We start from the raw sequence: 52,894 nt of genomic DNA on the forward strand, positions 1-52,894 counted from the left end.
GTGGTTGAAGGCGCACGCCTGGAAAGTGTGTATACGGGGAACCGTATCGCGGGTTCGAATCCCGCCCTGTCCGCCAGGCTTTTCATAGGAAACCCGGTTCGAAACTAGGGATCGATTGCGTTCATCCTGGTGCTAGGACAGCCTCTACGGCGCGTTCGGCGGATTGAAGCGCCCCTTCCATGAACGACCGCCATTCTGTTGCCGTTTCCGTTCCCGCGAAATGAATGCGGCCGATCGGCGCAAAGAGATCGGGGGCCGCCGCCCAGCCGCCGAGGCCGCGACGGCTGGCATAGCCGCCGAGCGACCAAGGATCGGTGTTCCAGTCGACTGATCGCGCGGCAATCGGCGACGGAACCGCGCCGCCGTTCACGGAACGAAGCCAAGCTAGAATGCGATCGATACGCTCAGCTTCGGCTGTCGTCTGCCCAAGTCTCTGCCCGCTTTCCGCCGTCGAGAACAGCACGAGAATGCCGGTCTTCGAAAGAGGCGGGGATGCATCCATGGCTGCGTTGCAAATGCCGCCGGGACAGAGCATCGACCCCGAGAGCCCTTGATCACGCCACCATGGCGCGTCGAAGACGAACACCGTCTTGATCACCGCGCCCGGCTGATAGCCTGCGATTACCTGCCGGCGATGGTCCGGCATCAGCCGAAGGAGGCCCATCGACCGATAGAGCTGCGGTGGTGTCGTGACGATCAGGTTCCGTGCTTGATAGGTCGCCGCAGCCGTTTCGACCGTGACCCCGTCGTCGTCCTGCCGGACGCTCACGACAGGAGCGTTCAGCACGACCGGCGAACCAAGCCGTCCGGCCAGATGATGGGCGAGCGGACTGATCCCTTCCGAAAGGAACCATCCCGCCGAAGCCGCTTCCCCCTTCCGCCCTCCGACGGACGCAAACTGTTCGAGAAATTCATGCACCGAAAAGGCGTCGGCCGTGACGCAGAACTCGGCCTCGACGAATCCCACCATGTAGCGGTAGGCCTCATCGGTGAAGGCGAGTTGGCGCAGATACTGCGCCGCTGTCATGCCGTCGAGCGCTGCCGCGTCGGCGACACCCAAGTCCTCGAGGCGGCGACCGATGCGCCAGTTTATCTGCATCGCGTCGAGCTTGCCGAAGACCGACAACGGTAGATCGTCTCCATTGACAACGACGCGTTTGGCTTCAGGTGAGCACAAATAGACGTTCTTGCCCTGGCTGTTCCGAGGAACGCGCGTCAGACCGACTTCGTCCACCAACGCGGACAGGCGCATATGGGCATCGCCGATAAACTGTGCGCCGAGGTCGATGACCTGTCCCGCCCCTTGAAAACGGCCTGTCTCGAGCCGCTCCGACTGAGCGCGACCGCCGACCCGCGAACGAGCTTCGAGCAATTTGACCGAAGCGCCGCGCTCCTTGAGCCGCTGCGCCGCCGACAAACCGGCGAGCCCAGCGCCGATTACGATGACGTCTACGCTGGACATTGGTTCTCCCCATGGTTCTTGCCGAATGGCAACGACCGGGCAACCCGGCTGCCTGTCATTTGACAGGTAGTCAGGGGAGATATACCTGTCAACCGACAGGCAGAGGTGATTTGCGATGGTCGACCAAGGTTCAAGCGCCACCGGCGCCGCGACGCCAACGGCCAAGCGGGCACTGGATGCCTTGACCGCCCTGGCGCTGGAGAAGGGGCTGGATGATGTCTCGATGCGCGATGTCGCCAGGCGGGTCGGGATATCGCTGGCCGCGCTTCAGTATCACTATCCGAACAAGGCCGCGCTGCTGGAGGCGTTCGTCCGCCAGACGGTCGCCTCATACCGCGAGCGGATCGAAACCGTCCTCGCCGTGAGCATCGAGGGCGAGCGATTCGCCAGACTTGTCCGGTTCGCCGCGATGGAAACGGTACATTGGGATAGGCATGGCGTGCTGGCGATGATTGAGGGCCGTGCCAGCCACGATGACGCGGCGAGGAACGCCATTATGCTGTTCTTTCGATCTTATCTCGCGATTATGCGCGACGCCTTGGTCGCCGACGATCCCGGCCTTCCGCCTGCCACGGCCCTGCTCACAGCGACCCTTGTCGTCTCGATGCTGGAAGGGCTGCCATCGCTGATCGAACCGGCCGGCGATCTAGGCGTCGGTCGAGACGCTTTGCTGGATACCATTGTTCGCCTGTCAAAGACCATTCCCCGCGCCATAGCTTAACGCCAAACAGCGGCAATCACTTTTCAGCATGCATTGTCTCGACGGGCTAAGTTGGAGCCAGAGCGGAATACTCGCATCCGGTTTCCCATCCACAGCCATTGCAGCCGAGATCGCTCGCCGCGCCGTGGGTACGGGCCTCCGCGCTAAACGGAGGGTCCCGTCAACCCGCCGCGCCGGGAGCGCGCCCCTCCGCATCGACATGGGTCACGTCATAGGCCCAGACGCGGAACGACTTCAGCACATGCGGCCCGAAGGAATTGATGAGCGGCACGTCGGCCGCGTCACGGCCGCGCGCCACCACGATGCGGCCGATGCGCGGCCGGTTGTTGCGCGGGTCGAAGGTCTTCCAGCCGCCATCGAGATAGACCTCGATCCAGGCGCTGAAATCCATCGGATCGACGATGGGAACGCCGATGTCGCCGAGATAGCCGTTCACATAGCGGGCCGGAATGTTCATGCAGCGGCAGAGCGTGACGGCCAGATGCGCGTAGTCGCGGCACACGCCGATGCGCTCGTCATAGGCTTCCGCCGCGGTACGCGTCGAGCGCGCATCGAGATAGCCGAAGCGGATATGGCCGTGGACGAAGTCGCAGATGGCCTGGACGCGGCCCCACCCGGGCGCGACATTGCCGAAACGGTCCCACGCCATCTGGCTTAGCTTGTCCGTCTCGCAGTAGCGGCTGCCGAGGAGGTAGATGAGGCAGTCGTCGGGGAGTTGCGCCACCGGCACCTCGCCGGCCTGCGGAAAGGCCATGTCATGGGTGCCGCTGTCCTCGATGGTGCCGTCGGCCCACAGCGCGAGGTCTCCCGCCGGGGCGGTGAAGCGCCGGCACAGATTGCCGTAGAGATCGACATAGGTACGGCTGTCGACCGGCGGCGTCGTCACCAGTTCTTCCGCCTTGCGGATGTCCTGCGCCCGGTCGGCATGAGCGTTCAGGAGACAGACCATCGGCGTCGGCGCTGTGCAGGTGATGGTGATGTCGTAGCCGTAGCGGATCAGCATGATGCCGCCGCCCCGCGCGGGGAACCATGACCACCGTCCGGGCGGGCGGGACGGACGGTCACGAGGCGACCGTTTTCTCGGCCATCGGCGCCTCGCCCGTGCTGGCAACTGCCTTCACGGCCGTCTTGGCAATTGTCTTCGCGGGCGCCTTGCGCACCTTTTTGACCGGTGCCGGCGTCTCCAGCGCGATCCTCTGTGCCTCGGCCGCATCGGCCGCCTCTTTTTCAAGGCGCAGCCTCCTGAGCCTCATCATGTTGGTCATGACGGAGGTGCGTGCCTTCTGCTCGGCTGCATAGGCCTGCGCCGACTCGCGCTTGCGCCGTTCGGCGTTGTCGAGACCGGCGTGCGACGTGGCGCGGCTGCCTTCGGGGGTCGGTTTGCGATAGGCCATCAGAGCGTACTCCAGTGAAGTCTGCGAGGCGCCAGGCCCCGCACATGATCTATCGGCCCGGACGCGCCCGCTCCGGCGCCCCGGAGGAGCGGCGGCAGCGGCCGCGGCGGGCCGGCACAAGTCGATTCGCAGGTCCCTGACCGCCGCGACGGCTGCAGGACCGCGGTACCGCTATTTCTTGCGGACGGCCGCCGCATCCAGGATCTTCTTCTGCACCGCTGCGAAGCTCGTCACGGCTGCGGGGGCCACCTCGGCGGCTTTCGGTTTCTTGGGCTTCTTGGCCTCGCGGCTGCCGCGTTTGTCACTTCTGGCCATGGCGGCCTCCCTCTCGAACGATCAGAATGCCGCTGCGGACAGATGGTAGACGGTCTGTCGTCCGCGGGAATGGGCGAGGCCGGCCGCCGCCTCGATGCGGGCGCGGTTGGCATCGAAGGCGCGCAGCAGCGAGGTCTCGTCGTCGGCGCTTTGCGGGCTCAGTCGCTGCAGCGCATGCGCATCCACCTCGAAGGTGAATTCGAACTGCGACTCGTGGCCCCAGAAGCGGATCGACCGTTTGGCGGGATCGAAACTGCGGGCGGCATTGGGGAAGGCGATGGTCACGAAGGGCTCCGGGCCAGAGGGGCGATGCGTAGTGGAGGTTGCCCTCCATCGGTGCATCGACACCGAGCCGGCCGGCACGGGTGCCGGAATTTGGAAGCGGGCCGGAAAGCCGATCCGCTTGCGGCCTGGCCGCGCCTTCGTGATGATCCTGCGATCTCGACGGGTCGAAAGACAGGAAGACCCTCGTCACAAGATGGTGCTTGAAGTGGAAAGCGCGAGGGCATGGTCCGGCTTTATTTCATTCATGGCCAGCCGAGAGCGAAAACAGCTGTCGGCGCAAGGCTTCTCGACGGCCCGAGCGATCCGATCGCCTCGCCGCGCTGTATGCGGAGAGGGCGTTGCAGAACGCGCCTCCAGGGAGAACGCCGATGCTCGCCGCAGCGAAGCGGATGACAGCCACCGTCTGGGCCTATTTCGACGGTGCGACACCGCGCAGCGCCATCGCCGCATCGGTCGCCTTCATCATCGTCTCCAACCAGCCCTTCTATCCGTTCTACCTCTATCTGCTGCTCGGTGGCCGCGCCTGGCCGGCACTCCTCACCTGGCTGTCCGCTCCGCTCTTCGCCGCTGTTCCGCGCGTGGCGCGGGCCGGCGAGGCGCGCGGCGGCGCCTTGCTGGTGACCGCCGGCATGGCCAACACGACCCTTTGCACCGTGGCGATGGGGCCGGGCTCGGGCGTAGAGCTCTTCTATCTGCCCTGCCTCGTCCTGGCGCTGCTGCTGTTTACCGGACGCCAGCGCGCCCTGGCCGCGGCGGCCACTGTTTTCGCCACCGGTACCGCGATGGCCGCGGTACGGCTCGCGGGCGCCGAGGGCCTCGTGCCGATCACGGCGGAGGAACTGGCCACGCTTCGCCGCATCAATGCGTTCAGTGTCTGCGGCCTTCTCGTCGTTCTGGCCTACCTGTCGCGCCGCCTGTGGTGGCGCAACGCGTTGGTCACGCCATCGGACGGACGCTGATGCGGCGGGCCACCGCCACCCCGATGACGGCAGAGGCGGCGGTCAGGAAAGTGCCCCACAGCGTGTCGACGATGACGAGGTTCCAGCTCCACAGCCGCATCGTCGCGTGATTGGTCAGTTCGTAGGTCATGTAGGCGAAGAACCCGAAGGCAGCGCCGTTGATCGCCGCCGTGGCGAGCGAGCCGTCGGCGAGAGCCTGTCTGCTGGCGAAGAAGACGATGCCCACCGGAAACAACAGGTAGAAGAGGATGGCCGGGGCGAGCCGCGGCTCGACGAGCAACACGTCACCGAGCACGGCGCGGAACATCGGGACGCCGGCCGTCATCAGATAGGGGACGTCGATCAGCACGAAGGCGAGGAAGGTGACGCCGTAGGCGGTGGCGAGGCGGGCGGTCATGAGGCGGGCTTCTCCTGGGTGCGAGGGGGAAACGGACAGCTTCGTCCGTCGTTCCGCCGGAAGTCTCAGGCGGGTTACGAAACGCGCGCCCCGGCAGACCACAACCGCAAAGCGGCGCACCGGCTCCGTGCGGCCATCCGCCACGATCGCCGACGGTAAGAACTGCCGGCCCTTTTCCGGCGTAGAACAAACGACGGCCTGTGAGGCTGCCGCTCGCAGGATCTGATCCGATGCACCCCACCTCCGACAAGCCGACCGTCTTCTTCGACGGATCCTGCCCACTCTGCCGCGCGGAGATCGACCTCTATCGCCGCCAGGACGGCGATGCGCGGCTCTGCTTCGTGGATGTCTCGACGACCGATGTGGCGCCCGCTCCCGGTCTGACGGCGCGCGAGGCGATGGCCCGTTTCCATGTGCGGGAGGCCGACGGGACCCTGCGCTCGGGTGCGGCCGCCTTCGTCGCGCTCTGGTCTGAAATCCCCGGCTGGCGCTGGCTCGCAAAGCTGGCCCGCCTGCCGGGCGTGACGCCCGTCCTCGAGGGCGCCTATCGCCTGTTCCTGCCGGTTCGCCCGCTTCTGTCCGGCGCCGTCCGCCGCTGGCAGGCGCGCCGGGCAACGCCCGACGTCAAGGCCTGATCCGGCCGGCCACCTGCCATCCGTCCCCGTCGCGCATCAGGACGATGCCCTCGCCCGAGGCGGGGAAAATGCCCGTCAGTGCGGTGATATTGACCTGATGGGTGACGACGACCAGCGCCTGCGGCCCGGCCCGGCGGGCGAGGATCGCGCGGGCCGCCGCCGTCTGCGTCGGTCCGGCGCCGCGATCGGCAAAAAACGAGTTGAAGGCCTTCTCGTCTGCGCCACGCCCCGGAAACGCGAGGGCGGCGGTTTCGCGGGTGCGGCACCACTGCGAGGTCAGGACCGCGCCGACGGCGATGCCGCGCCCTGCAAAGGCCTCTCCGATCCGTCGCGCCTGTTCCCGCCCGGCCGCGTCGAGATTGCGTTGTGTCGCGCAATCGCCGATCCGCATTCCCCCGGGATCGCCGCCGCCGGGTGCGTTGGCGTGCCGGAAGAGGACGACGCCACCGCCGGATAGGGCCTCCCAGGCCCGGGCCTCGCTGCCCTGCGCAAGGGCGCCGGTGGGCAGCGCCTGAAAGGTCGCCACCAGCAACAATGCCGCAATGGCGAGTGTCGCAAAGGCTCTTCGGCGATGTCCGATGGTCATGGAACTCCCCACTGCGCCTTATGCCTTACGCGGGCGGGCGACGCGGGGATCGATCGGACACGCGGAGGTGATGGGGTGTCAGAACCGCTCGGGCCGGACGACATCGACATCGGTGACCCAGACCAGAAGGCCGTGGGAATTGAGCAGCGGCGTCAGCGCCTCGACGAGCTGGTCCGCATGGGCCTCCGTCGTGATGGTGAAGACGAGGGCCTTGGCGGAGGCGCCGGCAATCTGGTCGTCCGACCAGGCGTTGAGCCGTCCGCCGCCCGCCGCCACCGGCAGGACCGTGTAGCCGGTCACGCCGCAGCGCTTCACCACCTCGACGATACGCCGCACCAGCGGCTGGTCGGCGAGGATCTCCACCTTCTTGCGTCGGGCCGTGCTGTTCATGACGCCAACCATCGTGCGAAGAGCGACACGGCGGGAATGCCGAGCGCTATGTTGAAGGGAAACGTCACCGCCAGCGACATGGCCAGCGACAGGCCGGCATCCGCCTGCGGCAGGGCGAGGCGCATGGCCGCCGGCACGGCGATATAGGAGGCGCTGGCGCAGAGAATGCCAAGGGCCGCCGCCGAACCGGCGTCGAGACCGATGATGTGCCCGACCAGCGTGCCGATCGTGCCGTTGACGACCGGCATGAGGATGCCGAGCCCGGCGAGGCGCAGTGTCAGTGACCGCGTCTCGCGCAGCCGGCGGATGGCGATCAGACCCATGTCCAGCAGAAACAGGCAAAGGATACCGCGAAAGCCGGAATCGAAGACCGGTGCGATGGTGGCGAAACCGTTCTTGCCTATCACCAGCCCGATGACGAAGCTGCCGAGCAGCAGCACGACCGTGCCGTTCAGCAGCGTCTCCCGCATGAGTTCGCCGCGCTCGTGGTTGTCGGACGCCCCGGTGCCCTTGGCGAGAATCAGGCCGGCGATGATCGCCGGCGTCTCCATCAGCGCGAGCACCGCGACCATGAAGCCCGCCGGCGGCATCCCGGCAGCCGAGAGCATCTCGCTGCCGGCCACGAAGGTCACGACGCTCACCGAGCCGTAATGGGCGGCGACGGCCGCGGCATCGATCCGCCCCAGGCGCCCGACGCTGCGCAGCAGGCCGAAAGCCGCCACCGGGATGATGCAGCTGAGGACGAGGCCGGCGACGGCGGCCGTCGCCATCAGCAGTGAGAAGCCGCCCTCCGCCACCTGCACGCCGCCCTTCAGGCCGATGGCGGCCATCAGGTAGAGCGCCATCCCCTTGGCGATTGGCTCGGGGATGGCGAGATCGGAGCGGGCGGCAGCGGCAAGGGCACCGAGAATGAAGAAAAGTATGACCGGCGAGAGAAGGACTTCCATCCGCCCACCTTACATGGTCGGGCCCGCCCTGTGATCCGCCTGCCCGCGCGTCTTCCACAGGCTGTAGAGGACGCCGCCGGCGAGCAGCCCAAAGGTGACCGCCAGCGAGAGGGCCGGCGGCACCTTGTCGATGCCCAGGAGGTCGGCCGCGAACACCTTCGAGCCGATGAAGATCAGGACCAGGGCCAGCGCCGTCTTCAGGTAGTGGAAACGGTGAACCATGGCCGCCAGCGCGAAATAGAGGGCGCGAAGGCCGAGGATGGCGAAGATATTCGACGTGTAGACGATGAACGGATCGGTGGTGATGGCGAAGATGGCCGGCACCGAGTCTACCGCGAAGATGACGTCGGCGATCTCGATCAGGACCAGCGCCATGAACAGCGGCGTCATGAACCAGACCGTCCGGCCACTCTCGGGGGATTTCGGATCCGGCAGCTTCACGAAGAATTTCTCTTCGTGATGTCTGTCGGTTACGTTGAATCGCCGCCGCATGAAGGTCAGCACTGGATTGGTCGAGATGTCCGTCTCGCCTTCCTTGAAGACCAGCATCTTCACACCGGTGGCGATGAGGAACACGGCGAAGACGGAGAGAACCCAAGAGAACTGGCTGACCACGGCGGCGCCGATGCCGATCATGATGGCGCGCAGGACGATGACGCCGATGATGCCCCAGAACAGCACCCGGTGCTGGTATTTCCGCGGCACCGCGAAAAACGAAAAGATCATGGCGATGACGAAGACATTGTCCATCGCCAGCGCCTTCTCCACCGCGAAGCCGGTGAGATAGTTCATGCCTGATTCCGCCCCGAGCGCCCACCAGACCCAGGCGCCGAAGGCGACACCGAGCGTGATGTAGAAGGCCGAGAGCAGCAGGCTTTCCTTCGTCTCGATCTCGCGGTGCCCCTTGTGGAGCACGCCGAGGTCGAGAACGAGCAGAACGATAACGATGGTGATGAAGGCAAGCCACATCCAGACCGGCTTGGTCAGCCAGACTGAAAACAGAAAATCAGAGAGGAGTTCCATGATCGGACCCGTATCTCGAGGTTGCGAGATGATCCGACATCATGGCGTGAGCCATCAGAGGGGCCCGGATCGGGGGCAGAAAAGCCCGCCGATCATGGCGATAATGCGGCCGATCCAGGCCACATGCGGTGGCTGGCGGCCGATGCGACCAACCGCCTCAGCCCGCGCCCCGGTCAGCGGTCGCGATGCTCGAAGCGCTGCCGCAGGGACTCGGAAATGCCGGTGCAGGTCTTCGCCGCCGGCCGGCGGAATGTTCCTGTCGTCGCCTTGGCGGGCTTCAGGGCGGCGAGCGCTTCGGCCTGCTTCACCGCCGCCTGGATGCCGTCGACCAGCGGCACGGGCACCCGCGCGCGCACGGTCTGGGCGAGGCCCGACAGGGGGGCACCGGCGAGAATGACGACATCGGCCATGTGGTCGGCGACGACGCGGTTGGCGAGATCGACGAGGGCGGCTTCCTTCTCCTCCTGCACGTCGGCGAGCGAGGTGAAGGCGCCCTGCAGCGCGAAGATGCCGGCACAGCGGCCGCGCAGCCCGTTCCAGTCGAGGCACTCGTGATACCAGGGCACCAGTCCGCCGGAGAAGGTGACGATGGCGAAGGAGCGTCCCAGCATGCAGGCGGTGAGCATGGCCGCCTCCGCCATGCCGACCACGGGGATGTCGAAGAGCTCCCGCGCCCCGCCGAGGCCCGGATCCCCGAAAGCCGCGACGATCGCGGCATCCACCTCTTGGTGGACCTCGGCGACCATCTCCAGCGCGACCCCTGCGCCGACCACCGCATCGGCGCGGGTGGCGATATAGGGGACGCCGCGCGGTGCGGTCATGGCGACGAGTTCGGTGTCCGGCGCCTTCACGGCCGCAGCGGCGGCCACCAGGCGATCGGTGACCGCCGCGCTCGTATTGGGATTGGCGATCAGCAGGCGCATGGGTCACGGCTCGACGGCGAGAGGGCGGCGCGGGGCATCGCCCGTGCGGAGGCCGTAGTCCTAGCGGCTCGTTCCGCCGCGGTCACGCCCCCGCAGGCTTCCTGCGGCTTCGGCTGTTGACCCGGCGGCCTGCGGCGAACGTAATCATCCGTGACCGCGCCGACGGCCGGTCGTGGCGAAGCAACGGGCAGGCGGATCAGGATCGATGGCGGCGGATGTGAGAGACGACCAGGAAGCGGCCATGCCCGCCATCACCCTCTGGCTGGGCGTCGGAGGCCTCGCCCCGTTCCTGGTGCTGGCCGTTGCGCTCGTGGCCGGGGCGTCCCTGCCGCTGATCGGCGGTGATGCGGCGATCCGCGCGGCCCTGATGGTCTATGCGGTCGCCATCCTGTCGTTCCTCGGCGGCGTGCGCTGGGGAATCGCCATGGGCTACAGCGACGGCAACCTGGCGGTGCGCGACTTCATCATCGCCGTCATCCCCGCCATCGTCGGCTGGGCGGCCGCCCTTCTGCCGGCGACCGTGGGCCTGTGGGCGATGACCCTGGCCTTCGTGCTGCTCGGCTTGATGGACTACGGCCTCGCATGCCGCACGGTGGCGCCCGAATGGTACGGGCGCCTGCGGCTGGCGCTGACCGGGGTGGTGTCGGTGGCGCTCGCCGCGGCCGCGATGACCTGACGGCGGGTTGCCGCCAGGCAGCCGGACGGTTCCGGGGGCCGCCGAAGGTTCAGGCGGCCTTCGTGCGGCGGGAGCGGGTCTTGGGTAGCGCGGCGGCAGCGGCGCGCTCGATCGCGTCCTTCTGCTCCCGGGCGAGACGCAGCTCGCGCAGCTTGGCCATGTTGGCGGTGCGGGCACTGTTCGAATCCGCGATGTCCGAGAAGATGCGGTCACGCGTGATCGACTGCTTCTGCACCTTGAGGAAAGCGGCATTGGCCTTCTGGTGCGACGGGGACAGGTCACTCATGGAAAAAGACTCCGGTCGGGTCTTGGCCGCCGCGGCGGCCGCAGGTACAAAAAAGGCCAGGCGTGAGCCCGGCCTTCCCTATCAATTCGCCTTGTCGTCGGTCCCAGTACATCCGTGGCAACCGGACTGAGGCGAAGTGCAATCAAGCAGCCTGAAGCTGTTCGGCCGCCATCTTGCCCGACTTGTTGTCGCGCATGACTTCGTAACCGAGCTTCTGGCCCTCGACGATTTCGCGCATTCCGGCGCGCTCGACGGCAGAGATGTGGACGAAAACGTCGGCGCCGCCGTCATCCGGCTGAATGAAGCCGAAACCCTTGGTGGCGTTGAACCATTTCACTGTGCCGGTGGTCATGAAGAACCCTCCCTTTTGGCAAAAGCAGACCTCCGCGCGGATGCGCGTCGGGGTAGAGCGATTTTCGAAGGGGGAAGTTCGTCAGAAGCGCGCCGAGGCGGCAATAAAACAAAGTTCAGCCGAGCAAACATCGATGACGCTGTATAGGACCATTTCGCAGCGACTGCAAGGAAAATCTTCTCCCGATCTTTTTGGGTCGTTGCACAGTGGTCCCGATAACGATGGATCCTGCTGGTAATATTCGCGCGAAGTGCAGCCTTTCCCAGCGTTCGCGCAGGCGGTTCCGCCCACGCCGCGGCGCGGGGCCGAAGCGCGCTCAGCCGGCGTCCGGTGGCGCCTGGTCGCCGTCCCCGAGGGGCCTCTGCATCAGGACGCAATCGACCCAGCGGTCTCGCTTCCAGCCGATGGACGGCAGCACTCCGACCACGGTGAAGCCGCAGGCGCGGTGAAGGGCGATCGACCCGTGGTTGCCGAGGTTCCCGATGACGGCGATCATCTGCCGATGGCCGAGCGCCGTGCACGTGTCGATCAGCCGGGTCAGCAATGCCGTGCCGACACCCCGGCCCTTCGCCGCGGGCGCAACATAGACCGAGTTCTCGCAGACGAAGCGATAGCCCGGCCGGCTGCGATAGGCGCTGGCATAGGCATAGCCGACCACCGCGCCGCCGATCTCGGCGACGAGATAGGGATAGCCGGCTGCCAGCACCGCGGCCTGGCGCCGCGCCATCTCGGCCTCATCCGGCACCTTATATTCGAACGAGGCGATCCCCTCCGCGACATTGGGACCATAGATGGCGGTGATGGCGGGGATGTCTGCCGCGGTGGCGGGACGGAGGATCGGGGTTGAGGCAGCGGACACGATGAACCTGATGCGATGAGCGACAGGGTTCATTGTCCTCGCCCGCGCCGACGTTGCAAGATGGCTCAGCCGGCGCCAGCCATCGAAAACCGGAGGATCGGAAAGTCTCGTCTCAGCTCACGCGCACGAAGCGGCGGATGCGCGAGCGGGGCTTGGCGACGCGGCGGGTCACGGTGACGCCACGGGTCGAGACCTCGATGCGGCGGTCCTGCGTGGGGACGAAGAAACGGGCCGTCTCGGATGCGCCGTCCACTTTCAGGAAGTCGGCGTCGTTGGCGCGCATGATCGATTTCACTGAACCGAAGGTCATACGCAACTCCCCGCCACGAACGGGCGACCGCCTCGAAGAAAAATGGAGCGGGAGAAGGGATTCGAACCCTCGACCCCAACCTTGGCAAGGTTGTGCTCTACCCCTGAGCTACTCCCGCATCCGGGTACCCGCCAGCGCCAGGGCGCCGGGGGAGGGCGGTTCTATGCCAAAGGACGCCGACGATTGCAATGGCCTGTTCCGACTTTTTTCAAGCCTCGCCCGCGGCCTGTCGCGCGTCCATGCTTTGACGGTTTGCGGGAGGACGGCTATCCCCAACCGGTGCCGCAGGTGCGGCGATGCGGGAGCAGGGGATGGGTTCGGGATTTCTCGCGCTTCCGGCGGCGGCGCACTATCGTTTGATGGATGCGACAGTGCCGGCGGCGCTGGCCGAGATCGGCGCCGGTGGCGCCGGCGCCGCCGGTGCGGTGCGGGATGATGTCGTCCGCGCCGACATCCTGGTGATCGACGGGCGGGTCGCCGCCGTCGATCCGGCGGGCACGGTGCCGAGCGGGCCGGGCGTGGCGCCGGTCCGGCTCGACGGTGCCATGGTCTTTCCCTGCTTCGTCGATGCCCATACCCATCTCGACAAGGGCCATATCTGGCCGCGGACTCCCAATCCCGACGGCACCTTTCCGGGCGCGCTCGCCGCCGTCGGGGAGGACCGCGCGCGCTTCTGGTCGGCGGCGGACGTCGAGGCCCGCATGACCTTCGCGCTGAAGGCGGCCTTCGCGCACGGCACTGCCGCCATCCGCACCCACATCGATTCCCTGCCCGCCCAGCTCGACATTTCCTGGCCGGTCCTCGCGGCGCTGCGCGAGGCATGGCGCGGCCGCATCGACCTGCAGGCCTCATCGCTCTGCGGCATCGACGTCGCGGTCGAGGACGGCTACCTGCCGCGCGTCGCGGCGGCGGCCACGCGGTTCGGCGGTGGCCTCGGCTGCGTCACCTACATGTCGCCCAACCTGCCGGTCGGGCTGGAGGCGATCTTCGCGACGGCCCGCGATGCGGGTTTGCCGCTCGATTTCCATGTCGACGAGACGATGGACCCGGGCGCCCATTCGCTGCGCCTGATAGCCGAGGCGGCGATCCGCCACCGCTGGACCGAGGCCGGCCTCGGCCGCATCGTGGTCGGCCATTGCTGCTCGCTGTCGGTGCAGCCGGAAGCCGAGGTCGCGCAGACGCTCGATCGTGTCGCCGAGGCCGGCATTGCCGTGGTATCGCTGCCCATGTGCAACATGTACCTGCAGGACCGCCATCCGGGCCGCACGCCGCGCCGCCGCGGCGTCACCCTGTTGCATGAAATGAAGGCGCGCGGCATTCCGGTCATGGTGGCGAGCGACAACACCCGCGATCCCTTCTATGCCTATGGCGACCTCGACATGCTGGAGACCTATCGCGAGGCGACCCGCATCCTGCATTTCGACCATCCCGTCGGCGACTGGCCGCGCGCCGCCACCACGACTCCCGCCGAGGCCTGCGGCTTTGCCGGCCGCGGCCGGATCGCCGCCGGCACAGCGGCCGACCTGATCATCTTCCGCGGCCGGTCCTGGACCGAGCTCCTCAGCCGGCCCCAGTCCGACCGCACCGTCATCCGGGCCGGGCGAGCCATCGACACCACCCTGCCCGACTACCGCGACCTCGACACGCTTTGGAGCTGACCCCATGACGACAGGCGAGACGCAATCCGGTGCTGCGGCGGGCGAGGCCCGCGCGCGCTATGACATCGACGGGCTCAAGGCCAGGCTCGCCGGCATCAAGACCGAGGACAATGCCAATCTCGTCCGCCAGAAGAGCCGCGACTTCTACTGGTACTCGCCGACGCTGAAGCGGCAGCTCGACCACGTCGTCGGCGACATCATCGTCTCGCCGACAAGCGAGCAGGAGGTGGTGCGCGTGCTCGCTGCCGCCCACGAACTCGGCATTCCCGTGACGCCGCGTGGCACCGGCACAGGCAATTACGGCCAGGCCATGCCGCTGGCCGGCGGCATCGTCCTCGACCTCTCCGGCCTGAACAAGGTGCTCACCGTCCAGCCCGGGCGCTTCGTCGCCGAGGCGGGAGCCGTCGTCGCCGACATCGACAAGGTGGCCCGGCCGCAGGCGCAGGAAATCCGCATGCACCCCTCCACCTATGCCACGGCGTCGGTGGGCGGCTTCATCGCCGGCGGGTCGGGCGGCGTCGGTTCGATCACCTGGGGCGGATTGCGCGACGCCGGCAACGTGATCCGGCTCAAGGTCGTCACCATGGAGGCCAAGCCGCGGGTCCTCGATCTCACCGGCGACGATCTCGCCAAGGTCGCCCACGCCTACGGCACCAACGGCATCATCACCGAGGTGGAGATGCCGCTCGGTCCGGCCTATCCCTGGACCGACCTCTTCTTCGGCTTCGACACCTTCGAACGCGCCAGCGCCTTCGCCAATCTGCTGGGCGAGGCCGATGGCATCGCCAAGAAGAATATCGCGGTCATCGCCGCCCCGGCGCCGCAGAGCTATTTCCTGCGCCACCAGGACTACATGCGCCCCGGCCAGCACGTGGTCATCGCCGTCATCGCCGACTTCGCGGTGGACGCTGCCTTGAACCTCGCCGCCAAGGACAGGGCTGAACTGCTCCTGCGTTCCGACAAGCTGAGCGATGACGAACGCCGCAAGCTGCCGCCCGGCTTCGAGCTGACCTGGAACCACACCACCCTCCGGGCGCTGCGGGTCGATCCCGCCATCACCTATCTTCAGGTGCTCTATCCCTTCCCCGACCAGGTCAAGCTTGCTGCCGCCCTCGAGGAGCGCTTCGGGGACGAACTGATCAGCCACCTCGAGTATGTCCGCTTCGACGGCAAAGTGACCTGTTTCGGCCTGCCGATGGTGCGCTTCACCACGGAGGAGCGGCTTGAGGAGATCATGAAGATCCACGAGGACATGGGCGCGCCGATCTTCAATCCGCACCGCTACACGCTGGAAGAGGGCGGGATGAAGCAGACCGACGCGGTGCAGCTCGCCTTCAAGAAGGAGGCCGATCCGCAAGGGCTGCTCAATCCCGGCAAGATGATCGCCTGGGAGGATCCCGCCTACGACTATGCCGCGGGCGGAACCTTCCTGTTCAAGGGGCTGGCGGCCGAAGGGGGCAAGGCGTGACGGCGCGGCGAGCCAGCGAGCCGGCTCCTGTCACGCGCGGCTCCTGATGCGCGTCCTCGTCCTCTACTGCCACCCCAATCCGGAGAGTTACGGGGCGGCCCTGCACCGGGCCGTCGTCGAGAACCTGACCGCCGCCGGCCATGTCGTCGATGACTGCGACCTCTATGGCGAGGGCTTCGACCCGGTGCTCTCCCGCGCCGACCGTCTCGGCTATCACGACCTCGCCGCGAATACGCTGCCCGTCCAGACTCACGTCGACCGACTGAAGGCGGCCGAGGCGATCGTCCTCGTCTTCCCCGTCTGGAATTTCGGCTTCCCGGCGATGCTCAAGGGCTATTTCGATCGGGTCTTCCTGCCGGGAATCTCCTTCGGCCTGGTCGATGGCCGCACCCAGGGCATGCTCTCCAACATCCGCCGGATCGGTGTCGTGACCACCTATGGCGCCACCTGGGCCAAGGCGACGCTGCTGGGAAATCCGCCCCGCAAGTTCTGCACCCGATCGCTCAGGGCCGTCACCGCGTTCAAGGCGTCCGTCACCTATCTCGCTCATTACGACATGAACCGGTCGACGCCTGACACGCGCCAGGCCTTTGTGACGCGGGTCGCGTCGGTCTTTTCCCGTTGGTGAGCCGGCTCTTGTGTGTCACGCTCTCGTCACCATTGACGGCGAAACATGCGCCGGCTGCACATGCGCGGTCGCCGGGCGCTCGCGTCCCGCTGAGGGGGGAATGGCATGACCAAGCTGAAGGACTCCGACAAGGGTTCGCGCGAGCCCTACCGCAAGACGATCGGCGCCCATATCCAGCACGCCGCGCGGCTTCATCGCACGCTGGTGGCGCGCAAGCTGACCATCCTCGGCCTCTATCCCGGTCAGGAACAGGTGCTCAAGATCCTTGCCGACGGCGGCGACATGACCATGGGCGAGCTCGCGGCGGCCCTGCGGGTCCGCCCGCCCACCGCCTCGAAGACGGTCGGCCGCCTCGCCGCCCAGGGCCTCGTCGAGCGCCGTAACGGCGGGTCGCCCGACGGGCGCCTCGTCCAGGTGGGGCTGACTGCCGCGGGGGTGGAGAAGTCCGCCGCCATCGACGATCTCTGGTTCGCCGCCGAGGACGAGATGCTGGCCGACATGGACGGCAAGGACGTCAAGCGCCTGCGCAAGCTGCTGCGCCGCATGGAGAAGACGCTGCGTCCCCATGCCGAGGAACAGCCGGACGACGATGACGATGCCGAGGAAGCCTGACGGGCGTCAGGCCTTGGGGCCGAGGGCGCGATAGGCCTCGATGACCAGCGCGTCGTCCGCCTTGCCGAGCCCCATGCCGGAGGCGGCGAGAAAGAGCTGGTGCGCAGCCGCCGCGAGGAAAAGCGGCGCGCGGGTGGCGTGGCCCGCATCCAGCACAATGCCGAGATCCTTGACGAAGATGTCGACTGCCGAGGTCACCGGCGGATCCTCCATCAGCATGCGCGGGCCACGATTGTTCAGCATCCAGCTGCCGGCCGCGCTCGATCCGAAAATCTCCAGCAGCACCTTGGCGTCGAGCCCGGCCCGCTCGCCGAGCGCCAGCGCTTCCGCTGCCGCGGCGATGTGCACGCCGCACAGCAGCTGGTTGATCGTCTTCACCATGGCGCCGTCGCCGGCCTTCTCGCCGACCCGGAACAGGCGCGAGCCCATCACCTGGAGGACAGGCTCCGCGGCATCGAGCACGGCGGCCGGACCCGACGCCATGATGGTGAGGGAGCCTGCTTCCGCACCCACCACACCGCCGGAGACTGGCGCGTCGACGAAGCGGCGCTGGGTCGCCTCCACCTTCGCCCCGATGGCGGCGGCGCGGGCCGGAGCGCAGGTGGCGCAGAGCACCACGACGGCATTGGGCGCGAGGGCGTCGAGGGCGCCGGCCTCGAACAGCACGGCCTCCGCCTGGTCGGCGTTCACCACCATCAGCACCAGCATCTCGGCACCGGCCGCGGCCTCTTTGGCCGAGGGGAACGGCGAGCCGCCGTTCTCCGCCAGCCAGGCCAGCGCCGCCGGGTTCGGGTCGGTGCCGCGGACGGTATGGCCGGCCTTGACGAGATTGGCCGCCATGGGGCGGCCCATGGCTCCGAGGCCAGCAAAGCAGATGGTGGTCATGGGCAGGGTTCCAGGATGTAGGGTGGTTCGGTTCGCCCGACCCTCATGCCCGGCCTCGCGCCGGGCATCCACGATTTTCTGCCGCGCCCGTCCTATTCCTTCACGGCGCCGGTCATGGCCGAGACATAGTGCTCGACGAAGAAGGCGTAGAGGATGACCAGCGGCAGCGAGCCGACCAGCGCGCCGGCCATCAGCGAGCCCCAGCGGAACACGTCGCCGTCGACGAATTCCGAGACGATGGCGGTCGGCACCGTCTTGTTGGGGTTCGAGGAGATGAAGGTCAGGGCGTAGATGAATTCGTTCCAGCACAGCGTGAAGGCGAAGATGAAGGCCGAGATCAGGCCCGGGATCGCCAGCGGAATGATGATCTTGACCAGAATCTGCCAGCGGCTGGCGCCGTCGATCAGGGCGCATTCCTCCAGTTCGTAGGGAATGGTCTTGAAATAGCCCATCAGCAGCCAGGTGCAGAACGGGATGAGGATGGTCGGATAGGTCAGGATCAGCGCGAAGGGCGTGTCGAACAGGCCGTAGACATGGATGATGGTCGACAGCGGAATGAACAGGATCGACGGCGGCACCAGATAGGCGAGGAAGATCAGCCCGCCGACCGTCTGCGCGCCCTTGTAGCGGATCCGCGTGATCGCATAGGCGGCCAGCACCGAGGCGACAATGGACAGGAACGTGGCACAGACGGCCACGAACATCGTGTTCCACAGCCAGGTTGGATAGTTCGATTCGAACAGCAGCTTGTAGAAGTGGCGGAAGGTCGGCTCGCTCACCCAGAGCGGGTTGCCGCCGTGCAGGTCGAGCAGGTCCTGGTCCGGTTTGATGGATGTGATGAACATCCAGTAGAACGGAAACAGCAGCACGACCACGATGATGAAGAGCGGAATATAGACCGTCACCGTCTTGCGCGGCAGGCTTTCCAGATAGCTCATGCCCTCGGAATGGTCGTCCTTGGCGGCCGAGCGGCTGAAGGCGCCGCTGGCCGCCGGGTTCTTCAGGTCGGTTCCGGCGGTGGTCGTCATGTCCGGGCTCCGTCGGCGGGGGTCAGGCGGGCGGAAAGGGGGTGATGTTCAGTCATTGCTCTCGCCTTGCTGCCACTTGCGGCGCTGCAGCCCGAACCACGAGAACATGATGGCGGCGAGGAGGAAGGGCACCATGGAGATGGCGATGGCCGCGCCCTCGCCGAGATTGCCGCCGAGAATGCCGCGCTGGTAGGACAGCGTCGCCATCAGGTGGGTGGCGTTGACCGGCCCGCCGCGGGTCATCGCCCAGATCAGCTGGAAGTCGGTGAAGGTGAAGAGGACCGAGAAGGTCATCACCACCGCGATGATCGGCGTCAGCAGAGGATAGGTCACATAGCGGAAGTTCTGCCACCGCGTGGCCCCGTCCAGCGTAGCCGCCTCGTAGAGCGAGGGCGAGACGGTCTGCAGCCCGGCCAGCAGCGTGATGGCGATGAACGGAATGCCGCGCCAGATATTGGCGAAGATGACCACGCACTGGGCCATGAACGGGTCGCCCATCCAGTTGATGGGTGATCCACGGTCGATCAGTCCCATCTTCACCAGCCCCCAGGTGATGACCGAGAACTGGGTGTCGAAGATCCACCAGAAGGCGACGGCCGAGAGAACCGTCGGCACGATGAACGGGATCAGCACGACCGAGCGGACGAAGGCCTTGAAAGGCAGGTTGTTGTTGAGCAGCAGCGCCAGATAGAGGCCGATCGCGAACTTCACCGCCGAGGCGACGAAGGTAAAGACGATGGTGAAGATCAGGGCCCTGATGAAGTCGCTGTCGTCGCTGAGCCATTCGAAATTCTCCAGGCCGACGAAGCGCCCCTCGCGTCCGATGCGGGCGTCGGTGAAGCTCATCCACAGGCCCTTGCCCAGCGGGTAGACGAGGAAAAGCACAAGGAAGGCCATGGCGGGCACCATGAACCAGAAGCCCAGCCAGTTGCGGTTCACCTTGAGCTGTTGCCATGCCGAAGGCTCGCCTGGCATCGGGCGGGCTTCGGTGCGTGCGACGGCGGCATCGGCCATGAGGTTCTCCGGAGAGGCTGTCGGGAACGGGGGCGGCACGCCGCCCCCGTCCGGAATGCGTCGGGCGGCTGTGCCGCCCGGTCGTCAGCGGTAGATGCGGCGCAGCTGGCGCTCGGCGAGGCGGATGGCGCCCTCGACATCCTCCTTGCCGGTGCAGTGGTTGGCGAAGAGGTCGACCACGATGAAGTCGGCGATGGCCGTCGCCGCCTTTTCGTTGATCGGACCCCTGTAGCCGGCGGGGAAGGAACGCTTCGCCGACTCACGGAACACCCGCGCCTTGGGGTCGCGCGTCCAGACCGGATTGTTGTCGTAGGCATTGAGAACGTGCGTCAGGTAGCCCTCGGCCGCTTCCAGCCACGGATTGAAATTCTCCGCTTCGAGGATGAAGGCCATGAAAGCCTTGCAGGCGTTCGGGAACCGCGAATAGGTCATGCCGAACATCGGGAAGGCGAGCTGGATTTCCGCCGGCTTGCCGATCGGGCCGATCGGCCAGAAGGCGTGGTCCATGTCGGCGGCGATTTCGCGCTGCTTGGCGTCCTGCGAGACCCTGGCTGCGGCATAGATCGAGATGCCGTTGGCCGTCAGCGAGATTTCACCCGAGAGGAAGGCGCGGTTGTTGTTCGAGTCGTTCCACGCCGCCGTCCCGGGAATGAAGGTGTCCCAGAGTTCCTTCGCGTAGCGCAGGGCCGCGCGGGTCTCCGCCGAGTTGATGGTGATGTTCTCCCGCTCGTCGACCTGGGCGGCACCGTGCGACCACAGGAGCCAGTGGGCGAAGGCATTGCCATCGCCGGTGGCGCGTCCCAGCGGGAAGCCGGAGGGCGTGCCCTTGGCCTTCAGCGCCTTGCAGAGCTCGAGGAAGCCCTTGGTGTCCTGGGGAACTTCGTTGAAGCCCGCGGCCTTGAGCATGGAGATTCGGTAGTTGATGTAGCCACCGTTGACGGCGACCGGGATGGAAATCCACTTGCCCGCGGACTTGCCGTAGGCCTCGGCCAGCGGCACCCAGCCGCCGTACTTCTTGCCGAGATAGTCGGCGACGTCGGTGACCTCCAGGCACTTCTGCGGGAAGAGATGCGGCACGGAATAGAGCGACCAGATGAGGTCGGGACCTGTGCCGGTATTGGCGGCGACCGAGGCCTTCGGCTGCACGTCGTCGAAGCTCTCGCTCGAGACGTTGACGCGGCAGCCGGTCGCCTGGGTGAAGGCCGCCACCATGCGGTTGAACTGGGCGTCTTCGGCTTCGACGAAGCGGCGCCAGCGCAACAGGTTCAGCGTGGCACCGGTTTCCGGTCTGAACGGCGAGGTCTGCGCCCAGGCCTTGGCCCAGTCGGTGAGGCCGGAGCCGGTGAGAACGCCCGCGGCGGCGGCGCCCTTGACGAGGGTACGACGAGTGAAGGCAGTCATCAGGTTATCCTCCCATAAGGATCCGGAGCCCATCTTCGCCGTGGACCTTGCCGGTTTTTGTCGAAGCGGGTTTGCCCCGCCTGTTGGTTCAGGCGCGCCGGTGCTCTACTGGCGCGCCAGGGTCTTTCCCGACTGCGCATCGAAGAGATGCGTCACCCGGCGATCAGTGCCCAAGCGGATCTTGTCGCCGGGCTTGAAGTCGTGGCGTTCGCGGAAAACGGCGATGACCTCCTGGCCGTCGAGCCGGGCGACCACCTGGATTTCCGATCCTGTCGGTTCGACGACGACGACCTCGGCCTCGGCGCCAGCTTCGTTGTCGATGAGAAAATGTTCGGGCCGGATGCCGTAGATGGCCGGCTGGCCAGCCGAGGCCGACGGCGGCGTGCCGAGCGGCAGGCGGGCGCCGCCCTCCAGCACGAAAAACTGGCCGTCGATCTTGCCGCGGAGGAAATTCATCGCCGGCGAGCCGATGAAGCCGGCGACGAAGAGATTGACCGGGTTGTCGTAGAGATCAAGCGGCGCGCCCATCTGCTCGACGATCCCGTCATGCATGACCACGATCTTGTCGGCCATGGTCATCGCCTCGATCTGGTCGTGGGTGACATAGACGGTGGTGGTCTTCAGCCGCTGGTGCAGTTCCTTGATCTCGGTGCGCATGGCGACACGCAGCTTGGCGTCGAGGTTCGAAAGCGGCTCGTCGAACAGGAAAACCTGCGGGTCGCGGACGATGGCGCGCCCCATGGCGACGCGCTGGCGCTGGCCGCCGGAGAGCTGGCGCGGGAACCGGTCGAGCAGGGCACCGAGATTGAGGATCTCGGCGGCGCGCTTCACCTTGGCGTCGATCTCGCTCTGCGGGGCCTTCCTGAGCTTCAGCGAGAAGCCCATGTTGTCGGCCACCGTCATATGCGGATAGAGCGCGTAATTCTGGAACACCATGGCGATGTCGCGCTCTTTCGGCGGGACATTGTTCACCACGCGGTCGCCGATGGCGATCTCGCCGCCGGTGATGTTCTCGAGGCCGGCGATCATGCGCAGCAGGGTGGATTTGCCGCAGCCAGAAGGGCCGACCAGCACCACGAATTCGCCGTCCGCGATCGGAACGGAAACGCCATGGATGATTGCAGTCGAGCCAAAAGACTTGCGCACGTCGCGGATGTCGACGGATGCCATTCACTTCCTCCCGTGGGTCCCTCGACCCTGCCTTCCGCCGCCGGCCCTTGACCTGGGCTCTGCGATCCGATCCCGTGGGACCGGTGCGACATGTGGCTTCGTTCAGGGGTCAGTGTGGCATGCGAAACTCGGAAATCAAGTGTGATCACGGTTTGGCATGGCTGAAATTCAATCGGTTGAAAGCGGTGATTTTTCTCCCGTATCGACCGATGCTCGTCATGCCGAAGCCTGAGGGAGACGACCCATGACGAAGCCCGACCTGCTCATGACGGGCCCCATGATGCAGACCATCCAGGACCAGTTGGCGCAGCGTTTCACGCTGCACAAGCTCTGGGAGGCAACCGACAAGGAGGCCTTCCTGCGCCATCTGGCGCCGAGTGTCGTGGCCTTCGCCTCAGGCAGCCATGTACCCTGCGATCCCGCCCTGATGGGGCGGTTTCCCGGCCTCAAGATCGTGTCGTCCTTCGGCGTGGGCTATGACCATGTCGACGCCGCCTGGGCCGGTCAGAACGGCATCGTCGTCACCAACACGCCGGATGTCCTCAACGAGGAGGTCGCCGACACCGCCCTCGGCCTGCTCCTCTGCACGATGCGCCAGTTTCCCCAGACTGACCGCTATCTGCGCGCCGGCAAATGGCTCGAGAAGCCCTATCCGCTGACCGGCACGCTGCGCGACCGCAAGGTCGGCATTCTCGGTCTCGGCCGGATCGGCAAGGCCATCGCCCGGCGCCTCGAGGCCTTCAATCTGCCGGTCGTCTATCACGGCCGCTCGGCCCAGCCCGACGTCGCCTACCGCTACTATCCCTCGCTGGTCGAGATGGCCCGTGACGTCAACGTCCTGATGATCGTCGCCCCCGGCGGCGCCGCCACCAACAAGATCGTCAACCGCGAGGTGCTTGAGGCGCTGGGTCCCGACGGCGTCGTCATCAATGTCGGCCGTGGCACGGTCGTCGACGAGGCCGCGCTCGTCGAGGCGCTCCGGAACAAGACCATCCTCTCCGCCGGCCTCGACGTCTTCGAGGACGAGCCGCGTGTCCCCGCCGAACTGATGGCCATGGACCACGTCGTCCTCTTCCCTCATGTCGGTTCGGCGTCCGTCCACACGCGCAACGCCATGGCGCAGCTCGTCGTCGACAACCTCGTCGCCTGGGCGAATGGCAATGGGCCGCTCACGCCGGTCGCCGAAACGCCCTGGCCGCCGAAGCACTGATCGGGCGGGAGGCGGTCAGGCCGCCTCCACCACCAGAACGGCGCCCTGGAAATCCGTGACGCGGACCCGGGCGCCGGTGGCCAGATCCGGCCCCGTCACCAGCCAGACGGAATCGGCGATGCGGACGCGTCCGCGTCCTGCCTGGATCGGTTCCTCCAGGACGAATTCTTTGCCGATCATCGCCTCCAGGCGACGGTTGAGGTCGGGCTTGTCGCTGGTCGTTCCGTTGATGGACTTCATCACCTTCACCCAGCCGAAAAGGCAGAGCAGCGACAGCACCGCGAAAACCAGGAGCTGAATCTGCCAGGGGCTGGGAACGATGATGAAGATGATCCCCGTCAGCGCCGCCGCCGCGCCGAGCCAGATGAGGAAATAGCCGGGCACGAGGATCTCGGCCGCCATCAGGACCGCGGCGATGGCGATCCAGCTCCAGGCGCCCCAGGGCGCCAGCGTTGCGACGATCATCTCAGCCCCCGGTGCTCGGCACGCTGCCGGCGCGTCCGGGCGGGCGCGGTGCCGGACCGTCCGGACCGAAGGCGGCCTTGGCGATCTCGCCGATGCCGGCCAGCGAACCGAGGATCTGCGTCGTCTCGATCGGCAGGATCAGCGTCTTCTGGTTCGGCGACAGGGCGAGACTCTCCAGGGCCTTCAGATATTTCTCGGCGATGAAGTAGTTCACCGACAGCGCATTGCCACCGGCGATGGCGGCCGACAGCATCTCGGTCGCCTTGGCCTCGGCCTCCGCCTGACGTTCGCGTGCCTCGGCGTCGCGGAAGGCCGCTTCCTTGCGGCCCTCGGCCTCGAGGATCTGCGACTGCTTCTCGCCTTCGGCCCGCAGGATCTCCGACTGCCGCTGGCCCTCCGCCTCGAGGATGACGGCGCGCTTCTCGCGCTCGGCCTTCATCTGCCGGCCCATGGCGGCGACGAGGTCGGCAGGCGGCGCGATGTCCTTGATCTCGATGCGGTTCACCTTGATGCCCCAGGGCGCCGCCGCCTGGTCGACGACCCGCAGCAGGCTCTCGTTGATCGTGTCGCGGTTGGACAGCAGGGCGTCGAGGTCCATCGACCCCATCACCGTGCGAATGTTGGTCATGGCGAGGTTCATCAGCGACAGTTCGAGCCGCGTGATCTCGTAGGACGAACGCGCCGCATCCAGCACCTGGAAGAACAGCACGCCGTCGACGGTCACCTTGGCGTTGTCCTTGGTGATGACCTCCTGGCTCGGAACGTCGAGCATCTGCTCCATGACGTTCACCTTGTGGCCGATCCGGTCGATGAACGGCACGATCAGCTTCAGGCCGGGATGCAGGGTCCGGACGTAGCGCCCGAACCGCTCGACCGTCCATTGATAGCCCTGCGGCACCGTCTTGATGGCGGCGAAGAGAAACAGGATCACGACGAGGGCGACCGCGACCAACGCGACGTCGCTACCGGTGAATGGGAACATGGTGTCTCTCCGTTGCGGACATAGACGCGAGGCGCCGGGCGTGTCGGCGACCGGGTCCGACGCGATGCCGCGAACGGCAATCACCTGCGCCCGCAGCAGGACCGCCCACCGTGATCCGGTGCCGCGAGAAGGCGTATCACGACCGGTGGAGGGAACCACGCACATATTGCAAGGCCATGGCGCAGGCGTCGGTCAGGTGTTTCTTCCGCCGCGGCTTTGTTGCGAATGTCTCGCAACTGGCTTGACATCGGCGACCGCTGTCCTCATCTTATTGCAAATGAGTTGCAACAGCGATGTTGCCGTGGAACTATGGTTCTGAGCAGGTGATGCGATGATCGTCGACGTGAGCCGCCGTACCCTTCTAGTCCTCGCCGCCACGACGGCCGCCGCCACGCCCTGGCCGGCCCTCGCCCAGGGCGCTCGGAAGCCGTCCGTCGTCACCACCACCGCGATGCTGGCCGATGCCGTGCGGATGCTGGCGGGCGAACAGGTCACCGTCGAGGCGCTGATGGGCGAGGGGGTCGATCCGCACCTGTACCGGCCGACCCGTGCCGACATCGTCAAGCTGACCCAGGCCGACCTCGTCATCGCCCATGGCCTCGGTCTCGAAGCCCAGTTCCGCGAGACCTTCCTGCAGTTGGCCCGCCGTCGTGCGCCCCTTCTCGCCGCTGAGGCGATTGCTCGCGACAGACTGCTCAAGGATGAAGAGGTCGCCGACAAGCCCGATCCCCATGTCTGGATGGATCCTTCTCTCTGGGCCGTCGTCGTGCGCACCGTCGCCGACGGCCTTGCCGGGCTGGACCTGACGGGCCGCACCAAGGTGACGCCGGATCTCGCACCGGCACTCGCCCGGATCGAGGCGCTCGGTGCCTATGCCGGCCAGGTGCTTGGCTCGATCGCGCCGGAGCGCCGCGTCCTCGTTACCGCCCATGACGCCTTCGGCTATCTGGCCCGCGCCTATGGCTTCGAGGTTCACGGCATCCAGGGCCTGTCGACCGAGAGCGAGGCGGGGCTCCGGGCTATCGAGGGGACCGTCGATCTCGTGGTCACCCGCGCCATCCCCGCCATCTTCGTCGAGAGCTCGGTCTCCGACCGCAACATCCGCGCCGTCATTGAGGGCGCCGCCCGCCGCGACCGCCGCGTCGTCGTCGGCGGCGAGCTCTTCTCCGACGCCATGGGCAAGCCGGGCACCTATGAAGGCACCTATGTCGGCATGATCGACCATAATGTCACGACCATCGCCAGGGCGCTCGGCGGGGCGGCTCCCGAAAAGGGCATGTCCGGCCGGCTGACGGGCTGAGGGGCGTGGACAGGCTCGCCATCACGCCACCCGAGGCCCTTGCCCCTGCCATAGGCCACCTGGCCGTCGTGGGGCTCTCGGTCGCCTATCGCGGCGTGCCCGTTCTCTCTGACGTCACCTGGAGCGCGCCTGCCTCCGGGCTCACCGCCATCGTCGGGCCGAACGGGGCGGGCAAGTCCACCCTGATCAAGGCGATCCTCGGGCTGGTGCCCTCTACCGGCCGTGTCACCATCGGTGGCCGGAGCGTCGACGCGATGCGCGACGCCACCGCCTATGTTCCGCAGCGGGCGACCGTGGACTGGGACTTTCCGGCAACCGCCCTCGACGTCGTCCTGCAGGGCATGGTGCGCGAGCCCGGCTGGTTCCGCGGCTATGGCCGGGCCCGCCGGGAACGGGCTCTTGCCCTCCTCGACCGCGTCGGCCTCGCCGATCTCGCCTCCCGCCAGATCGGGCAGATGTCCGGCGGCCAGCAGCAGCGCGTCTTCCTCGCCCGCGGCCTCGCCCGCAACGCCGCCATCCTCTTCCTCGACGAGCCGCTGGCCGGCGTCGATGCCGCATCCGAACGCATCATCCTCGACGTCTTCGATACCCTCGACCGCGATGGGCGGTTGGTCGTCTGTGTCCACCACGATCTCGGAACGGTCTCCGAGCGCTTCGCCGACGTGCTGGTGCTGAACAAGACGGTCATCGCCGCAGGACCGGTGGCGTTGGCCTTCACCCCGCAGAACCTCGCGCGCGCCTATGGCGTGCCGCTGACGGTCTGAGGCATGGACGCGATCACCGCCCAGCTCCTCGCCGTCGTCACCTTCCAGGCCGGTTTCAACACGACCGTGGTCATGCTCGGCGCCGCCGCGCTCGGCTGCGCCGCCGGGGCGGCGGGAACCTTCGCCATGCTGCGGCGCCGGGCCCTCGTTTCCGACGCCGTGGCCCACGGCACACTGCCCGGCATCGCCGCGGCTTTCCTTCTCGCCGCCCTGCTCGGTCGGGCACCGCGCGAGGCCGGCTGGCTTATGGGCGGCGCGGGTATTGCCGCGCTCATCTCGCTCCTCGCCATCGAATGGCTCGGCCGGCGGCCCCGGGTCGGCCCCGATACCGCCACCGCTGCGGTTCTCGCCGCGGGCTTCGGCCTCGGCCTGGCGCTCATGTCGGTGGTCCAGACGCTGGCCGTCGGCCGCCAGGCTGGGCTGGAGTCTCTCCTGTTCGGCTCGGCGGCGGGCATGCTCCCCGGCGAGGCGCAGATGATGGCCGTCCTCGCCGTCTTCGTGCTCGTCGTCATCGCGCTGCTGCTCAAGGAGTTCTCGGCCGTCGCCTTCGATCCGGACTTCGCCGCGACGGTCGGCCTGCCGGTGGCGCGTCTCGACGCGCTGGTCGCGCTGGTCTGTGCCGTCGTCGTGGTGGCCGCTCTGCCGATCGCCGGCTTCGTCCTCGCCGTCGCCCTCGTCGTCATCCCGCCCGCCGCCGCCCGCTTCTGGTCCGACCGCGCCGGCACCGTCGTCGCTGTCGCCGCCGCCATCGGCGCCGTCTCCGCCTTTGCCGGCGCGGCGCTCTCGGCTGTCCTGAAGGACACGCCGACCGGCCCGGCCATCGTGCTGGTGGCGGCCCTCCTGTTCACGCTCAGCCTGGTCTTCGGGCGCGCTCGCGGTCTCCTGAGGGGCACCGGGTGATGGCCGAGTTCTGGATCGTCGATTTCGTCCCGCTGCTCGCCGCGAGCCTTTCGGCGCTCGCCTGCGCCCTCGTCGGCAATCTTCTCATCCTGACCCGGCGCGCCATGGCCGCCGATGCCCTGAGCCACGCCGTCGTCCCCGGCGTGGTGGTGGCCGTCGCCATCACAGGACTGTCGGGGAGCATCGTCGTGCTCGCCGGCGGGCTGGCCGCCGCCTTCGCCGCCTCCGGCCTCGTCGCCTTCCTCATCCGCGCCGGCCGGGTGGAGCCCGGCACGGCGCTCGGCGTCGTTTTCACCACCTTCTTTGCCTTCGGCATCCTGGTGCTCGAATGGACGGGTCTCTCGCGTACCGGCTTCGACATCCACCACGTGGTGACCGGCTATCTGGAGGGCCTCATCTGGGTGAGCCGCGATCCCGGCGGCACGGCCGGGTTTTTCCAATCGCTCATGGACCTGCCGCAGGTCGTCTTCGAACTCGCCCTGGTCCTCGTCCTCGTCGCCGCCATCCTTGCCGCCTTCCGAAAGGAATTCGCGCTCCTCGCCTTCGATCCTGTGTTCGCGCGGGCGAGCGGCCTGCCGGTCGGCCTGCTGGAGGCCGCCCTCCTCACCGCGACGGCACTCGCCTGCACCGCCGCCTTCAAGTCGGTCGGCGTCGTTCTGGCCGTCGCCATGATCGTCTGCCCGGCCGCGACCGCCCGTCTTCTGACGACGCGGCTGTCGCACCAGATGGCGCTTTCGGCCGCCATCGCGCTCGCCACCGTCTTCGCCGGCTATGCCGCCGCTGTCTTCGGGCCGCGTCTGTTCGGCTCCGCGCTGGCGCTGAACGCGGCCGGAACCATCGGCGCCATGGCCGGTCTGGCGCTCGCCGCGACCGCCGCATTGCGGGCACGCGGCTGACCTGGCGCAAATCCATCGGCGCTGTGGCCGCGTAACAGCTTTCAACCTGGACCATTCAGGCGTATCACCCGCGCCACCGAGACAGATCCACCGCGAGTCCCCATGCGCGAGATGAAACTTCCTGCCGACCACGTGCCCGTGAAGACCGGCAAGATCGGCGTGTTGCTGATGAACCTCGGCACTCCCGACGGCACCGACTATTGGTCCATGCGCCGCTACCTGAAGGAGTTCCTCTCCGACAGGCGCGTAATCGAGACGTCGCGCGCCATCTGGTGGCCGATCCTCAACCTGATCATCCTGCAGACCCGGCCGCAGAAGAAGGGCAAGGACTACGCGACGATCTGGAACACCGAGAAGGACGAGAGCTTCCTCAAGACGATCACCCGCAACCAGGCGGAGAAGCTCGCCGCCCATCTGCAGGGCGTCAGCCCTGACATCCATGTCGAATGGGCCATGCGTTACGGCAATCCCGCCATCAAGCCGGCCATCGAGCGGCTGATGGCGCAGGGCTGCGACCGCATCCTCGCTTTCTCGCTCTACCCGCAATATGCGGCCGCCACGACGGCCACCGCCAACGACCATGTGTTCCGCGCCCTGATGGCGATGCGCTGGCAGCCGACCCTGCGCATCGCGCCGCCCTATCACGACGAGCCCGCCTATATCGCCGCCCTCGCCCAGTCGGTGCGCGACCATCTCGCCACGCTGGATTTCGAGCCGGAGGTCATCCTCACCTCGTTCCACGGCATGCCGAAGAGCTATCTCCTGCGCGGCGACCCCTACCACTGCCATTGTGCCAAGACCTGGCGTCTGCTGCGCGAGGAACTCGGCTACACGACCGACCAGATGATGATGAGTTTCCAGTCGCGCTTCGGGCCTGACGAATGGCTGAAGCCCTACACCGACGAAACTGTCGAGGCGCTCGGCAAGAAGGGCGTCAAGAGGCTCGCCATCATCGCCCCGGCCTTCTCCTCCGACTGCCTGGAGACGCTGGAGGAACTCGCTGGCGAGAACCGCCACATCTTCGAGGAGCACGGCGGCGAGAAGTTCACCTACATTCCCTGCCTCAACGATTCGGATCCGGGCATGAAGGTGATCACCACCGTGGTCGAGCGGGAACTGCAGGGCTGGATCTGACACGCCGCCCTCGGCGCGAGCCGCTGCCCGCCTCCGCGACGGCGTTCGGCGCCGCTTTCAACCCACCGGCCGCGTGTCCTCGATGACCTTCCCGTCATTGGGCAGCGAGCCGGGCTTCACCGGCTCCACCGCGCCCTTCAGCTTCAGGATCGCCAGCACGCTCTCGCCGACGGCGTGAACGAATTCCGGCGAGCGTGCCCGTGATTCCACCATCAGCGTCATCGCGTCGGTCTCGCCGTTGCGCGCCACCACCAGCCGTGCCCGTGCGATCTCCGGATGGCGCCGGATCACCTCCGCCACCTGCTCGGGGCGCACGAACATGCCCTTCACCTTGGCGGTCTGGTCGGCACGGCCCATCCAGCCCTTGATGCGGGTGTTCGTCCGCCCGCAGGGGGAGGCGCCGGGAAGGATCGCGGTGAGGTCGCCGACGGCAAAGCGGATCAGCGGATGGTGCGGGTCGAGCACGGTGATCACCACCTCACCGACCTCGCCGGGGGCCACGGGGTCACTGGTCCCCGGCCGGACGATCTCCAGGACGATGTCCTCGTTGAGCACCAGGCCCTCACGCGCCTCGCTCTCATAGGCGATGACGCCGCATTCGGCGATGGCATAGGTCTGGTAGGCGTCGACGCCGCGGGAGGCGATCTCCTTCTGCAGCGAGGCCGGGAAGGCCGCTCCCCCGACCAGGGCCCGCTTGATGGAGGAGGCGTCGCGGCCTTTCTCCCTGGCCGCGTCGAGCAGGATCTTCAGGAAGTCGGGAACGCCGGCATAAGCGCTGGGACGGTAGGCCTCGATGAGATCGAGCTGGGCCTCGGTATTGCCGGGACCGGCAGGGATGACGGCGCAGCCGACCGCCCGGGCTCCGGAATCGAAGCACCAGGCCCCCGGCGTCAGGTGATAGGACAGCGTGTTCAGCACGATGTCGCCGCGCTTGAAGCCCGCCGCCGCCATGGCGCGCCCGACCCGCCAGACATCATGACCGATCGCCTCCGGTTCGAAGATCGGCCCCGGCGACATGAACAGCCGACCGAAGGCACTGGCCTTGCCCGGAACGAAGCCGCCGAAGGGCAGCGCCACCTTCTGCAGGGCCGGCAGGTCCGACTTGCGCTGGACCGGCAATTCCGCGAGGGCCGACCGCGTGGTGATCCCGCGCGGGTCGATCTTGCCGAGGTGCCGCCGCCAGGCGGGAACCTTCATCGCCGCGGTGAGCACCTGAGGCAACCGCTTCATCAGATCCTTCTCGCGCGCGCCCTCGTCGCGCGTTTCGCGCTTGTCGTAATGGCCAGCCATGGTGGTCTCCCTCGGGAGGGAGTATCGGCGCTTGCCAGGGCCGCGCCAAGTCCGACCTTGGTCCGAACGAACCCGGAGGCCGCAGAAATTGCGTTTCGATCAAGCGGGGTCGATAGAACGGACAGGTCGTCAGCCGGCCCAGCCGCAGGCGTTCAGCGCGGCCTCCATCGCCGCCGGCGGCGGTGCCTCCGCCGCGACCGGCGGGCGCTTCGGATCGTAGGGCAGTACGATGGACCGGGCGAGGAGATGCAGTCCCGGTCCGCCCTGTCGGGGCGCGGCGCCGTAGATCGTGTCACCGAGAATGGGAAAGCCGCTCTCGGAGCAATGGAGCCTCAACTGGTGCGTCCGCCCGGTGACGGGCTCGAGCGCCAGCCAGGTCCGGCCTTCGTGCCGGCCGAGTACCGTGTACCGCGTCAGCGCCGGCTGGCCCTGCGGGTCGGCTTTCATCCACCAGCCGCGCTTCGGGTCGCGCGGGCTCATCGCCAGCGCGATCTCGCCGGCCGCCGCCGCGGGCCCGCCCTCCACCACCGCCCAGTAGGTCTTGCTGACCTCGCTGCGCTTGAACATCAGGCCGAGCCGCTCCAGCGCCCGCCGATGGCGGCCGAGCACGAGGCAGCCGGCGGTGTCCTTGTCGAGGCGATGGGCGAGTTCCGGCGGCCGCGGCAGGCCGAAGCGCAGCACGTCGAGATGGTCTGCGAGCGTCTCGCCGCCGCCGGGACCCTTGTGCACCGGCAGGCCCGCCGGCTTGTTCAGGATGAGGATGCTGGCATCGCGGTAGAGAAGCCGCGGGATCAGGCCGAGCGGATCGTCGGGGACGGGATGGGAGGGCGGCGTCGAGGTGGACATGGCCCATCCATAGTGCGGGCTCCGCGCGCCCGCCAGCCCGGCGCCGATGCAGGGCAGCGCCCCACCGGCCTAGCCATAGCCCGCCATCCGGCCTAAATGCCGGGTGTGCCGGGGTCGCCGCCCGCACCTCCTCACCCTGTCGACAGCGAGATTCTGCGCCGATGCCCGATCAGCCGAAGCCCGACGAGCCGAAGCGGCCCGGTTTCTTCAAGCGGCTGTTCGGCCAGGATGCACCTGTGGCCCCGGAGCCCGTCACGCCCGCGTCGGCCGACGTCGCGCCCGCAGCCCCGCCCGCAGCCCTGCCCGAGGTTCCGCCGACCGAGCCGCGGAGCTGGTGGCGCCGGCTCACCGATGGCCTGTCGCGCACTTCGTCCCGGCTTGGCACCGGGGTCACCGACCTCTTCACCAAGCGCAAGCTCGACCATGCGACGCTGGAGGAGCTCGAGGACCTGTTGATCCAGGCCGATCTCGGCGTCGAGACCGCCGGGCGCATCGCCGGGGCGCTTTCCAAGGGCCGTTTCGGCAAGGACATCGCGCCGGAGGAAGTGCGCGCCGTCCTCGCCGGCGAGATCGAGGCCGTGCTCGCCCCTGTCGCCCGGCCCCTCGTGATCGACGCCGCGGCCCGGCCCTTCGTCATCATGGTGGTCGGCGTCAACGGTGCCGGCAAGACCACCACCATCGGCAAGCTCGCCGCCAAGTTCCGCGCCGAGGGGCGCTCGGTCCTGCTGGGCGCCGGCGACACGTTCCGCGCCGCCGCCATCGAGCAGTTGAAGATCTGGGGTGAGCGCACCGGCGCTCCCGTGGTCACCCGGCCGCAGGGTTCGGATGCGGCGGGCCTCGCCTTCGATACGGTGAAACAGGCGCAGGAGGCGGGAACCGATGTCGTCATCCTGGACACGGCCGGCCGGCTGCAGAACAAGTCGGAACTGATGGCTGAGCTCGAAAAGGTCGTGCGCGTCATCCGCAAGGTCGATGCCGCGGCGCCGCACGCGGTGCTCCTCGTCCTCGACGCCACCACCGGCCAGAACGCGCTGACCCAGGTCGACGCCTTCGCCCGCACCGCCGGCGTGACCGGCCTCGTCATGACCAAGCTCGACGGCACCGCCCGCGGCGGCATCCTCGTCGCGGTGGCGGCGAAGACCGGGCTTCCAGTTCATTTCATCGGCGTCGGCGAGGGCATCGACGACCTCGAACCCTTCGCGGCGCAGGATTTCGCCCGCGCCATCGTCGGCCTCGACGAGAGCTGAGCGCTCAGTGCGGCAGGGGGTGATGACGCCCGTGGCGGTGGTGGCGATGCCGCGGCGCGGGACGTATCTCGGCCGTTCCGGCGGGCGCGAAGTAATAGGTCCGCGGCGTCACGATCGGGCGATAGATCACCGGCCTGTCGGCAACGTGCCAGCCGGTCCAGAACGGGCTCGCCGCGGCCGGCGCCGCCGGCGCGAGGACGGCCACGAAGGCGCCCATGGCGAGCGAGCGGATGGTCGGGGTCGGCAGGCGGCGTGACATGGCGATACTCCGGATACGAAAACCGAGAATGCCCCAACAGAGTCACCAATCCGTTTCCGCCTGCGACGCCCGGACCGGGTGCCGACGGCCTCGCGATCGGCTAGAACCATCCTCATGAGTGCAAACGGCCCGAGACCCGACGACGACGCGAAGCGACAGGAAGAGGCGCGGCGCATCCTGGAGCGCACCCACCGCGATTCCGCGCCGATCCTCGAATCCGCCCTGCGTCGCAGCGGTGACTTCCTCGCCGCCCGTGGCGAATCCGACGACCCCGCCGAGATCTGGGGCAAGCGCATCGGCCGCATCCTGGCGATCGCCGTCGGCATCGGCTGCGTCGTCTATCTGGTGGCGATCTATGGCCGCTGAGGCGATCCCCGCGGCCTTCGCTGACCTCAAGGCGCCTGATCTCGAGGCATTCGAGGCGATCGCCGCCGCCGCCTATACCGGCCTGCCTGAGGATTTCCGCGCCCTCTGCAAGGGCCTCGTCATCCGGCTCGAGGATTTTCCCACCGAGGAAGTCCTCAAGGAGATGGAAGCCGAGAGCGACTTCGATCTTCTCGGCCTGTTCCAGGGCACGGGCATGCCGTTTCAGTCCGTGCAGTATTCGGGCACCATGCCCAACATGATCTGGCTCTACCGGCGGCCGATCCTCGACTACTGGGCCGAACATGACGAGACCCTCGGTGCCGTCGTCGCCCATGTGCTGATCCATGAGATCGGCCACCATTTTGGCCTGTCCGACGCGGACATGGAGGCGATCGAGCGGCGCGGGGAGTGAGGGGCAGGGCTTCGACGGCGCGTCAGCCCTTGCCGAACTTCCACCACTTCTTCTTCTCCTCCGGCATGTCCTCGCCGGGGGCGGGCGGGGCCACCACCTTCGAGAAACTCTCGAAGAACTCGCCCGCCAGCTTCTTGGCGGTGGCATCGATCAGCCGCGAGCCGAGCTGGGCGATCTTGCCGGAAATCTGGCTCTTGACGTCATAGGTGAGGAGCGTCACCCCTTCGCTCTCCTCCGTCAGCTTTACCGTGGCACCGCCCTTGGCCATGCCGGCGACGCCGCCATTGCCCTCGCCGGAAATCGTGTAGCCGTTCGGCGGATCGATGTCGGAGAGGGTGACGCTGCCGGAGAAGCTCGCCTTGACCGGGCCGATCTTCAGCACCGCCTTGGCAGCGAAACCGTTGTCACCGGTGCGCTCCATGCTCTGACAGCCGGGAATGCACTGGCGAAGCACGTCGGGATCGTTGAGCGCCGCCCACACCACTTCCCGCGGGGCCTCGATACGCTGGGTGCCGGTCATGTCCATGGGATGAGGCTTTCGATTGGGGCGATTTCGGAGCGGAGACTAGGACCGGCGGCGGGCGGCTGTCGAGCCCGTCTTCGGCAGCAGACCCGGTCAGCTGCCCGGCTTCTCGCCGGCCGGCCATTCGACCGCCTTGAGCGCGTCGGCCAGCCGGGCCTTGGCCGAACCCGGCCGCAGCGGCTTCTGCTGGCTGTCATGCGGCGCCCAGCCCGACAGGGTGACGACCTGGAAGGTAGCGCGGATGCGGCCGTCGGGATCGGCGAAGCGCTCGTGGTAGATGGCGGCCATGCGCAGCAGCGTCGCCCGCTTCAGGGGCACCCGGCGGCGGGCGACCAGCGGGTTGGTGGCGCCCATGGCGCGAAGGTCCCGCATCAGCGCGAAGACATCCCGATAGCGCACCGTCAGCCGGTCTGAATCCGTGACCGGCAGCGCGAAGCCCGCCCGTTGCAGCAGGCCGCCGATGTCGCGCACATCGGCGAAGGGGGCGACACGCGGTGAGAGCCCGCCGTCCAGCTCGCTCTCCGCGGCGGCGAAGGCCTGGCGCAGCTCGGTCAGGGTGTCGCCACCGAGCAGCGCCGCGAGAAACAGGCCGTCGGGCTTCAGCGCCCGGCGCACCTGCACGAAGAGACCCGGAAGGTCGTCGACGAACTGCATGCCCAGCGCCGAGACGGCCAGGTCGAGGCTCTGATCGGCGAAGGGCAGCGCCTCGGGGGCGGCGACGACGACCGGCCCGGCGCGCCGCCGGGCCAGCTCCTCGACCGCCTCGGTCGCCAGCACGACCGGCCATCCCCGTGCCGCGAGGGCGTCCCGCAGCGCATCGGTCGGGGTGGCGATATCGGCGAGGGACGTGAAGGTCCGCTGCACCAGCATCAGCCGGTCGCCGAGGTCCTCGGCGACGCCGGCCAGCAGAAAGTCCGCCACCTCGCCCCGCGCGGCGCGAACCCGGCGCCGTCCGGCGAGTTGGTTGTCGAAATGCTGCATTGTCATCGGCGGCATATGGTGCATGGCCCATCCTGCGTCAAATTCGCGACGAGCCTTGCCCTTCATCGTCTTTGCCGCGAAATATCGCCCGAGAAGAAGGATCAGAGATGTTGAAGGCATGGCGCGTCACCTGGGACGCAGTTGACCGGTTCCTGGCCAACGACGGCTGGGCGACCGCCAGTCACATCGCCCTGAACGGGCTGATGTCGCTGTTCCCGTTCCTCATCCTGGTGACGGCGCTCGCGAGCTTCGCCGGCGCGCGCCCCTATGGCGACGAGGTCACGCGCATTCTGCTCGAGGCCTGGCCGGAGGTGGTGGCCCGGCCGATTGCGCGGGAGATCGAGACCGTTCTGACGACGACGCGCACCGACCTCCTGACCATCGGTGCGCTTCTGGCCGTCTATTTCGCCTCCAACGGTGTCGAGGCGCTGCGCACCTCCCTCAACCGCGCCTATGAGGTTCGCGAAAGCCGCTGGTGGTACATGTGCCGCCTGGAATCCATCGCCTATGTGCTCGTCGGCGCCCTCGCCTTGCTGGTGGCGGCAGTGCTCGTTGTCCTCGGCCCGCTGATCTGGGCGACGGCGGTACGCCACGTACCGGGTATCGCGCCGCTCGGCTGGGTGGTTCTGTTCCTGCGCGTGGCGGCGGCGTCCCTCGTCATCGTCATCGCGCTGACCGTGGTGCATCTGCTGTTGCCGGCCGGGCGCCGCCGGTTCATCGACGTGCTGCCGGGCATCGTCATCACCCTGGTGCTCTGGCTGGCCGCCGGTACCCTTTTCGGCACCTACCTCGCGAATTTCGCCCAGAACTACGTCAACACCTATGCCGGTCTCGCCTCGGTCATGGTGGCGCTGGTCTTCCTCTATTATTCCGCCGCCATCTTCGTCCTTGGTGGCGAGCTCAATGCGGCGATCGGGCGCGCCAGCGGCCGCATCGTCTGAGGCGGATCACACCGTCCGCAGCGCCGTGATAGGGTCGAGCATGCTCGCCCGCTTGGCCGGATACCAGCCGAAGAAGACGCCCACCAGCCCCGAGAACAGGACGGCGCCGAAGATCGACTGCGGCTCGACGAGGAGCGGCCAGCCGAAGCGGGCGGAGACCCCGAACGCGGCGCCGAGCCCGACCATGATGCCGATGACCCCGCCGATGGCGGCCAGAGATGTCGCCTCGATGAGAAACTGGCGCATGACGTCGCGCCGCCTGGCGCCGACCGCCAGCCTCAGCCCGATCTCGCGCGTGCGCTCCGTGACGCTCACCAGCATGATGTTCATGATGCCGATGCCGCCTACAGCGAGGGAAATCGCCGCGACCGCCGCGAGCAGCAGCGACAGGGTGGTGGCGGCGCCGGCAGCGGTATTGGCGATTTCCGTGAGGTTGCGGATCTGGAAATCGTCCTCCTGGCCGGGCTGCAGCCGGTGACGCTGGCGTAGCAACTGGCGCATGTCGTCCTCCGCCTGCGCCATGCTCTCGCCCTGGCGGATCTTGACGTGGATGACGCCGACCGAGCGGGCATTCGCCCGGTTCACGCCGACGAGCCTCTGCCGGATGGTCGGCAGCGGCACGAAGCTGGTATCGTCCTGGTCCTGGCCCATCATCGACTGGCCCTTGGAGACCATGACGCCGATCACGGTGAAGGGGACGGCGCGGATGCGGACGGTCTCGCCGATCGGGTCGACGCCGTCGCCGAAGAGATTGCGCGCCACGGTCTGGCCGAGAATCACCACCTGACCCCCGCGGGCGGTCTCCTCCGGCTCGAACAGGCGGCCGGAGGCGATGGGCCATTCCCGCGCCTCGAACCAGCCGAGATCCACGCCCACCACCTCGGTGAACCAGTTGTTGCCGCCGGCGACCACCTGGGTGCGGGTGCGGCTGTTGGGTGCGGTGACCTGGACGCTCGCCACCTCCGCCTCGATGGCGCGCGCATCGTCTTCCGTCAGTGAGGACGACGCACCCAGCCCGAGGCGCACGCCGCCCTGGGTGACGTTCCCCGGCAGGACGATGAAGAGATTGGCGCCCAGCGACTGGACCTGCGCCAACACGCGGTCGCGGGCGCCGCCGCCGATCGCCACCATGGCGATCACCGCCGCCACGCCGATCACCATGCCGAGCATGGTCAGGGCCGAGCGCAGCTTGTGTGCCCGCAGGGCCGACAGGGCTTCGCGGATCGCTTCCATCATCGACATGCTGCGATGATAGCAGACCGTCACCGGCGCACACATGAATTGCCCGTCATGAGCGACTTCCGTTGAGGAATATTAATGCACGAAAGGCGTGTGTGTTTCCCTACGGTAAGATATGTGCTTTTTTGTGGGGCAATGACACCCATGCGTGATTCGGCCCAAGATGGCGGGGAGCATGCGGCGCCGTCACCCGGCGGATCCATCCGGTTTGGGCTGAACTGGTATCTCGCCGGCCTGGTGGTCGTGGCACTGGCGCCCATGATCGTCGCCGCTGTTGTCTCTCTTCTCCAGGCCGGACGGGCCTATGAGACGGCGGCCGCTGCCCGCCTTCTCGATACGGCCCGCACATTGGCGCGGGCAGCCGAGGGCGAACTCGCGGCCGGCGCGACGCTCCTCGACGTGCTCGTCCGGGTGCCCCATGCCGTTCCGTCGACGGAAGGCGTCGATCCCTGGGCCGCTGCCGCGGAACAGAAGATCGGTGGCCGGCTGGTGGAAGAGGTTTTCGCGACCCTGACTGGCATCCCTGAAGGGCAGGGCCTGTCGCCGCAGGGCATCCCGCTGGACGTCCTGCGGCGGGCCATGCAGACGGGCAAGGCCGCCGTCTCGGACCTCTTCACCGATCCTGGCTCGAATTCGAAGCGGATCGCCATCGCCGCCCTCGTGGCTTTCGACGAGGCCACCATCCGCTTCGCTGCGCTCGTGATCCCGCCGGGGCGCCTGGTGCACGCCCTTCAGCAGTCGGATCCGACCGAAACCGGGCGCGTGCTGGCCGTCGTCGACGGTCGGGGTCATTTCATCGCGCGCTCACGCGATGGACCTGCCTTTGTCGGCCGGCCGGTGCCCGAGTTCGCCAGGATCAAGGCCGTCGGCACCGAAGCCGGCATTTTCGAAGGCCAGACGGCCGACGGTCGTTCGGTTGTCTTCGCGTTCCAGACGCTCAAGGGGACGCCGGGCTGGGTTCTGGGCGTGGGTGAACCGCTCAGCGTCTTCCGCGCCCGCAACCAGGCTCCCCTGATCGACCTCGGTATCGGCGCCGTCGGCGCGCTCCTGCTCGCCTTGCTCGCCGCGGCCTGGATCGGCAAGACGGTCCTGCGCCCGGTCCAGACCCTCGTCACGCGGGCGAGGCAGGTTGCGGCAGGGAACGATGGCGCGGCGCCGGCCGTGGTCGCGCCCTCGGGAATCGCCGAGTTCGAGGATCTTCGCCGCAGCCTGGAAGTGTCGGAACAAGTCCTGCGTGACCGTGCAGAGGCGCAAGGACAGGTCGCCCGAAGCCTGGCGCAGAGCGAGAAGCGGTACCGTTTGCTCGCCAGCACGGGTGCGCTGGTCTTCTGGCACCGGGACACGGCAGGCGTCGTCAGCGCTACCGGCTGGGAACGGCTCGCGGGCTCGTCCACTGACCTCGACGCTCCTTGGAGCGCCCTGGATCTCTCCTGGTACGAAAACCTTCATCCCGACGACGCGCCGGTCGTCCGCGCCGCCTGGATCGACGCCCAGCAGAGCCGCGACCAGTTCGACATCGAATACCGCATCCGTCGCGCCGACGGCACCTGGCGCTGGGTCCGGTCGCGCGGCACGAAGGTCGACAGCGAGGACGGCACCGGCGAGGAATGGATCGGCGTGATCGAGGATGTCGGTGCACGCCGCGATGCCCAGGCCCGCATCGCCTATCTCGCCCAGCATGACCCGATGACCGGGCTCGGCAATCGGCTGTTCTTCCAGGACCGTCTCGCGGCTGTCTGCGGCGGCGGCCCGGCTGCGGCCCAGACGGCGGTGCTGTGCATCGACCTCGACCGGTTCAAATGGGTCAACGACGCCCTCGGCCATGCCATCGGTGATGCCGTCCTGGCGATGGTCACGGAGCGTCTGAAGGCCTGCATCCAGCCGGGCGACATCGTCGCCCGGATCGGCGGCGATGAGTTCGCGGTCATCCAGGTGAACGGCGCCCAGCCCGAAGCGGCCTCGTCCCTTGCCCATGCCATCGTCGAGGCGGTCGCCGCTCCCATGCCGATCGGTGACCATTCCGTGGCGATCACTGCCAGTGTGGGCATCGCCATGCCGGATGAGGAAGGTCCCGTTGCCGTCCTGCGCAATGCTGACATTGCCCTGGATCGCGCCAAGATGGACGGGCGCGCCCGGTTCGCCTTTTTCGAACAGGCGATGGACGCCTCCATGCAGGTGCGCCTTCGCCTGGAACGCGACCTCAGGACGGCCGTTGCGCAGGGCCAGTTCGCCCTGCATTACCAGCCCATCGTCGCGGTCGGCTCCGGCGCCCTCGTCGGTTTCGAGGCGCTCGTCCGCTGGCACCACCCCGAACGCGGCACGGTGCCACCGGGCGATTTCATCGGCCTGGCCGAAGATATCGGGCTGATCGGCGCACTCGGCCGCTGGGTGCTGGAAAAGGCCTGCGCCGACGCAGCCCTGTGGCCGCGTCCGGTCAAGGTCGCCGTCAACGTATCTCCGAAACAGCTTGCCGACAGCAACTTCCCCGATGTCGTCGACGCGACATTGAAGCGCTCTGGCCTCGCGCCGGCGCGGCTGGAACTGGAGATCACCGAAAACGCGCTGATGGACGATGTCGAGGGCGCCATGAACGCGCTCCTCCGCCTCAAGCAGACCGGCTGCGCCCTCGCCATGGATGATTTCGGCACAGGCTATTCCTCGCTCGGCTACCTGCGCACATTCCCCTTCGACAAGGTCAAGATCGACAGGTCCTTCGTCAAGGATCTGTCGGAGACCAAGGAGAGCAGCGCCATCATCCGGGCCGTGACGGGCATGTGCGGCAGCCTTGGCATCATCAGCACGGCCGAAGGCGTGGAAACCGAAGAACAGCTCGCCTTCCTGCGTGAGGAAAACTGCTCGGAAGCCCAGGGCTACCTCTTCGGGCGTCCGGTGCCCGCGGCGGAGATCCCCGCCGTCTTCGAGCGGTTCCAGGGCGGCAATGTCCTGACGCTGGACGCCTTCGCCAGGACCGGTGCCGTCCGCGCATGACGCAGCGTTGATCCATGCGTGGCGCGGAGCTTCCCGTCTTGCCGGGCTTGGGCTAAGGGCTTGGCCGATCTGAACCTCATAGCGCCAGCCCGAGGATCGCCATGGCCAAGTTCGTGCCCCCCGTCTCCCCTCTCGCACCGAAGACGGTGCCGTCCATGCCGCCCATCGCGGGCGTGACCCTGGCTACAGCCGAGGCCGGTATCCGCTACAAGAACCGCACCGACGTGCTGGCCGTCGGCCTCGCCGCGGGCACGACGGTCGCCGGCGTCTTCACCCGGTCGAAATGTCCGTCCGCGCCGGTCGACTGGTGCCGCGCCAACCTGTCCGGCGGACAGGCACGGGCCCTCGTCGTCAATTCCGGCAACGCCAACGCCTTCACCGGCCGCAAGGGCCGTGACGCCGTGGCGCTCACCGCGAAGATCGCCGCCAAGGCGGCCGGCTGCAAGCAGTCCGAGGTCTTCCTCGCCTCGACCGGCGTCATCGGCGAACCGCTCGACGCGACGAAATACGATGCCGTGCTGGACGCGACCTTCGCCGCCGGCCGGGCCGACGGCTGGCTCGACGCCGCCAGGGCCATCATGACCACCGACACCTTCCCGAAGGTCGCGACGGCGACGGCCACCCTCGGCGGGGTCACGGTCACCATCAACGGCATGGCCAAGGGCGCCGGCATGATCGCCCCGGACATGGCCACGATGCTCTCCTTCGTCTTCACCGACGCGCCGATCGATGCCCCCGTCCTGCAGGCGCTCCTGTCGAAGGGCGTCAAAACGACGTTCAACGCCGTAACGGTGGACAGCGACACCTCCACCTCCGACACCCTGATGCTGTTCGCCACCGGCGCAGCGGAACAGCGCGGCGCGCCGCGCATCGCCGAAACCGGCGACCGCCGGCTCGCCGGCTTCCGCAAGGCCCTCCAGGCCGTGCTCGCCGATCTCGCCGAACAGGTCGCCCGCGACGGCGAGGGCGCGCGCAAGCTGGTCCATGTCGTGGTCAAGGGGGCCGTCTCCGGCGCCTCGGCGTTCCGCGTCGCCAAGTCGATCGCCGACTCGCCGCTGGTCAAGACCGCGATCGCCGGCGAGGACGCCAATTGGGGGCGCGTCGTGATGGCCGTCGGCAAGGCGGGTGAACCTGCCGAACGCGACCTTCTGTCGATCTCCTTCGGCGACATCCGGGTCGCCCATCGCGGCGAGCGGGACCCGGCCTATGACGAGGCGGCCGCCAGCGCGGTGATGAAGGCGGATGTCATCACCGTCACCGCCGACCTCGGCCTCGGGCGCGGCTCCGCGCGGGTCATGACCTGCGACCTGACGAAGGACTATGTCGCCATCAATGGCGACTATCGCTCCTGACGAGATGTCACCCGATGGCGCGCCAGTCGCGTATTCGTCACCGCAAACGTTAACTTCTGTCGGTTAGAAAAGGAACCGCCATGACCTTGAGGCTGGTTTTCGTCGCCGCCTGCGCCCTGGTCGACTCGGACAACCGGGTCCTCCTGGCGGAGCGGCCGGCAGGCAAGCCTCTCGCGGGTCTTTGGGAGTTTCCCGGCGGCAAGGTCGAGCCGGGCGAGAGGCCGGAAGAGACACTGATCCGCGAGCTGCGCGAGGAGCTCGGGATTCGTGTCGAGGAGCCCTGCCTCGCGCCACTGACCTTCGCCAGCCACGCTTACGAGACCTTCCAGCTGTTCATGCCGCTGTGGGTCTGCCGGAGATGGGAAGGGAGCGTCCAGGGTCTCGAGGGTCAGCGGCTTGCATGGGTCAAGCCAGGCCGGCTGAGGGATTATCCGATGCCGGCAGCCGACGAACCGTTGATCCCTTTCCTCACCGAATTGCTCGGCGAGGCGCGCGACTGAGAGGAGACGCCAGGATGGCCCGCAGCTTTCGGCAGATGATACGCCTGATCGGGCGCTTCAATTCGGACAGCTCTGGCGCCACGGCGATCGAATACTCGCTCGTCGCCAGCGGCATTGCCGGCGTCGTGATCCTGGCGGTCTATACACTCGGCGACACCGTCAACGAGACGTTCTTTAACAGACTGGTCAACGCCTGGAAGTGATCGTGCCGGCCCGCGTGCCATCGTCGCGGCGGCGCCGCGACGATGCCGTCTTGCGGGCTGGCGGCCTCAGACGACGTACTGGCCGCCATTGATCGACAGCGTCGCTCCCGTGATGAAGCCGCTCTCCTCGGAGGCGAGGAAGACCACGGCCCGGGCGATCTCTTCGGGCTCGCCGAGGCGTCCGACCGGGATCTGCGGCAGGATCCGTGTCTTGAGCACTTCCGGATCGATCGCCGCCACCATTTCCGTGCCGATATAGCCGGGGCATATGGCGTTCACGGTGATGCCGGCGCGTGCACCTTCCTGCGCCAGGGCCTTGGTGAAGCCGATGTCGCCGGCCTTGGCCGCAGAATAGTTCACCTGGCCCGCCTGGCCCTTCTGGCCGTTGATCGAGGAAATGGTGATGACGCGCCCGAATTTGCGGTCGCGCATGCCGTTCCAGACCGGGTGGGTCATGTTGAAGACGCCGGTGAGGTTGGTGTCGATCACCTCGCGCCACTGGCCGATGGTCATCTTGTGGAACATGCCGTCGCGGGTGATGCCGGCATTGTTGACCAGCACCTCGACCGGTCCGAGTTCGGCCTCCACCTGCCGGATGCCGGCGGCGCAGGCCTCATGATCGGCGACGGACCACTTGTAGACGGGAATGCCCGTCTCTGCCTTGAACTTCGCCGCGGCCTCGTCGTTGCCGGCGTAGTTGGCGGCAACCTTGTAGCCGGCTTCTTTCAGGGCCCGCGAGATCGCCGCTCCGATACCGCGCGTGCCTCCCGTGACCAATGCCACTCTCGCCATGAATGAACTCCCTCGCTGGCGTTCCCTAGAATCAACGATTCGTTGTTCCCGTCGCCTTGTCGGACGGGTTGTATCATCACTTCATCGGGGGTAGATGAAGAACCTGCCGGAGGCGGTCACCGCCTCCGGCGAAGAGTGTCGGCCGAGGGCCGGTCGCGGGCTCAGCGCTCGATGCACATGGCGACGCCCATGCCACCGCCGATGCACAGCGTCGCCAGGCCCTTCTTGGCATCGCGCCGGGCCATTTCGTGCAGGAGCGTGACGAGCACACGGGCGCCGGATGCGCCGATCGGGTGGCCGATGGCGATGGCGCCGCCATTGACGTTCACCTTGTCGGTGTCCCAGCCCATATCCTTGTTCACCGCGATCGCCTGGGCGGCGAAAGCCTCGTTCGCCTCGATGAGGTCGAGATCCTTCACGGTCCAGCCGGCCTTTTCCAGGGCCTTGCGCGAAGCCGGGATGGGCCCCGTACCCATGATGGCGGGATCGACGCCGGCGGTCGCCCAGGACCGGATCGTGGCGAGCGGCTTCAGGCCGCGCTTCTCCGCTTCCGACCGCGTCATCAGCACGATGGCGGCGGCGCCGTCATTGATGCCCGAGGCGTTGCCGGCGGTGACGGTGCCGTCCTTCTTGAAGGCGGGCCGGAGCTTGCCGAGGGCGTCGATGGTGGCGCCGTCGCGGATATACTCGTCCGTGTCGACGACGATGTCGCCCTTGCGGGTCGAGATGGTGACGGGGACGATCTCGTCCTTGAACCGCCCGGCCTTCTTGGCCGCCTCCGCCTTGTTCTGCGAGGCGACGGCGAACTGGTCCTGCTCGTCCTTGGTGATCTGCCACTTCTCCGCGACATTCTCGGCGGTGACGCCCATGTGGTAGCCGTGGAAAGCGTCGATCAGGCCGTCCTTGAGCATGGTGTCGACCATCTCCATGGACCCCATCTTGGTGCCGTTGCGCAGATGCGCCACGTGGGGGGCCATCGACATGCTTTCCTGGCCGCCGGCGACGATGATGTTGGCGTCGCCGTTGGCGATCTGCTGCATGCCGACGGCGACGGTCCGCAGGCCGGAGCCGCACAGCTGGTTCAACGCCCATGCGGTCTTCTCCGCGGGGATACCAGCCTTCATCGCCGCCTGCCGGGCGGCGTTCTGACCCTCGCCGGCCGTGAGGATCTGCCCGAAGACGACCTCGTCGACCTCATCCGGCCTGACATTGGCGCGCTCGAGCGCGGCCTTGATGGCGATGGCGCCCAGTTCATGGGCGGGAAGCGACGAGAGCGCTCCATTGAACGAACCGACGGCCGTTCGGGCAGCGCCGACGATGACGACGTCCTCGGACATGAAAACCTCCTGATTGTGCCTGGCGCCTGGTGTGTCGGGCGGCGACCTTCACGCTGACCTTGTCTGTGGCGCCGCGTCACTGTCAACCGCGCCAATCTGCCAATCCGCCGGGCTGTGTGCGGCGCACGGGAGCCGCGCTGCACAAAACCATGGCAGCACCTGACAAAACACCCTATCGTGACGGTCTCATGGCGCTTTCGGGGGAAGAGCGCCGCGAGCACGTCCAGGGGGAACGATGGCTAAGAATGATCCGGTCACGATCAAGAAATACGCGAACCGCCGGCTCTACAATACGGGCACCTCGACCTACGTGACGCTTGAGGACCTTGCTTCCATGGTCAAGGCGGGTGAGGACTTTCTCGTCTACGATGCCAAGTCGGGCGACGACATCACCCGTTCGGTGCTGACCCAGATCATCTTCGAGCAGGAGAACAAGGACGGCCAGAACCTGTTGCCGGTTTCCTTCCTGCGCCAGCTCATCCGCTTCTACGGCGACAGCATGCAACTGCTCGTGCCGCGCTATCTGGAGCTGTCGATCGACACGCTCTCCAAGGAGCAGGACCGGCTGCGCCAGCAGCTCTCGACCGCGGTCGGGGTCAACCCGCTGGTGGCGCCCTTCGAGCAGCACATTCGCCGCAACATGGACCTGTTCGAGAAGGCCTTCACGATGTTCACGCCCTTCGCGCGGCGCGAGGACGGCGAGGCGACTGCCGAAGAGGCGACCGGCGAGGCCAAGGTTTCGGGCGATGCCAAGCTTTCGGGCGATGCCAAGCTTTCGGGCGGTGCCAGGGTTTCGGCCGGTGCCAGGACTGCGGGCGAACCTGTGACGGTGGCAGCGCCGGCCGCCGGCGAACTCGACGAGTTGAAGAACCAGCTCTCCGCCATGCAGAAGAAGATCGAGAGCCTGTCGCGGAAGTAAGGCGGGCGGACCCGCCGGCGACCCCCGTCAGGCGCTGCGCGCCAGCACTGTCGTGGCCGGTGTCAGCCACGGTCGTGCGTCGCTGGCCGGGCCGGTATGGTCGCCCTGCAGGTAGTTGCAGCCGAGCTCGGCGAGGGTGACGGCGACCTCTTCGCTGGGAACCCATTCCGCGATCGTCGTCAGGTTCATGTGACGCGCCAGGTCCAGCAGGGCCTTGACGAAGTGTCGATCGTCCGGATTGGCGTGGAAGCTCGCGACGAAGGCGCCGTCGATCTTGACGCAATTGATTCCGAGCTTCCGCAGGTTGCGGAACGAGGTATGGCCGGCGCCGAAATCGTCGATCGCCACCCGGCAACCCAGCCCCTGGACGCGCGCGACGAACCGGCGGGTGTCCTCGACATCGGCGATGGCCGAGGTCTCGGTGATCTCGACCATCAGCCGCTCGACCGCCGCCTGATGTGTCCGATGATAGGCTTCAAGGGATCTCAGCCAGCTCATGTCCATGGTGGTCGCGGGCGACACGTTGACCGACAACCGTAGATCGGGCGCGGCGATCAGCTCGGTCATGGTGAGTTCGAGGACGCGCGCATCCACCAGCCGCACGAGGCCGAGCTTCTCGGCCAGCGGCACGATGGCGCTCGCCGGCAGCAGCGTGCCGTCGGCGCGGCGGATGCGCAGCAGGCACTCGTAATAGGCCGTGCGCCGGTCGGGCGTCGCCGTCACGATCGGCTGGAAGGCGAGGCCGATGCGCCGGTCGTTGAGGGCGGAGACGATCTCGTCCGTGATCTTCAGGTTCTCCTGACGGACGCGTTCACGCTCAAGGCTCGGCGCATAGATATGAAAGGCCCCGCGCCGACGGGACTTGATGCCGTCGAGAGCCTCCTGCGCGCGCCCCAGCATGGCCGCCAGGCTGTCAGCGTGCCGCGGTGCGATGATCCCCCCGATCGTCACGGTGATGGCGACCGGGCCGGCCCGCGTGAGGAAGATGTCCTCGCGAACCGCGCTCAGGATGCGTTCGGCGGCGATCTCCATGTCCTCGGGATGACAGTTGCGGATCAGCATGCCGAACTTGTTGCCGGAAAGCCGGCCGAGCAGGTCGCCGCCGCGCAGCCGGGTGCGGATGCGCTTGCCGACGGCGGCGATGATCTCGTCGGCGATGTCGAATCCATAGGCTTCGTTCACATGGGCCAGATTGTCGACAGCCGCGACCAGGAGGCCGATCGAGCCGCGCACCTTGAGGGCGTCGGCGAGCGAGGTTTCCAGCACCTCGCAGAAGCGGTGGCGGGAGAGCTGCCCGGTCATCGGATCGATCTCGCTCGCCTCGATCAGGCGGCGGCGGGTCTCGTAGCTCTCGGTGATGATGCGGACGGCACCATGGGCGCGCAGCGGTCGCCCGTCGGTCGAGGCGAACCAGCGCCCGGAATCCTCGACCCAGTGGGTCGCGCCCTCTTCGGTCTGGATCGCATATTCGATGGCATAGGCGACGCCCTCGCCGCGGTCCACGTGCGGTGAGTTGACGATGGCCTCGTAGCGGCCGGCCGGTGATTCCTTCGCCAGCATCTGGGCAAAAGCCCGGCCCGAGGCAAGGTGCCGGGGGCCGATCCCCAGCACATTGCCGGCGTTGTCGCTCCAGGTGATGCGATCGGAGGGAATGGCCCATTCATAAGTAGCCGTCCCGACCGAGGACAGGATGTCGGCGGTCGCGGCGGCTTCTGCATCCGCGGGGAGTGCTCCGTCGTGGCCTGCGCTGATGATGTCGGCCCGATCCACTACGTGTCCGCCTGTGGTTGTCTGATTGCCTCCAATAGGCCGTAAAACAATGAAGGAAACCTTGTGAATCCTCCGCTGCAGCGAGGAATATGACCTAACGTCATGCCGGGAATGATTTTTCCCGACCCGTCCAATTGTCCCGATCTGGAACGCGACAGCCGGCACGCGCGTTGCAACTGACATCCTGTCGATCGGCAGCGGCCGGTCAGCCATCACGGAGCGGGACATGACGACGGTCAAGCCAGCAGGTGCCTCCCAGCCTCTCCGCTGGCGTCGCCGTGACGACGACCGCTTCGGCGCCGCGCGCCGCCCGGCCGGCAGCTTCGGCGAAGCGCTCAGGACGCTGCCCGCGCCGCCGCAGCCCGACCGCTTCGACGAGGAACGGGCGCCCAGCACCCGCCCCGCCGCTGCCTTCATCGCCCAGCTGCTCGCCGCCCGCCTCAATGTCACGCCGGCGCGCCGCCGCAGGCGTTCCGATCGGGAAGAGGTGGATGCGCGCTACCAGGCCGCCGATCCCGCCACACGGCCGACCGCCAGCGGCTCGCTGATCCGCCGCGACGTCTGAGCGGGAAGGCTGGCCCTCAATAGCCGAGGGCGAGGCCGTCCTTGCGCGCGTCCGAGCCGCCGACCAGGAAACCCGACTGGTCGATGCGGATCATCTGGCCGCCGCCGATCGGCTTCACCGTCACGTCGACGTCGTGGCCCATGGCCCGCACCTTCTCGATGGTGGCGGCCGGCCAGGTCGGCTCGACCGTGGTCTTCTCGCCCTCGAAGAAGGCGCGCGGGGAATCGATCGCCGCCTGCGGGTCCATGCCGTAATCGACCGTGTTGCAGACCACATGGGCATGGCCCGACGACTGGTAGCTGCCGCCCATCACCCCGAAGGTGCAGGTGACCTCGCCCTTCTCCAGCATCATCGCCGGGATGATCGTATGCATCGGCCGCTTGCCCGGGCCGATGCAGTTCGGGTGACCGTCCTCGAGGTTGAAGCTCGAGCCGCGGTTCTGCAGCAGGATGCCGGTCTCCGGCGTGCAGATCTTCGAGCCGAAATGGTGGAAGATCGAGTTGATGAACGACACCGCCATCCGGTCGCGATCGACGATCGAGCAGTAGATGGTGTTGGTGCCGGGCGGTGGCGGGATCAGGCGGGCGGTGCGCTTGCCCGGATCGATCATGCCGGCGAGGGTCCTGGCGAAATCCTTGGAAACGAGCTGCGCGACGGTGACCTTCATCGCGGCGGGGTCGCCGATGTGGCTGTCGCGCAGCGAATAGGCGAGGCGCGCCGCCTCGATGCCGAGATGCAGGCGCTCCGGCGATGTCGGGTCCATGCCCTTGACGTCGAACTGTTCGAGGATGTTGAGGATGATGAGGGCAGTGATGCCCTGACCGTTCGGCGGCAGTTCGGCGATGCCGGTGCCCTTGTAGTCACCGACGACCGCCGTCTCGACCGTGCCGCGGTGGGAGGCGAGATCCTCCAGCGTCAGAAGCCCGCCCTTGGCCTTCAGCGTGCCGACGATGTCGGCGGCGACCCGGCCTTCGTAGAACCCCCTGGCGCCCTTGGCGGCGATCTCCTCGAGGGTCGCGCCCAGCGCCGCGCTGGTCATGCGCTCGCCGGCGGTGGGCGCGCGTCCGTTGAGGAGGTAATGGCGCGATGCACCGGCATCCTTCGCCAGCGCCGCGGCATCCGTCGGCCAGTCGAAGGCGACGCGCGGCGTCACCGGCCAGCCTCCCTTGGCGTAGCGGATGGCGTGCTGCAACACCCGGCCGAGGTCGAACCGGCCATGGGTCTTCAGGATCGTTTCCCAGGCCTCGATGGCGCCCGGCACGGTGACGGCGTGAACCGAGTCGGTGGGAACGGACGTCAGCCCTTCCGACCGGAGCCTGTCGGCGGTCGCCGCCTTGGCCGCACGGCCCGAGCCGTTATAGCCCCAGATCGGCTGGCCGGGCTTGGAGATCAGCGTGAAGCAATCGCCGCCGATGCCGGTCATGTGCGGCTCGACCACCGCCATGACGCCGACCGCCGCGATCGCCGCATCCGCCGCCGTGCCGCCGTCCCTCAGGATGTCGATGGCCGCCGCCGTCGCGAGGGGATGGGAGGTCGCCGCCATGGCCTCCGTCGCATAGGCGGGCGAGCGTCCGGGCTTGTGGAAGTCACGCGTCTGATAGGTCACCGGGGCATCCTCCCTCGCCCGGGACTTTCGCCGGGACTGAAAAACTGTCATCACCGGCTTGCGGCCGCAATCTTGTTCTAAGGATAACACAAGAACGCGGTCGCCCGCCACGATCCGGGTGGGTCCGGCTTGTGCACGGGGCGCAGGGCTTCAAGCAAGCACGCCCCGGCCGGGCCGCCCATGCGCGATTGCCGACACCCCTTCACGGAGCCGACGATGAGCCTGACCCTCGACATCTGCCGAACCCTTGCCGACGCGGCCCTCGCCACCGGCCGCGAGAAGGGCATGAAGCCCCTCGGCGTGGTCATCGTCGACGCCCGCGGCGCCGTCCGCCTGACACTCGTCGAGGACGGCAATGCGCCGCTGCGCGCCGACATCGCCCATGGCAAGGCCTTCGGCTGCGTCATGGTGGGCGTCGGCGGCCGGGCGCTGGAGCGCATGGCCAAGGATCGCCCGCATTTCGTCACCGCCCTCGGCGGCCTGACGAAGGACCGGATTGCCCCGGTTCCCGGCGGCGTGCTGATCCGCGACGCGGCCGGCGCGGTGCTCGGCGCCGTCGGCATCTCCGGCGACAGCTCGGACAATGACGAGGTCTGCGCCCTCGCCGGTATCGCCGCCGTCGGCCTCAAGGCCGATACCGGCGCCTGATCCCCCTACGGAAAAAGGCCGGTCTCGCGACCGGCCTTTTTTCAGATGCGATGGGACCCGTGCGATCAGTCGTTGGTCGTGGTCTTCGGCTTCAGGATCTGCTTGCCGCGATACATGCCGGTCTTCAGGTCGACATGGTGCGGGCGGCGCAGATTGCCGGAGTCCTTGTCCTCGACATAGGTCGGGGCCACGAGGGCATCATGCGAGCGGCGCATGCCGCGACGCGAGGGCGACGTCTTTCTTCTCGGAACGGCCATGGAACTCTCTTCTGGCGGGGCCGTAGGGGTCTGCCCCCCAGGCGAACGGCGAAACGTGAGACGCGGGCCTATACACGCTTTCGGCGGGGCGTGCCAGAGGCCGGCACAGGTTTTGTCGAATCGTCGGCTGGATGGCTGCAGGACGCACCCGGATCCTGCAATGCTCAGCCCCGATAGGCGAACTGGATCAGCAGAGTCCGCTGCAGGAACGAGAAATTGTTGTCCGACACCAGGGTGACGATGGTCTCGCCCTCGCCGTTCCGGTGGACGGCGATACCCTCCATGTTATCGATCTGCGAGGACATGTCCGCCGACAGCACGATCGGGCCGTCGAGGGTCGCCCCGGCGCGGATCGCGTCGCTGGCGATCCGCCTGATACGGAAGGCGACGCCACGCCAGGCCGAAAACCAGCGCTCCAGCAGCAGCATGTCGCCGCCCGGCAGGAAAGCGAGGTCGGTGACATCGAAATCATTGGTCCGCCGGACGAAGATGTCGCGCGCCGCTCCCGGGCCGATCAGAAATCCGCGGATATCGCCCTCGGGGTTCAGCGCCCGTTCGGAAATGGCGAGCAGCGTGCCGGCGAGCGGCGAGGGGCGCGGCACCATGCCGAGCGCCTCGATGCCACGGTTCGGCGGCATCCGGGTGGCGCCCATCGGCACCGGCGACGGCACCCCGCGGGCGAGGACCCCCTCGCGGCCGAACGTGTCGAAGCGGAAGATGCGATGGGTGCGCTCGACGCCGACATAGGCCGTGCCGCCCTCGATCCACAGGCTCTCCGTATCCCAGTTGCCGGTCTCCGCCAGCGGCCGGCCGCCGGGGCCGAGCACCGCCGCCATGCGCGCCCTGGACAGTCCGGAGAGGCGGCCGCCCTCCATATCGATGCCGGCGGTGAGCCATTGGCCCTGGTCCGACAGGGCCGTGAGGCGCTGGCCCGTAGCGTCGGTGCGCAGCGCCGACAGTCCGCCGAAGCCGCGGTAGTCGGATTGCAGTTCCAGCCCGCCGCGAAAGGCGAAGGCGCCGAACTCCTGCTTGTCAGCCTCGCGCGGGGTGAAGGCATTGATCGGGAAGGAGCGGATGTCGATGTCGACCGGCGCCCGCGGCACGGGGTTGCGTGCCGCGGCGGCAGGAGCGAGCGCAGGCAGGGCCGCGAGGCCCCCGGCGAGGGCGAGGACCCCGCGCCGTGTGGGATGGACCATCAGGCGACCCGCCGGCGCTTGGCGCCGCCCGAGGCGCCTTCGCTGGCATGTTCGTCGAAGAGTTCGGCGAGTTTCTCGGTCATGGCACCGCCCAGCTCCTCCGCATCGACGATGGTCACGGCGCGGCGGTAATAGCGCGTCACGTCATGGCCGATGCCGATGGCGATGAGCTCCACCGGCGAACGGGTCTCGATCTCCTCGATGATCCAGCGCAGGTGGCGTTCGAGGTAATTGCCGGGGTTCACTGACAGGGTCGAATCGTCCACCGGCGCACCGTCGGAGATCATCATCAGGATCTTGCGCTGCTCGGAGCGGGCGAGCAGGCGCTTGTGCGCCCAGTCGAGCGCCTCGCCGTCGATGTTCTCCTTCAGAAGCCCTTCGCGCATCATCAGGCCGAGATTCTTGCGCGCCCGGCGCCAGGGTGCATCGGCCGACTTGTAGATGATATGCCGGAGGTCGTTGAGGCGGCCCGGATTGGCCGGCTTGCCGTTCTGCAGCCAGAACTCGCGCGCCTGCCCGCCCTTCCAGGCACGGGTGGTGAAGCCGAGGATCTCGACCTTGACCCCGCAGCGCTCCAGCGTCCGGGCGAGAATGTCGGCACAGGTCGCCGCCACCGTGATCG

The 52,894-nt window shown here is 67.6% G+C and carries 60 protein-coding genes and 2 tRNA genes (2 of these 62 cut by a window edge); 26 read left to right on the top strand and 36 right to left on the bottom strand.

The window, feature by feature from the left end:
- Positions 1–76, top strand: a tRNA-Ser gene (locus Q8O26_RS15525); it begins 14 nt to the left of the window's first position.
- Positions 77–121: 45 nt separating this feature from the next.
- Here Q8O26_RS15525 and Q8O26_RS15530 read toward each other — a convergent pair.
- On the bottom strand, positions 122–1,462 hold the full coding sequence (locus tag Q8O26_RS15530) for an FAD-dependent oxidoreductase (protein WP_305577159.1): 1,341 nt from the start codon (positions 1,460–1,462) through the stop codon (positions 122–124).
- A gap of 115 nt (positions 1,463–1,577) precedes the next feature.
- Here Q8O26_RS15530 and Q8O26_RS15535 point away from each other — a divergent pair, with 115 nt between their 5' ends.
- Positions 1,578–2,183 carry a TetR/AcrR family transcriptional regulator gene (locus Q8O26_RS15535; protein WP_305577161.1) on the top strand — a complete coding sequence of 202 codons (606 nt, stop codon included), beginning with the start codon at positions 1,578–1,580 and terminating at the stop codon, positions 2,181–2,183.
- A 160-nt stretch (positions 2,184–2,343) separates the two neighbouring features.
- Here the strand turns inward: Q8O26_RS15535 and Q8O26_RS15540 are convergent, their stop codons facing one another.
- The 4 genes from Q8O26_RS15540 to Q8O26_RS15555 all read right to left on the bottom strand — a co-directional run bounded on the left by Q8O26_RS15540 (position 2,344) and on the right by Q8O26_RS15555 (position 4,177).
- A complete protein-coding gene (locus Q8O26_RS15540; RefSeq protein ID WP_305577163.1) occupies positions 2,344–3,186 on the bottom strand; it encodes a transglutaminase family protein in 843 nt (280 codons plus the stop codon).
- Between the two features lie 58 nt (positions 3,187–3,244).
- A complete protein-coding gene (locus Q8O26_RS15545; RefSeq protein ID WP_305577165.1) occupies positions 3,245–3,577 on the bottom strand; it encodes a hypothetical protein in 333 nt (110 codons plus the stop codon).
- 171 nt (positions 3,578–3,748) lie between these two features.
- Positions 3,749–3,892 carry a hypothetical protein gene (locus tag Q8O26_RS15550; RefSeq protein ID WP_305577167.1) on the bottom strand — a complete coding sequence of 48 codons (144 nt, stop codon included), beginning with the start codon at positions 3,890–3,892 and terminating at the stop codon, positions 3,749–3,751.
- A 21-nt stretch (positions 3,893–3,913) separates the two neighbouring features.
- Positions 3,914–4,177 carry a DUF1488 domain-containing protein gene (locus Q8O26_RS15555; protein ID WP_305577169.1) on the bottom strand — a complete coding sequence of 88 codons (264 nt, stop codon included), beginning with the start codon at positions 4,175–4,177 and terminating at the stop codon, positions 3,914–3,916.
- Between the two features lie 368 nt (positions 4,178–4,545).
- Between Q8O26_RS15555 and Q8O26_RS15560 the strand changes: the two genes are divergently transcribed.
- Positions 4,546–5,136, top strand: coding sequence for a hypothetical protein (locus Q8O26_RS15560; protein ID WP_305577171.1), 591 nt, complete (start codon positions 4,546–4,548; stop codon positions 5,134–5,136).
- Here Q8O26_RS15560 and Q8O26_RS15565 read toward each other — a convergent pair.
- Complete coding sequence (locus Q8O26_RS15565) at positions 5,114–5,533, bottom strand: DUF2177 family protein (protein ID WP_305577173.1); 420 nt, start codon at positions 5,531–5,533, stop codon at positions 5,114–5,116. The two genes, Q8O26_RS15560 and Q8O26_RS15565, sit on opposite strands and share 23 nt — an antisense overlap.
- A gap of 230 nt (positions 5,534–5,763) precedes the next feature.
- Between Q8O26_RS15565 and Q8O26_RS15570 the strand changes: the two genes are divergently transcribed.
- A complete protein-coding gene (locus tag Q8O26_RS15570; RefSeq protein ID WP_305577175.1) occupies positions 5,764–6,168 on the top strand; it encodes a thiol-disulfide oxidoreductase DCC family protein in 405 nt (134 codons plus the stop codon).
- On the opposite strand, the gene Q8O26_RS15575 is transcribed toward Q8O26_RS15570, so the two are convergent.
- The 5 genes from Q8O26_RS15575 to Q8O26_RS15595 form a co-directional block, all read right to left on the bottom strand.
- The gene (locus Q8O26_RS15575; RefSeq protein ID WP_305577177.1) at positions 6,158–6,754 is read right to left on the bottom strand and encodes a histidine phosphatase family protein; all 597 of its coding nucleotides are present in this window, start codon (positions 6,752–6,754) and stop codon (positions 6,158–6,160) included. The genes Q8O26_RS15570 and Q8O26_RS15575 overlap by 11 nt on opposite strands.
- 78 nt (positions 6,755–6,832) lie before the next feature.
- Positions 6,833–7,144 (bottom strand): P-II family nitrogen regulator, encoded by a 312-nt coding sequence (locus Q8O26_RS15580; RefSeq protein WP_305577179.1) that lies wholly within the window; start codon positions 7,142–7,144, stop codon positions 6,833–6,835.
- Positions 7,141–8,091 (bottom strand): sodium-dependent bicarbonate transport family permease, encoded by a 951-nt coding sequence (locus Q8O26_RS15585; protein WP_305577181.1) that lies wholly within the window; start codon positions 8,089–8,091, stop codon positions 7,141–7,143. The genes Q8O26_RS15580 and Q8O26_RS15585 overlap by 4 nt, the downstream gene beginning before the upstream one ends.
- A gap of 9 nt (positions 8,092–8,100) precedes the next feature.
- Positions 8,101–9,114 carry a TerC family protein gene (locus tag Q8O26_RS15590; RefSeq protein ID WP_305577183.1) on the bottom strand — a complete coding sequence of 338 codons (1,014 nt, stop codon included), beginning with the start codon at positions 9,112–9,114 and terminating at the stop codon, positions 8,101–8,103.
- Positions 9,115–9,287: 173 nt separating this feature from the next.
- Positions 9,288–10,037 (bottom strand): aspartate/glutamate racemase family protein, encoded by a 750-nt coding sequence (locus Q8O26_RS15595; protein WP_305577185.1) that lies wholly within the window; start codon positions 10,035–10,037, stop codon positions 9,288–9,290.
- A gap of 241 nt (positions 10,038–10,278) precedes the next feature.
- Here Q8O26_RS15595 and Q8O26_RS15600 point away from each other — a divergent pair, with 241 nt between their 5' ends.
- Positions 10,279–10,713, top strand: coding sequence for a DUF3429 domain-containing protein (locus Q8O26_RS15600; protein ID WP_305577187.1), 435 nt, complete (start codon positions 10,279–10,281; stop codon positions 10,711–10,713).
- 49 nt (positions 10,714–10,762) lie between these two features.
- Here Q8O26_RS15600 and Q8O26_RS15605 read toward each other — a convergent pair whose 3' ends face one another.
- The 5 genes from Q8O26_RS15605 to Q8O26_RS15625 all read right to left on the bottom strand — a co-directional run bounded on the left by Q8O26_RS15605 (position 10,763) and on the right by Q8O26_RS15625 (position 12,638).
- Positions 10,763–10,999 carry a hypothetical protein gene (locus Q8O26_RS15605; RefSeq protein ID WP_305577189.1) on the bottom strand — a complete coding sequence of 79 codons (237 nt, stop codon included), beginning with the start codon at positions 10,997–10,999 and terminating at the stop codon, positions 10,763–10,765.
- 142 nt (positions 11,000–11,141) lie between these two features.
- A complete protein-coding gene (locus Q8O26_RS15610) occupies positions 11,142–11,351 on the bottom strand; it encodes a cold-shock protein (RefSeq protein ID WP_305577191.1) in 210 nt (69 codons plus the stop codon).
- Between the two features lie 316 nt (positions 11,352–11,667).
- The gene (locus Q8O26_RS15615; protein WP_305577193.1) at positions 11,668–12,210 is read right to left on the bottom strand and encodes a GNAT family N-acetyltransferase; all 543 of its coding nucleotides are present in this window, start codon (positions 12,208–12,210) and stop codon (positions 11,668–11,670) included.
- 112 nt (positions 12,211–12,322) lie between these two features.
- On the bottom strand, positions 12,323–12,520 hold the full coding sequence (locus Q8O26_RS15620) for a hypothetical protein (RefSeq protein WP_305577195.1): 198 nt from the start codon (positions 12,518–12,520) through the stop codon (positions 12,323–12,325).
- A gap of 43 nt (positions 12,521–12,563) precedes the next feature.
- Positions 12,564–12,638, bottom strand: a tRNA-Gly gene (locus Q8O26_RS15625).
- A gap of 193 nt (positions 12,639–12,831) precedes the next feature.
- Here Q8O26_RS15625 and Q8O26_RS15630 point away from each other — a divergent pair.
- The 4 genes from Q8O26_RS15630 (at position 12,832) to Q8O26_RS15645 (ending at position 16,886) form a co-directional block, all read left to right on the top strand.
- Complete coding sequence (locus Q8O26_RS15630; RefSeq protein WP_305577197.1) at positions 12,832–14,178, top strand: cytosine deaminase; 1,347 nt, start codon at positions 12,832–12,834, stop codon at positions 14,176–14,178.
- A 4-nt stretch (positions 14,179–14,182) separates the two neighbouring features.
- Entirely contained in the window at positions 14,183–15,646 is a 1,464-nt protein-coding gene (locus Q8O26_RS15635) for an FAD-binding oxidoreductase (RefSeq protein WP_305577199.1), read from the top strand.
- Between the two features lie 46 nt (positions 15,647–15,692).
- Positions 15,693–16,274: an NAD(P)H-dependent oxidoreductase gene (locus Q8O26_RS15640; RefSeq protein ID WP_305577201.1), complete on the top strand. Its 582-nt coding sequence runs from the start codon at positions 15,693–15,695 to the stop codon at positions 16,272–16,274.
- Between the two features lie 105 nt (positions 16,275–16,379).
- A complete protein-coding gene (locus Q8O26_RS15645; RefSeq protein ID WP_305577203.1) occupies positions 16,380–16,886 on the top strand; it encodes a MarR family winged helix-turn-helix transcriptional regulator in 507 nt (168 codons plus the stop codon).
- A gap of 6 nt (positions 16,887–16,892) precedes the next feature.
- Here the strand turns inward: Q8O26_RS15645 and Q8O26_RS15650 are convergent, their stop codons facing one another.
- The 5 genes from Q8O26_RS15650 to Q8O26_RS15670 all read right to left on the bottom strand — a co-directional run bounded on the left by Q8O26_RS15650 (position 16,893) and on the right by Q8O26_RS15670 (position 22,384).
- Positions 16,893–17,771, bottom strand: coding sequence for an NAD(P)-dependent oxidoreductase (locus Q8O26_RS15650; RefSeq protein ID WP_305577205.1), 879 nt, complete (start codon positions 17,769–17,771; stop codon positions 16,893–16,895).
- 92 nt (positions 17,772–17,863) lie between these two features.
- Positions 17,864–18,799, bottom strand: coding sequence for a carbohydrate ABC transporter permease (locus tag Q8O26_RS15655; RefSeq protein WP_371134580.1), 936 nt, complete (start codon positions 18,797–18,799; stop codon positions 17,864–17,866).
- A gap of 48 nt (positions 18,800–18,847) precedes the next feature.
- On the bottom strand, positions 18,848–19,813 hold the full coding sequence (locus tag Q8O26_RS15660; protein ID WP_305577207.1) for a carbohydrate ABC transporter permease: 966 nt from the start codon (positions 19,811–19,813) through the stop codon (positions 18,848–18,850).
- A gap of 84 nt (positions 19,814–19,897) precedes the next feature.
- Positions 19,898–21,214: an ABC transporter substrate-binding protein gene (locus tag Q8O26_RS15665; protein WP_305577209.1), complete on the bottom strand. Its 1,317-nt coding sequence runs from the start codon at positions 21,212–21,214 to the stop codon at positions 19,898–19,900.
- A 105-nt stretch (positions 21,215–21,319) separates the two neighbouring features.
- Positions 21,320–22,384: an ABC transporter ATP-binding protein gene (locus tag Q8O26_RS15670; protein WP_305577211.1), complete on the bottom strand. Its 1,065-nt coding sequence runs from the start codon at positions 22,382–22,384 to the stop codon at positions 21,320–21,322.
- Positions 22,385–22,628: 244 nt separating this feature from the next.
- Here Q8O26_RS15670 and Q8O26_RS15675 point away from each other — a divergent pair, with 244 nt between their 5' ends.
- Positions 22,629–23,594, top strand: coding sequence for a 2-hydroxyacid dehydrogenase (locus tag Q8O26_RS15675; RefSeq protein WP_305577213.1), 966 nt, complete (start codon positions 22,629–22,631; stop codon positions 23,592–23,594).
- Between the two features lie 15 nt (positions 23,595–23,609).
- On the opposite strand, the gene Q8O26_RS15680 is transcribed toward Q8O26_RS15675, so the two are convergent.
- Together Q8O26_RS15680 and Q8O26_RS15685 are read right to left on the bottom strand one after the other, a co-directional pair.
- Complete coding sequence (locus Q8O26_RS15680; RefSeq protein WP_305577215.1) at positions 23,610–24,059, bottom strand: NfeD family protein; 450 nt, start codon at positions 24,057–24,059, stop codon at positions 23,610–23,612.
- A gap of 1 nt (position 24,060) precedes the next feature.
- Positions 24,061–25,041 carry an SPFH domain-containing protein gene (locus tag Q8O26_RS15685; protein WP_305577217.1) on the bottom strand — a complete coding sequence of 327 codons (981 nt, stop codon included), beginning with the start codon at positions 25,039–25,041 and terminating at the stop codon, positions 24,061–24,063.
- A 343-nt stretch (positions 25,042–25,384) separates the two neighbouring features.
- On the opposite strand from Q8O26_RS15685, the gene Q8O26_RS15690 reads away from it, so the two are divergent.
- From Q8O26_RS15690 to hemH, 5 genes are all read left to right on the top strand, one after another.
- A complete protein-coding gene (locus tag Q8O26_RS15690; RefSeq protein ID WP_305577219.1) occupies positions 25,385–26,341 on the top strand; it encodes a metal ABC transporter solute-binding protein, Zn/Mn family in 957 nt (318 codons plus the stop codon).
- Positions 26,342–26,346: 5 nt separating this feature from the next.
- Positions 26,347–27,105 (top strand): metal ABC transporter ATP-binding protein, encoded by a 759-nt coding sequence (locus Q8O26_RS15695; RefSeq protein WP_305577221.1) that lies wholly within the window; start codon positions 26,347–26,349, stop codon positions 27,103–27,105.
- Between the two features lie 3 nt (positions 27,106–27,108).
- Positions 27,109–28,005, top strand: coding sequence for a metal ABC transporter permease (locus tag Q8O26_RS15700; RefSeq protein ID WP_305577223.1), 897 nt, complete (start codon positions 27,109–27,111; stop codon positions 28,003–28,005).
- Positions 28,005–28,901 (top strand): metal ABC transporter permease, encoded by an 897-nt coding sequence (locus Q8O26_RS15705; protein ID WP_305577225.1) that lies wholly within the window; start codon positions 28,005–28,007, stop codon positions 28,899–28,901. Before Q8O26_RS15700 ends, Q8O26_RS15705 begins: the two co-directional genes overlap by 1 nt.
- Before the next feature lie 102 nt (positions 28,902–29,003).
- On the top strand, positions 29,004–30,035 hold the full coding sequence (gene hemH, locus Q8O26_RS15710; protein ID WP_305577227.1) for a ferrochelatase: 1,032 nt from the start codon (positions 29,004–29,006) through the stop codon (positions 30,033–30,035).
- Between the two features lie 57 nt (positions 30,036–30,092).
- Here the strand turns inward: hemH and Q8O26_RS15715 are convergent, their stop codons facing one another.
- Positions 30,093–31,325, bottom strand: a complete 1,233-nt coding sequence (locus tag Q8O26_RS15715) for a phenylacetate--CoA ligase family protein (protein ID WP_305577229.1) — start codon at positions 31,323–31,325, stop codon at positions 30,093–30,095.
- Positions 31,326–31,454: 129 nt separating this feature from the next.
- Positions 31,455–32,171: an RluA family pseudouridine synthase gene (locus Q8O26_RS15720; RefSeq protein ID WP_305577231.1), complete on the bottom strand. Its 717-nt coding sequence runs from the start codon at positions 32,169–32,171 to the stop codon at positions 31,455–31,457.
- A gap of 5 nt (positions 32,172–32,176) precedes the next feature.
- Between Q8O26_RS15720 and ftsY the strand changes: the two genes are divergently transcribed.
- Positions 32,177–33,418, top strand: coding sequence for a signal recognition particle-docking protein FtsY (gene ftsY, locus Q8O26_RS15725; protein ID WP_371134588.1), 1,242 nt, complete (start codon positions 32,177–32,179; stop codon positions 33,416–33,418).
- A 4-nt stretch (positions 33,419–33,422) separates the two neighbouring features.
- Here ftsY and Q8O26_RS15730 read toward each other — a convergent pair whose 3' ends face one another.
- Positions 33,423–33,677, bottom strand: a complete 255-nt coding sequence (locus Q8O26_RS15730; protein ID WP_305577235.1) for a hypothetical protein — start codon at positions 33,675–33,677, stop codon at positions 33,423–33,425.
- 114 nt (positions 33,678–33,791) lie between these two features.
- On the opposite strand from Q8O26_RS15730, the gene Q8O26_RS15735 reads away from it, so the two are divergent.
- Both Q8O26_RS15735 and Q8O26_RS15740 read left to right on the top strand, forming a co-directional pair.
- Positions 33,792–34,043 (top strand): hypothetical protein, encoded by a 252-nt coding sequence (locus Q8O26_RS15735; protein WP_305577237.1) that lies wholly within the window; start codon positions 33,792–33,794, stop codon positions 34,041–34,043.
- Positions 34,033–34,455 carry a metallopeptidase family protein gene (locus Q8O26_RS15740; protein ID WP_305577239.1) on the top strand — a complete coding sequence of 141 codons (423 nt, stop codon included), beginning with the start codon at positions 34,033–34,035 and terminating at the stop codon, positions 34,453–34,455. The genes Q8O26_RS15735 and Q8O26_RS15740 overlap by 11 nt, the downstream gene beginning before the upstream one ends.
- A 22-nt stretch (positions 34,456–34,477) precedes the next feature.
- Here the strand turns inward: Q8O26_RS15740 and Q8O26_RS15745 are convergent, their stop codons facing one another.
- Both Q8O26_RS15745 and Q8O26_RS15750 read right to left on the bottom strand, forming a co-directional pair.
- A complete protein-coding gene (locus Q8O26_RS15745) occupies positions 34,478–34,981 on the bottom strand; it encodes a carbon monoxide dehydrogenase subunit G (protein WP_305577241.1) in 504 nt (167 codons plus the stop codon).
- A 90-nt stretch (positions 34,982–35,071) separates the two neighbouring features.
- The gene (locus tag Q8O26_RS15750; protein WP_305577243.1) at positions 35,072–35,983 is read right to left on the bottom strand and encodes a methyltransferase domain-containing protein; all 912 of its coding nucleotides are present in this window, start codon (positions 35,981–35,983) and stop codon (positions 35,072–35,074) included.
- A gap of 83 nt (positions 35,984–36,066) precedes the next feature.
- On the opposite strand from Q8O26_RS15750, the gene Q8O26_RS15755 reads away from it, so the two are divergent.
- Entirely contained in the window at positions 36,067–36,900 is an 834-nt protein-coding gene (locus tag Q8O26_RS15755) for a YihY/virulence factor BrkB family protein (protein ID WP_305577244.1), read from the top strand.
- A gap of 6 nt (positions 36,901–36,906) precedes the next feature.
- Here the strand turns inward: Q8O26_RS15755 and Q8O26_RS15760 are convergent, their stop codons facing one another.
- Entirely contained in the window at positions 36,907–38,178 is a 1,272-nt protein-coding gene (locus Q8O26_RS15760; protein ID WP_305577246.1) for an ABC transporter permease, read from the bottom strand.
- Positions 38,179–38,283: 105 nt separating this feature from the next.
- On the opposite strand from Q8O26_RS15760, the gene Q8O26_RS15765 reads away from it, so the two are divergent.
- From Q8O26_RS15765 to Q8O26_RS15780, 4 genes are all read left to right on the top strand, one after another.
- Complete coding sequence (locus Q8O26_RS15765) at positions 38,284–41,127, top strand: EAL domain-containing protein (RefSeq protein ID WP_305577248.1); 2,844 nt, start codon at positions 38,284–38,286, stop codon at positions 41,125–41,127.
- 101 nt (positions 41,128–41,228) lie between these two features.
- Positions 41,229–42,479, top strand: coding sequence for a bifunctional glutamate N-acetyltransferase/amino-acid acetyltransferase ArgJ (gene argJ, locus Q8O26_RS15770; RefSeq protein ID WP_305577250.1), 1,251 nt, complete (start codon positions 41,229–41,231; stop codon positions 42,477–42,479).
- Positions 42,480–42,559: 80 nt separating this feature from the next.
- Complete coding sequence (locus tag Q8O26_RS15775; protein WP_305577252.1) at positions 42,560–42,979, top strand: (deoxy)nucleoside triphosphate pyrophosphohydrolase; 420 nt, start codon at positions 42,560–42,562, stop codon at positions 42,977–42,979.
- A gap of 14 nt (positions 42,980–42,993) precedes the next feature.
- Positions 42,994–43,182 carry a Flp family type IVb pilin gene (locus Q8O26_RS15780; RefSeq protein ID WP_371134581.1) on the top strand — a complete coding sequence of 63 codons (189 nt, stop codon included), beginning with the start codon at positions 42,994–42,996 and terminating at the stop codon, positions 43,180–43,182.
- Positions 43,183–43,248: 66 nt separating this feature from the next.
- Here Q8O26_RS15780 and phbB read toward each other — a convergent pair whose 3' ends face one another.
- Together phbB and Q8O26_RS15790 are read right to left on the bottom strand one after the other, a co-directional pair.
- Positions 43,249–43,974: an acetoacetyl-CoA reductase gene (gene phbB / locus Q8O26_RS15785; protein ID WP_305577254.1), complete on the bottom strand. Its 726-nt coding sequence runs from the start codon at positions 43,972–43,974 to the stop codon at positions 43,249–43,251.
- A gap of 161 nt (positions 43,975–44,135) precedes the next feature.
- Complete coding sequence (locus Q8O26_RS15790) at positions 44,136–45,311, bottom strand: acetyl-CoA C-acetyltransferase (protein ID WP_305577256.1); 1,176 nt, start codon at positions 45,309–45,311, stop codon at positions 44,136–44,138.
- 235 nt (positions 45,312–45,546) lie between these two features.
- Between Q8O26_RS15790 and phaR the strand changes: the two genes are divergently transcribed.
- The gene (phaR, locus tag Q8O26_RS15795; protein WP_305577258.1) at positions 45,547–46,230 is read left to right on the top strand and encodes a polyhydroxyalkanoate synthesis repressor PhaR; all 684 of its coding nucleotides are present in this window, start codon (positions 45,547–45,549) and stop codon (positions 46,228–46,230) included.
- Positions 46,231–46,257: 27 nt separating this feature from the next.
- On the opposite strand, the gene Q8O26_RS15800 is transcribed toward phaR, so the two are convergent.
- A complete protein-coding gene (locus Q8O26_RS15800) occupies positions 46,258–48,000 on the bottom strand; it encodes an EAL domain-containing protein (RefSeq protein ID WP_305577260.1) in 1,743 nt (580 codons plus the stop codon).
- A gap of 226 nt (positions 48,001–48,226) precedes the next feature.
- Here Q8O26_RS15800 and Q8O26_RS15805 point away from each other — a divergent pair, with 226 nt between their 5' ends.
- Complete coding sequence (locus Q8O26_RS15805; protein ID WP_305577262.1) at positions 48,227–48,565, top strand: hypothetical protein; 339 nt, start codon at positions 48,227–48,229, stop codon at positions 48,563–48,565.
- Between the two features lie 16 nt (positions 48,566–48,581).
- Here the strand turns inward: Q8O26_RS15805 and ggt are convergent, their stop codons facing one another.
- Entirely contained in the window at positions 48,582–50,171 is a 1,590-nt protein-coding gene (ggt, locus tag Q8O26_RS15810) for a gamma-glutamyltransferase (RefSeq protein WP_371134582.1), read from the bottom strand.
- Between the two features lie 216 nt (positions 50,172–50,387).
- Between ggt and Q8O26_RS15815 the strand changes: the two genes are divergently transcribed.
- Positions 50,388–50,819 carry a heme-binding protein gene (locus tag Q8O26_RS15815; RefSeq protein ID WP_305577264.1) on the top strand — a complete coding sequence of 144 codons (432 nt, stop codon included), beginning with the start codon at positions 50,388–50,390 and terminating at the stop codon, positions 50,817–50,819.
- 65 nt (positions 50,820–50,884) lie between these two features.
- Here the strand turns inward: Q8O26_RS15815 and rpmF are convergent, their stop codons facing one another.
- The 3 genes from rpmF to cobT form a co-directional block, all read right to left on the bottom strand.
- The gene (gene rpmF / locus Q8O26_RS15820; RefSeq protein ID WP_106750512.1) at positions 50,885–51,076 is read right to left on the bottom strand and encodes a 50S ribosomal protein L32; all 192 of its coding nucleotides are present in this window, start codon (positions 51,074–51,076) and stop codon (positions 50,885–50,887) included.
- 164 nt (positions 51,077–51,240) lie between these two features.
- Positions 51,241–52,272, bottom strand: coding sequence for an esterase-like activity of phytase family protein (locus Q8O26_RS15825; protein ID WP_305577270.1), 1,032 nt, complete (start codon positions 52,270–52,272; stop codon positions 51,241–51,243).
- Positions 52,272–52,894, bottom strand: the 3' portion of a protein-coding gene (gene cobT, locus Q8O26_RS15830; protein WP_305577272.1) for a cobaltochelatase subunit CobT. 1,276 nt of this gene lie beyond the right edge of the window; only the last 623 of its 1,899 coding nucleotides appear in the window; the start codon falls outside the window, past its right edge — the gene reads right to left on this strand; its stop codon occupies positions 52,272–52,274. The genes Q8O26_RS15825 and cobT overlap by 1 nt, the downstream gene beginning before the upstream one ends.

Origin of the sequence: Phreatobacter sp., from assembly GCF_030691135.1 — a bacterium.
Lineage (GTDB): Bacteria > Pseudomonadota > Alphaproteobacteria > Rhizobiales > Phreatobacteraceae > Phreatobacter.

Excerpts from the sequence above, each read along its gene's own strand:
- Q8O26_RS15530 (WP_305577159.1), bottom strand. The coding sequence starts at position 1,462 with ATGTCCAGCGTAGACGTCATCGTAATCGGCGCTGGGCTCGCCGGTTTG.
- Q8O26_RS15535 (WP_305577161.1), top strand. The coding sequence starts at position 1,578 with ATGGTCGACCAAGGTTCAAGCGCCACCGGCGCCGCGACGCCAACGGCC.
- Q8O26_RS15540 (WP_305577163.1), bottom strand. The coding sequence starts at position 3,186 with ATGCTGATCCGCTACGGCTACGACATCACCATCACCTGCACAGCGCCG.
- Q8O26_RS15545 (WP_305577165.1), bottom strand. The coding sequence starts at position 3,577 with ATGGCCTATCGCAAACCGACCCCCGAAGGCAGCCGCGCCACGTCGCAC.
- Q8O26_RS15550 (WP_305577167.1), bottom strand. The coding sequence starts at position 3,892 with ATGGCCAGAAGTGACAAACGCGGCAGCCGCGAGGCCAAGAAGCCCAAG.
- Q8O26_RS15560 (WP_305577171.1), top strand. The coding sequence starts at position 4,546 with ATGCTCGCCGCAGCGAAGCGGATGACAGCCACCGTCTGGGCCTATTTC.
- Q8O26_RS15565 (WP_305577173.1), bottom strand. The coding sequence starts at position 5,533 with ATGACCGCCCGCCTCGCCACCGCCTACGGCGTCACCTTCCTCGCCTTC.
- Q8O26_RS15570 (WP_305577175.1), top strand. The coding sequence starts at position 5,764 with ATGCACCCCACCTCCGACAAGCCGACCGTCTTCTTCGACGGATCCTGC.
- Q8O26_RS15575 (WP_305577177.1), bottom strand. The coding sequence starts at position 6,754 with ATGACCATCGGACATCGCCGAAGAGCCTTTGCGACACTCGCCATTGCG.
- Q8O26_RS15580 (WP_305577179.1), bottom strand. The coding sequence starts at position 7,144 with ATGAACAGCACGGCCCGACGCAAGAAGGTGGAGATCCTCGCCGACCAG.
- Q8O26_RS15585 (WP_305577181.1), bottom strand. The coding sequence starts at position 8,091 with ATGGAAGTCCTTCTCTCGCCGGTCATACTTTTCTTCATTCTCGGTGCC.
- Q8O26_RS15590 (WP_305577183.1), bottom strand. The coding sequence starts at position 9,114 with ATGGAACTCCTCTCTGATTTTCTGTTTTCAGTCTGGCTGACCAAGCCG.
- Q8O26_RS15595 (WP_305577185.1), bottom strand. The coding sequence starts at position 10,037 with ATGCGCCTGCTGATCGCCAATCCCAATACGAGCGCGGCGGTCACCGAT.
- Q8O26_RS15600 (WP_305577187.1), top strand. The coding sequence starts at position 10,279 with ATGCCCGCCATCACCCTCTGGCTGGGCGTCGGAGGCCTCGCCCCGTTC.
- Q8O26_RS15605 (WP_305577189.1), bottom strand. The coding sequence starts at position 10,999 with ATGAGTGACCTGTCCCCGTCGCACCAGAAGGCCAATGCCGCTTTCCTC.
- Q8O26_RS15610 (WP_305577191.1), bottom strand. The coding sequence starts at position 11,351 with ATGACCACCGGCACAGTGAAATGGTTCAACGCCACCAAGGGTTTCGGC.
- Q8O26_RS15620 (WP_305577195.1), bottom strand. The coding sequence starts at position 12,520 with ATGACCTTCGGTTCAGTGAAATCGATCATGCGCGCCAACGACGCCGAC.
- Q8O26_RS15630 (WP_305577197.1), top strand. The coding sequence starts at position 12,832 with ATGGGTTCGGGATTTCTCGCGCTTCCGGCGGCGGCGCACTATCGTTTG.
- Q8O26_RS15635 (WP_305577199.1), top strand. The coding sequence starts at position 14,183 with ATGACGACAGGCGAGACGCAATCCGGTGCTGCGGCGGGCGAGGCCCGC.
- Q8O26_RS15640 (WP_305577201.1), top strand. The coding sequence starts at position 15,693 with ATGCGCGTCCTCGTCCTCTACTGCCACCCCAATCCGGAGAGTTACGGG.
- Q8O26_RS15645 (WP_305577203.1), top strand. The coding sequence starts at position 16,380 with ATGACCAAGCTGAAGGACTCCGACAAGGGTTCGCGCGAGCCCTACCGC.
- Q8O26_RS15650 (WP_305577205.1), bottom strand. The coding sequence starts at position 17,771 with ATGACCACCATCTGCTTTGCTGGCCTCGGAGCCATGGGCCGCCCCATG.
- Q8O26_RS15655 (WP_371134580.1), bottom strand. The coding sequence starts at position 18,799 with ATGACGACCACCGCCGGAACCGACCTGAAGAACCCGGCGGCCAGCGGC.
- Q8O26_RS15660 (WP_305577207.1), bottom strand. The coding sequence starts at position 19,813 with ATGGCCGATGCCGCCGTCGCACGCACCGAAGCCCGCCCGATGCCAGGC.
- Q8O26_RS15665 (WP_305577209.1), bottom strand. The coding sequence starts at position 21,214 with ATGACTGCCTTCACTCGTCGTACCCTCGTCAAGGGCGCCGCCGCCGCG.
- Q8O26_RS15670 (WP_305577211.1), bottom strand. The coding sequence starts at position 22,384 with ATGGCATCCGTCGACATCCGCGACGTGCGCAAGTCTTTTGGCTCGACT.
- Q8O26_RS15675 (WP_305577213.1), top strand. The coding sequence starts at position 22,629 with ATGACGAAGCCCGACCTGCTCATGACGGGCCCCATGATGCAGACCATC.
- Q8O26_RS15680 (WP_305577215.1), bottom strand. The coding sequence starts at position 24,059 with ATGATCGTCGCAACGCTGGCGCCCTGGGGCGCCTGGAGCTGGATCGCC.
- Q8O26_RS15685 (WP_305577217.1), bottom strand. The coding sequence starts at position 25,041 with ATGTTCCCATTCACCGGTAGCGACGTCGCGTTGGTCGCGGTCGCCCTC.
- Q8O26_RS15700 (WP_305577223.1), top strand. The coding sequence starts at position 27,109 with ATGGACGCGATCACCGCCCAGCTCCTCGCCGTCGTCACCTTCCAGGCC.
- Q8O26_RS15705 (WP_305577225.1), top strand. The coding sequence starts at position 28,005 with ATGGCCGAGTTCTGGATCGTCGATTTCGTCCCGCTGCTCGCCGCGAGC.
- hemH (WP_305577227.1), top strand. The coding sequence starts at position 29,004 with ATGCGCGAGATGAAACTTCCTGCCGACCACGTGCCCGTGAAGACCGGC.
- Q8O26_RS15715 (WP_305577229.1), bottom strand. The coding sequence starts at position 31,325 with ATGGCTGGCCATTACGACAAGCGCGAAACGCGCGACGAGGGCGCGCGC.
- Q8O26_RS15720 (WP_305577231.1), bottom strand. The coding sequence starts at position 32,171 with ATGTCCACCTCGACGCCGCCCTCCCATCCCGTCCCCGACGATCCGCTC.
- Q8O26_RS15730 (WP_305577235.1), bottom strand. The coding sequence starts at position 33,677 with ATGTCACGCCGCCTGCCGACCCCGACCATCCGCTCGCTCGCCATGGGC.
- Q8O26_RS15735 (WP_305577237.1), top strand. The coding sequence starts at position 33,792 with ATGAGTGCAAACGGCCCGAGACCCGACGACGACGCGAAGCGACAGGAA.
- Q8O26_RS15740 (WP_305577239.1), top strand. The coding sequence starts at position 34,033 with ATGGCCGCTGAGGCGATCCCCGCGGCCTTCGCTGACCTCAAGGCGCCT.
- Q8O26_RS15745 (WP_305577241.1), bottom strand. The coding sequence starts at position 34,981 with ATGGACATGACCGGCACCCAGCGTATCGAGGCCCCGCGGGAAGTGGTG.
- Q8O26_RS15750 (WP_305577243.1), bottom strand. The coding sequence starts at position 35,983 with ATGCACCATATGCCGCCGATGACAATGCAGCATTTCGACAACCAACTC.
- Q8O26_RS15755 (WP_305577244.1), top strand. The coding sequence starts at position 36,067 with ATGTTGAAGGCATGGCGCGTCACCTGGGACGCAGTTGACCGGTTCCTG.
- Q8O26_RS15760 (WP_305577246.1), bottom strand. The coding sequence starts at position 38,178 with ATGTGTGCGCCGGTGACGGTCTGCTATCATCGCAGCATGTCGATGATG.
- Q8O26_RS15765 (WP_305577248.1), top strand. The coding sequence starts at position 38,284 with ATGCGTGATTCGGCCCAAGATGGCGGGGAGCATGCGGCGCCGTCACCC.
- argJ (WP_305577250.1), top strand. The coding sequence starts at position 41,229 with ATGGCCAAGTTCGTGCCCCCCGTCTCCCCTCTCGCACCGAAGACGGTG.
- Q8O26_RS15775 (WP_305577252.1), top strand. The coding sequence starts at position 42,560 with ATGACCTTGAGGCTGGTTTTCGTCGCCGCCTGCGCCCTGGTCGACTCG.
- Q8O26_RS15780 (WP_371134581.1), top strand. The coding sequence starts at position 42,994 with ATGGCCCGCAGCTTTCGGCAGATGATACGCCTGATCGGGCGCTTCAAT.
- phbB (WP_305577254.1), bottom strand. The coding sequence starts at position 43,974 with ATGGCGAGAGTGGCATTGGTCACGGGAGGCACGCGCGGTATCGGAGCG.
- Q8O26_RS15790 (WP_305577256.1), bottom strand. The coding sequence starts at position 45,311 with ATGTCCGAGGACGTCGTCATCGTCGGCGCTGCCCGAACGGCCGTCGGT.
- phaR (WP_305577258.1), top strand. The coding sequence starts at position 45,547 with ATGGCTAAGAATGATCCGGTCACGATCAAGAAATACGCGAACCGCCGG.
- Q8O26_RS15805 (WP_305577262.1), top strand. The coding sequence starts at position 48,227 with ATGACGACGGTCAAGCCAGCAGGTGCCTCCCAGCCTCTCCGCTGGCGT.
- Q8O26_RS15815 (WP_305577264.1), top strand. The coding sequence starts at position 50,388 with ATGAGCCTGACCCTCGACATCTGCCGAACCCTTGCCGACGCGGCCCTC.
- rpmF (WP_106750512.1), bottom strand. The coding sequence starts at position 51,076 with ATGGCCGTTCCGAGAAGAAAGACGTCGCCCTCGCGTCGCGGCATGCGC.
- Q8O26_RS15825 (WP_305577270.1), bottom strand. The coding sequence starts at position 52,272 with ATGGTCCATCCCACACGGCGCGGGGTCCTCGCCCTCGCCGGGGGCCTC.